Origin of the sequence: Paenibacillus sp. FSL E2-0201 (assembly GCF_037963325.1) — a bacterium.
Classification (GTDB): domain Bacteria; phylum Bacillota; class Bacilli; order Paenibacillales; family Paenibacillaceae; genus Paenibacillus_AQ.
On record NZ_CP150154.1, the window covers coordinates 692,057 to 749,727 of the forward strand.

Annotated in this window: 47 protein-coding genes and 1 riboswitch (2 of these 48 running past the window's edge); of the genes, 39 read left to right on the forward strand and 8 right to left on the reverse strand. The window is 44.0% G+C overall.

The annotated features are described in order from the left end of the window. Nucleotides 1–415, reverse strand: the 5' portion of a protein-coding gene (gene tsaA, locus NSU15_RS03140; protein ID WP_339289107.1) for a tRNA (N6-threonylcarbamoyladenosine(37)-N6)-methyltransferase TrmO. 29 nt of this gene lie to the left of the window's left edge; 415 of the gene's 444 nt are visible here — the first part of the coding sequence; its start codon is at nt 413–415; its stop codon lies beyond the left edge, outside the window. A 127-nt stretch (nt 416–542) separates the two neighbouring features. On the opposite strand from tsaA, the gene NSU15_RS03145 reads away from it, so the two are divergent. The 18 genes from NSU15_RS03145 (at nt 543) to ilvA (ending at nt 22,509) form a co-directional block, all read left to right on the forward strand. Further along, nucleotides 543–2,678, forward strand: a complete 2,136-nt coding sequence (locus tag NSU15_RS03145; RefSeq protein ID WP_042124020.1) for a DNA topoisomerase 3 — start codon at nt 543–545, stop codon at nt 2,676–2,678. Between the two features lie 172 nt (nt 2,679–2,850). Further along, nucleotides 2,851–4,056 (forward strand): MFS transporter, encoded by a 1,206-nt coding sequence (locus NSU15_RS03150; protein ID WP_339289109.1) that lies wholly within the window; start codon nt 2,851–2,853, stop codon nt 4,054–4,056. Nucleotides 4,057–4,168: 112 nt separating this feature from the next. Further along, nucleotides 4,169–4,432 carry a DUF1294 domain-containing protein gene (locus NSU15_RS03155; protein WP_042124022.1) on the forward strand — a complete coding sequence of 88 codons (264 nt, stop codon included), beginning with the start codon at nt 4,169–4,171 and terminating at the stop codon, nt 4,430–4,432. Nucleotides 4,433–4,472: 40 nt separating this feature from the next. Then, a complete protein-coding gene (locus NSU15_RS03160) occupies nt 4,473–4,907 on the forward strand; it encodes a universal stress protein (RefSeq protein WP_042124024.1) in 435 nt (144 codons plus the stop codon). Between the two features lie 228 nt (nt 4,908–5,135). Then, nucleotides 5,136–5,237: riboswitch (purine riboswitch) on the forward strand. Between the two features lie 210 nt (nt 5,238–5,447). After that, complete coding sequence (gene purE / locus NSU15_RS03165) at nt 5,448–5,933, forward strand: 5-(carboxyamino)imidazole ribonucleotide mutase (protein WP_042184739.1); 486 nt, start codon at nt 5,448–5,450, stop codon at nt 5,931–5,933. An 89-nt stretch (nt 5,934–6,022) separates the two neighbouring features. Further along, nucleotides 6,023–7,165, forward strand: a complete 1,143-nt coding sequence (gene purK, locus NSU15_RS03170; protein WP_339291231.1) for a 5-(carboxyamino)imidazole ribonucleotide synthase — start codon at nt 6,023–6,025, stop codon at nt 7,163–7,165. A gap of 5 nt (nt 7,166–7,170) precedes the next feature. Continuing rightward, on the forward strand, nt 7,171–8,466 hold the full coding sequence (gene purB, locus NSU15_RS03175) for an adenylosuccinate lyase (RefSeq protein WP_042124027.1): 1,296 nt from the start codon (nt 7,171–7,173) through the stop codon (nt 8,464–8,466). A 312-nt stretch (nt 8,467–8,778) separates the two neighbouring features. After that, nucleotides 8,779–9,669, forward strand: a complete 891-nt coding sequence (locus tag NSU15_RS03180) for a phosphoribosylaminoimidazolesuccinocarboxamide synthase (protein ID WP_339289112.1) — start codon at nt 8,779–8,781, stop codon at nt 9,667–9,669. 133 nt (nt 9,670–9,802) lie between these two features. Beyond that, nucleotides 9,803–10,048 carry a phosphoribosylformylglycinamidine synthase subunit PurS gene (gene purS, locus NSU15_RS03185; protein ID WP_036680912.1) on the forward strand — a complete coding sequence of 82 codons (246 nt, stop codon included), beginning with the start codon at nt 9,803–9,805 and terminating at the stop codon, nt 10,046–10,048. Between the two features lie 5 nt (nt 10,049–10,053). Continuing rightward, entirely contained in the window at nt 10,054–10,743 is a 690-nt protein-coding gene (purQ, locus tag NSU15_RS03190) for a phosphoribosylformylglycinamidine synthase subunit PurQ (protein ID WP_042124034.1), read from the forward strand. After that, nucleotides 10,721–12,967: a phosphoribosylformylglycinamidine synthase subunit PurL gene (gene purL, locus NSU15_RS03195; protein ID WP_339289114.1), complete on the forward strand. Its 2,247-nt coding sequence runs from the start codon at nt 10,721–10,723 to the stop codon at nt 12,965–12,967. Before purQ ends, purL begins: the two co-directional genes overlap by 23 nt. Continuing rightward, nucleotides 12,952–14,448, forward strand: coding sequence for an amidophosphoribosyltransferase (gene purF, locus NSU15_RS03200; RefSeq protein WP_339289116.1), 1,497 nt, complete (start codon nt 12,952–12,954; stop codon nt 14,446–14,448). The genes purL and purF overlap by 16 nt, the downstream gene beginning before the upstream one ends. 366 nt (nt 14,449–14,814) lie before the next feature. Then, nucleotides 14,815–15,855 carry a phosphoribosylformylglycinamidine cyclo-ligase gene (purM, locus tag NSU15_RS03205; protein WP_042124040.1) on the forward strand — a complete coding sequence of 347 codons (1,041 nt, stop codon included), beginning with the start codon at nt 14,815–14,817 and terminating at the stop codon, nt 15,853–15,855. After that, complete coding sequence (gene purN, locus NSU15_RS03210) at nt 15,855–16,469, forward strand: phosphoribosylglycinamide formyltransferase (protein WP_339289118.1); 615 nt, start codon at nt 15,855–15,857, stop codon at nt 16,467–16,469. The genes purM and purN overlap by 1 nt, the downstream gene beginning before the upstream one ends. 164 nt (nt 16,470–16,633) lie before the next feature. Further along, nucleotides 16,634–18,181, forward strand: a complete 1,548-nt coding sequence (gene purH, locus NSU15_RS03215) for a bifunctional phosphoribosylaminoimidazolecarboxamide formyltransferase/IMP cyclohydrolase (RefSeq protein WP_076121669.1) — start codon at nt 16,634–16,636, stop codon at nt 18,179–18,181. A gap of 23 nt (nt 18,182–18,204) precedes the next feature. Then, entirely contained in the window at nt 18,205–19,470 is a 1,266-nt protein-coding gene (gene purD / locus NSU15_RS03220; RefSeq protein ID WP_339289120.1) for a phosphoribosylamine--glycine ligase, read from the forward strand. A 286-nt stretch (nt 19,471–19,756) separates the two neighbouring features. Next, nucleotides 19,757–21,052 carry an SEC-C metal-binding domain-containing protein gene (locus NSU15_RS03225; RefSeq protein ID WP_339289122.1) on the forward strand — a complete coding sequence of 432 codons (1,296 nt, stop codon included), beginning with the start codon at nt 19,757–19,759 and terminating at the stop codon, nt 21,050–21,052. Nucleotides 21,053–21,246: 194 nt separating this feature from the next. Continuing rightward, complete coding sequence (ilvA, locus tag NSU15_RS03230; RefSeq protein WP_042124049.1) at nt 21,247–22,509, forward strand: threonine ammonia-lyase IlvA; 1,263 nt, start codon at nt 21,247–21,249, stop codon at nt 22,507–22,509. Nucleotides 22,510–22,611: 102 nt separating this feature from the next. Here the strand turns inward: ilvA and NSU15_RS03235 are convergent, their stop codons facing one another. Both NSU15_RS03235 and NSU15_RS03240 read right to left on the reverse strand, forming a co-directional pair. After that, complete coding sequence (locus tag NSU15_RS03235; RefSeq protein ID WP_339289124.1) at nt 22,612–23,553, reverse strand: hypothetical protein; 942 nt, start codon at nt 23,551–23,553, stop codon at nt 22,612–22,614. Between the two features lie 47 nt (nt 23,554–23,600). Further along, entirely contained in the window at nt 23,601–24,371 is a 771-nt protein-coding gene (locus tag NSU15_RS03240; protein WP_339289126.1) for a DUF1129 family protein, read from the reverse strand. A gap of 74 nt (nt 24,372–24,445) precedes the next feature. Here NSU15_RS03240 and NSU15_RS03245 point away from each other — a divergent pair, with 74 nt between their 5' ends. The 8 genes from NSU15_RS03245 (at nt 24,446) to corA (ending at nt 31,637) form a co-directional block, all read left to right on the forward strand. Beyond that, nucleotides 24,446–24,649, forward strand: coding sequence for a hypothetical protein (locus NSU15_RS03245; RefSeq protein WP_042124052.1), 204 nt, complete (start codon nt 24,446–24,448; stop codon nt 24,647–24,649). 489 nt (nt 24,650–25,138) lie between these two features. After that, nucleotides 25,139–25,969 carry an alpha/beta fold hydrolase gene (locus tag NSU15_RS03250; protein ID WP_339289128.1) on the forward strand — a complete coding sequence of 277 codons (831 nt, stop codon included), beginning with the start codon at nt 25,139–25,141 and terminating at the stop codon, nt 25,967–25,969. A gap of 85 nt (nt 25,970–26,054) precedes the next feature. Beyond that, a complete protein-coding gene (locus NSU15_RS03255) occupies nt 26,055–26,831 on the forward strand; it encodes a class III extradiol ring-cleavage dioxygenase (RefSeq protein ID WP_042124054.1) in 777 nt (258 codons plus the stop codon). A gap of 144 nt (nt 26,832–26,975) precedes the next feature. Beyond that, nucleotides 26,976–28,073 (forward strand): DUF3048 domain-containing protein, encoded by a 1,098-nt coding sequence (locus tag NSU15_RS03260; protein WP_339289130.1) that lies wholly within the window; start codon nt 26,976–26,978, stop codon nt 28,071–28,073. A 202-nt stretch (nt 28,074–28,275) separates the two neighbouring features. Beyond that, a complete protein-coding gene (locus tag NSU15_RS03265; protein ID WP_042184774.1) occupies nt 28,276–28,893 on the forward strand; it encodes a DUF47 family protein in 618 nt (205 codons plus the stop codon). Between the two features lie 13 nt (nt 28,894–28,906). After that, on the forward strand, nt 28,907–29,899 hold the full coding sequence (locus NSU15_RS03270; RefSeq protein WP_042184776.1) for an inorganic phosphate transporter: 993 nt from the start codon (nt 28,907–28,909) through the stop codon (nt 29,897–29,899). 53 nt (nt 29,900–29,952) lie between these two features. Beyond that, a complete protein-coding gene (locus tag NSU15_RS03275) occupies nt 29,953–30,447 on the forward strand; it encodes a hypothetical protein (protein WP_339289132.1) in 495 nt (164 codons plus the stop codon). A gap of 230 nt (nt 30,448–30,677) precedes the next feature. After that, nucleotides 30,678–31,637: a magnesium/cobalt transporter CorA gene (gene corA, locus NSU15_RS03280; RefSeq protein ID WP_339289134.1), complete on the forward strand. Its 960-nt coding sequence runs from the start codon at nt 30,678–30,680 to the stop codon at nt 31,635–31,637. Between the two features lie 105 nt (nt 31,638–31,742). Here corA and NSU15_RS03285 read toward each other — a convergent pair whose 3' ends face one another. After that, on the reverse strand, nt 31,743–32,312 hold the full coding sequence (locus NSU15_RS03285; protein ID WP_076120156.1) for a hypothetical protein: 570 nt from the start codon (nt 32,310–32,312) through the stop codon (nt 31,743–31,745). Nucleotides 32,313–32,672: 360 nt separating this feature from the next. Between NSU15_RS03285 and NSU15_RS03290 the strand changes: the two genes are divergently transcribed. From NSU15_RS03290 to rlmD, 4 genes are all read left to right on the forward strand, one after another. Continuing rightward, nucleotides 32,673–32,963 carry a YerC/YecD family TrpR-related protein gene (locus tag NSU15_RS03290; RefSeq protein ID WP_019913624.1) on the forward strand — a complete coding sequence of 97 codons (291 nt, stop codon included), beginning with the start codon at nt 32,673–32,675 and terminating at the stop codon, nt 32,961–32,963. A 3-nt stretch (nt 32,964–32,966) separates the two neighbouring features. Beyond that, a complete protein-coding gene (locus NSU15_RS03295) occupies nt 32,967–33,734 on the forward strand; it encodes a CbiX/SirB N-terminal domain-containing protein (RefSeq protein ID WP_339289137.1) in 768 nt (255 codons plus the stop codon). 232 nt (nt 33,735–33,966) lie between these two features. Further along, the gene (locus NSU15_RS03300) at nt 33,967–34,857 is read left to right on the forward strand and encodes a diacylglycerol kinase (protein WP_042124069.1); all 891 of its coding nucleotides are present in this window, start codon (nt 33,967–33,969) and stop codon (nt 34,855–34,857) included. Nucleotides 34,858–34,997: 140 nt separating this feature from the next. After that, on the forward strand, nt 34,998–36,476 hold the full coding sequence (gene rlmD / locus NSU15_RS03305) for a 23S rRNA (uracil(1939)-C(5))-methyltransferase RlmD (RefSeq protein ID WP_339289139.1): 1,479 nt from the start codon (nt 34,998–35,000) through the stop codon (nt 36,474–36,476). A 3-nt stretch (nt 36,477–36,479) separates the two neighbouring features. Here the strand turns inward: rlmD and NSU15_RS03310 are convergent, their stop codons facing one another. Next, the gene (locus NSU15_RS03310; protein WP_339289141.1) at nt 36,480–37,997 is read right to left on the reverse strand and encodes a recombinase family protein; all 1,518 of its coding nucleotides are present in this window, start codon (nt 37,995–37,997) and stop codon (nt 36,480–36,482) included. A 147-nt stretch (nt 37,998–38,144) separates the two neighbouring features. Here NSU15_RS03310 and NSU15_RS03315 point away from each other — a divergent pair, with 147 nt between their 5' ends. Together NSU15_RS03315 and NSU15_RS03320 are read left to right on the forward strand one after the other, a co-directional pair. Beyond that, nucleotides 38,145–38,294 (forward strand): hypothetical protein, encoded by a 150-nt coding sequence (locus tag NSU15_RS03315; protein WP_339289143.1) that lies wholly within the window; start codon nt 38,145–38,147, stop codon nt 38,292–38,294. A gap of 432 nt (nt 38,295–38,726) precedes the next feature. After that, nucleotides 38,727–41,627, forward strand: a complete 2,901-nt coding sequence (locus NSU15_RS03320) for a hypothetical protein (RefSeq protein ID WP_339289145.1) — start codon at nt 38,727–38,729, stop codon at nt 41,625–41,627. A gap of 429 nt (nt 41,628–42,056) precedes the next feature. On the opposite strand, the gene NSU15_RS03325 is transcribed toward NSU15_RS03320, so the two are convergent. Together NSU15_RS03325 and NSU15_RS03330 are read right to left on the reverse strand one after the other, a co-directional pair. Beyond that, on the reverse strand, nt 42,057–42,293 hold the full coding sequence (locus NSU15_RS03325) for a hypothetical protein (protein ID WP_339289147.1): 237 nt from the start codon (nt 42,291–42,293) through the stop codon (nt 42,057–42,059). Nucleotides 42,294–43,150: 857 nt separating this feature from the next. After that, nucleotides 43,151–43,762, reverse strand: a complete 612-nt coding sequence (locus NSU15_RS03330) for a hypothetical protein (RefSeq protein ID WP_339289149.1) — start codon at nt 43,760–43,762, stop codon at nt 43,151–43,153. Nucleotides 43,763–44,211: 449 nt separating this feature from the next. Between NSU15_RS03330 and NSU15_RS03335 the strand changes: the two genes are divergently transcribed. The 4 genes from NSU15_RS03335 (at nt 44,212) to NSU15_RS03350 (ending at nt 51,232) form a co-directional block, all read left to right on the forward strand. Then, entirely contained in the window at nt 44,212–45,651 is a 1,440-nt protein-coding gene (locus NSU15_RS03335; protein ID WP_339289151.1) for a hypothetical protein, read from the forward strand. 113 nt (nt 45,652–45,764) lie between these two features. Next, nucleotides 45,765–47,366, forward strand: a complete 1,602-nt coding sequence (locus NSU15_RS03340) for a hypothetical protein (RefSeq protein WP_339289153.1) — start codon at nt 45,765–45,767, stop codon at nt 47,364–47,366. A gap of 686 nt (nt 47,367–48,052) precedes the next feature. Next, nucleotides 48,053–48,973: a hypothetical protein gene (locus NSU15_RS03345; protein ID WP_339289155.1), complete on the forward strand. Its 921-nt coding sequence runs from the start codon at nt 48,053–48,055 to the stop codon at nt 48,971–48,973. 651 nt (nt 48,974–49,624) lie between these two features. Then, a complete protein-coding gene (locus NSU15_RS03350) occupies nt 49,625–51,232 on the forward strand; it encodes a hypothetical protein (RefSeq protein ID WP_339289157.1) in 1,608 nt (535 codons plus the stop codon). A gap of 723 nt (nt 51,233–51,955) precedes the next feature. On the opposite strand, the gene NSU15_RS03355 is transcribed toward NSU15_RS03350, so the two are convergent. Further along, the gene (locus NSU15_RS03355; protein ID WP_339289159.1) at nt 51,956–53,746 is read right to left on the reverse strand and encodes a flavocytochrome c; all 1,791 of its coding nucleotides are present in this window, start codon (nt 53,744–53,746) and stop codon (nt 51,956–51,958) included. A gap of 272 nt (nt 53,747–54,018) precedes the next feature. On the opposite strand from NSU15_RS03355, the gene NSU15_RS03360 reads away from it, so the two are divergent. The 3 genes from NSU15_RS03360 to NSU15_RS03370 form a co-directional block, all read left to right on the forward strand. Continuing rightward, a complete protein-coding gene (locus NSU15_RS03360; RefSeq protein WP_339289161.1) occupies nt 54,019–55,608 on the forward strand; it encodes a sensor histidine kinase in 1,590 nt (529 codons plus the stop codon). Continuing rightward, nucleotides 55,577–56,365 carry a response regulator gene (locus NSU15_RS03365; RefSeq protein ID WP_339289163.1) on the forward strand — a complete coding sequence of 263 codons (789 nt, stop codon included), beginning with the start codon at nt 55,577–55,579 and terminating at the stop codon, nt 56,363–56,365. Before NSU15_RS03360 ends, NSU15_RS03365 begins: the two co-directional genes overlap by 32 nt. Before the next feature lie 402 nt (nt 56,366–56,767). Then, nucleotides 56,768–57,671, forward strand: the start of a protein-coding gene (locus tag NSU15_RS03370; RefSeq protein WP_339289165.1) for a DUF4855 domain-containing protein. 2,126 nt of this gene lie beyond the right edge of the window; only the first 904 of its 3,030 coding nucleotides appear in the window; the start codon lies at nt 56,768–56,770; its stop codon lies off the right edge, out of view.

The following is a 57,671-nucleotide window of genomic DNA, read 5'->3' on the forward strand; positions in this document are numbered from 1 at the left end:
CAGCCCAATCGGGAACGGTCACTTCCATTACGCGATCTGCACTAGGAAAATAGGCTTTGATATCGAGAATTGGTGTACCAGGATAGGCATCAAGCCCAGCCACCTCTACGATGCCAGAAGCTTCATTGACAGACAGGATTGCTGCTACACTAAGCCCAATTGGATTAGGTCGAATAGGGGAACGGGAAGCGAATACTCCAGTTAATGTTTCGTCATAAGGTGGTTGAATCTGTGTAGTCTGGCGGAATTGATCATCTGCAAACTCGTGCAGCCACCAAAGCACTTGGCAATGACTAAATTGAGATAAACCTTTAAGCGCCGGGCTAAATTCCGGTTTGATTTCCAGTCGCAAATTACGTGGCGTACCTGTAACCCAACCTATAGGTACTATATTATAGCTTTCTTGTTCATTCATTGACTATGACTCCTTTCGGGTATCAGATATTATTTAGTGTATAACGGAGTGACCCGGTAAAGCCTGACGATATTTGCTATCATTCATTTAATGCTATAATGAAATTTGATGTGGAAAGGGGAGCATTATGAAGACATTAGTTTTGGCGGAGAAGCCGTCTGTTGCACGCGAGATTGCACGAGTTATGGGATGTAATAATAAACAGAAGAGTTATATTGAAGGTCCAAAATATGTGGTTACCTGGGCGCTGGGACATTTGGTCGGCCTGGCAGAACCTGAGGATTATAATAAAAAGTTTGCAACCTGGGCCTTGGAGGATTTACCGATTTTACCGGAGAAGACCAAGTTGAAGGTGCTTCGGGAGACGAATCAGCAATACAAGGCTGTTCAGCATCTAATGAAAAGACAGGATATTGAGGAGCTTGTGGTGGCTACAGACGCTGCCCGTGAAGGTGAGCTGCTGGCTCGCTGGATTATGACTATGGCAGGGTGGAAAAAGCCATTCCGGCGGCTATGGATATCCTCGCAGACCGATAAGGCGATTAAAGAGGGATTCGCTAAGCTCCGCCCAGGTCGGGAATTTGATCGTCTATACGAATCAGCACGTTGCCGCGCAGAGGCGGACTGGATGATTGGTCTTAATGTCACGAGAGCTTTGACTTGCAAGTTCGGTTCGCCGCTCTCGGCAGGGCGGGTACAAACACCGACATTAGGGATGATTATGGATCGTGAAAAGGAAATAACGGGTTTCCGTTCCGTTGATTTTGAGACGTTAACTGCAGATTTCGGGGATTTCCAAGCAGCTTGGCGCGCTAGTAACGGAGATGGGCGGATATTCGAAAAGGAAAAGACAGCAAGTCTGAAGGATAAGCTTACTGGACGTAGCGGTCGTATTATTAAGGTGCAGAAGAGTGAAAAGAGCGAGCCCCATCCTCTCGCTTATGATCTGACTGAATTGCAGCGTGATGCGAACCGGAAGTTCGGCTTCTCCGCGAAGCAGACTTCCAGTGTGCTCCAGCGTTTATATGAGCAGCACAAGCTAGTCACTTACCCACGTACGGACAGTCGTTACTTAACTGCAGATATGACGGGCACACTTAAGGAAAGACTGGAGAGTGTGGCTGTCGGACCATATGCGGCGCTGGCACGCCCACTGCTGCGCAAACCGCTGCCGATTACGAAGCGAATTGTGGATGATAGTAAAGTAAGTGATCACCATGCCATTATTCCGACAGAGCAGACTGTATTATTAAATGGACTGAGTACTGAGGAACGTAAGCTGTATGATCTGATTGTGCGGCGTTTTATCAGCTTGTTCTATCCCCCAGCGCGCTATGATGCGGTAGCTGTTACCGTCAATGTGGAAGGCGAGAGCTTTCATGTCAAAGGAACGACGGTAAAAGATGCCGGCTGGCGTGAAGTGTACGGTGGAGATATGAGTAATGATGATGACGAGGAATCATCGGACGAGCCAGCAGCTGGCAGTGTAAAGCTGCCTGAGCTTCGCGAAGGGGCAACTGTCACGATTAGCCGTTGTGTAGTGCGTCCTGGACGGACACAGCCACCGAAGCGTTACAATGAAGCTTCACTTTTGACGCAAATGGAGAAGCACGGACTGGGAACCCCGGCGACGCGCGCGGATATTATCGAGAAGCTGGTGAGCTCCGATACCATTGAACGTCAGGGCAATCTTCTGCATCCGACCGGAAAAGGCAAGCAGCTTATCGAACTGGTATCCACCCAGCTACGGACTCCGGATCTAACTGCGCGCTGGGAAGCTGAGCTGGAGAAAATTGCGCGTGGTCAAGGTAAACCGGAGCTCTTTTTGCAAGGTATACGCAGTATGGCACAAGAATTAGTGACTGGTGTAAAAACAAGCGGAGCAGAATACAAACCGCATAATGTCTCAAACAGTAATTGTCCGGAATGCGGTACAAGACTACTCGAGAAAAAGAGCAAACGGGGCAAGCTGCTTGTGTGTCCTGCGGATAACTGTGGTTATACCCGGGCCGGAGAGAAAAGATTATCGAATCGCCGCTGTCCGCAGTGCCATAAGAAAATGGAGCTTAAAGAGGGTAAAGCAGGTATGTTCGTTCAATGTCTGGGCTGTGGAATCACAGAAACTTTGGATAAGGACCACAAGCATGTGAATAAACGCGAACAGCAAAAGCTGGTACAGCAATACAGTAAGCAAGAAAGCATTGGCTCTAACCTTGGGGAACTGCTGAAAGCAGCGCTTGAAGGGCAAAAGAAGGATAAGTAGAGAGCTAGGTAAACCTGTTGTTGCTACTAACTTTTGTTCAGGGAAATTGGATAGTAATAATGAAGACTGCTGAGTTTGCTCAGTAGTCTTTTTTTATTCGCGTAAGTTTTTGTAGTCTACGGATAGGCTTTGAATTAGAATGTTAAGCAAATACATAGAGCAGGTGATTAGGGTGGCAGCGGAGCAGCAAGTGGATCCAGTGAAAGCGGCAGATAGCCCACAGGGTCAGGGTAACAGCAGGTTTTTCTTTCTTGTGATTGTATTTATGTTCTGGTTCTCTTCTTATATTTATGTCCCGGTGCTTTCACCGTATGTGGAGCATTTGGGAGCATCGTATTTTATGGTAGGCATGGTGCTTGGCGTATACGGGTTAATGCAGATCCTGTTCCGACTGCCGATTGGTATCGGTTCAGATTATTTGAATCGGCGGCGGCCGTTTATCTATCTGGGATTGATTGCGAGCGGAGCCAGCTGTTTTCTTTTTATGTGGGGAGCACAGCCTGTTTGGGCATTGGCAGCACGTGCGGTATCCGGTATAGCGGCTTCGGCATGGGTCGTGTACACTGTGATGTTCGCGGGCTATTTCCCGAAAGAGGAAGCTGGAAAAGCAATGGGCATGCTGCAATTTACTACAGTTATCGCCCAATTGACCAGTATGATGATCAGTGGCTATATGGTGGAGCATTGGGGCTGGAATACCCCGTTCTTGATGGGTGGAATTGTAGCGATTGCGGCGTTGCTGCTTGCTCTGCGATTGCCTGAACAAAAACAGGAGAAGCGACAAAGTACCATCCAGATCAAGGATTTGGCGGGTGTTATGAAGGAGCCCCTTTTGGTAAGAGTCTCACTGTTGTCTGTATTGGCACACTGTGTGCTATTCATTACGATGTTCGGATATACTCCGAACCAAGCCCTGAATATCGGAGCAAGCAAAGAAAGCTTGGGCTGGCTGACGCTTGCTTTCATGATTCCGCATGCTATCGCGACCCTCTACGGCTCACGGACATTCGGAAGACTCCTAGGGGACAGGGGGACGCTTATCATAGGCTTCGCGGGCAGTGCATTGTTTACACTTCTTATTCCTTCTATGCCGACGTTAGCGATGCTTTGTCTGACTCAGGTAGGAAACGGATTTATGCAGGGACTTATTTTTCCATTGTTGTTAGGCAAGTCGGTGTCAGAAGTGGATCCATATAAACGTGCAACAGCTATGGGCTTCTATCAGGCTGTCTATGCGGTAGGCATGTCGGCGGGACCGTTCGTGGCAGGCTGGATGAGTGCTCACTATGGTTTGACCGGGGGGTTCTGGCTGGGCGGAATTGCGGCGGCGCTGGCTGCGGTGTTGTCATGGATATGGATGAAGGATGCGAAGCAGTGAAACTAAAGAGGCAGACAGCGAAGTTATCAGAGCGTGTAAGGATGATTGGTTTTTTGTGAAAAAGAGGAATATAATAGAGATAGATAGGTAGCAAGGAGGAGAGCCCGGGAGAATGGTCAAGGTTATAATGTTGTGGTTTGTGGTAATTAATATAATCGGATATGTAGTGATGTCCGAAGACAAGATCAAAGCCCGTAAACGGCGAGAACGTGTACCTGAAAAGACACTTTTTCTGCTGGCAGCTATGGGTGGGGCACTAGGCGTGCTGATTGCCATGTATCGTAAGCGCCACAAGACACGACATATGTCCTTTAGGATCGGAATTCCGTTACTTCTGTTGCTGAATATCTTTTTGTACAGCTATTTTTTAAGGTGATAGTCTTTATGATTACAAACTAGAAAAAGAGGTGGCGTACATGTTATTCTCTAAAATTTTACTCGCCTATGATGGATCTAAGGCTTCTAATCAAGCATTGGAGCGCGCAATTGAACTCGCAAAAGTAACTCCGGGCTCTACGCTGCATGTTGTTCACGCATTTGAATTCCCAAGATTTTTTATCGGAGAAGCTTTAGCACCACTGCCAGCTTCAGTAAATAAAGAATATTATGATTTAGCAGTACAAACTACGGAAGAAGTAAAGGGACGCCTTGAGGCTGAAGGCTTGAATGCTGAGGTTGAGCTTTTACAAGGATCACCTGCTGAAGTGATTTTGAAATATGCTAAAGAAAAGGCTGTGGACATCATTGTCATCGGCAGCCGCGGACTTGGCGGAATACGTGAATTTGTTCTGGGAAGTGTGAGCCACAATGTAGTACAAAGCGCCCGCATTCCAGTGCTGGTGGTCAAATAATATAGAGTTAAAAGGGACGCTTATGGCGTTCCTTTTTTCAAATATAAGAAAGTATAAGTTTTATGCTTAATATAACATCTGGTGTTAGAACTAAGAGTGTACGGAAAGAAGTCTTTATCATCAAAATAAGTGGCTGTTGAGAATTTAAATTCGCCTAAAAGCGAACGTTTAGTAATCCTAATTTACAAATGTTCGTGTTTGAGTTGACATCCTGTGTAGGGGATTGTTAAACTGATGTCATGAGCAACTCGTATAAAACCGGGGATATGGCCCGGAAGTTTCTACCCGGGAACCGTAAATTACCGGACTACGAGGAAATAGGATGATAGAATGCGGCAATGCGGTCCGGGTAACGGAATGATGCATTATGCCATTTTCCGCGCTTAATGCAGCCTAATGATAGGCACGCGGATTATTTTTTCCTAATTTCTTTACTAGTCCGATCCTCCCGCAGCAAAATGCGTCTGGTCATCGGGCTTTTTTTATTCGAATTTACAAGATAAAGATATCCATACTAGTGACTGGAAGGTAGGTCGAATCATGTCTGTACAGGTAGCTGTTATCATGGGCAGTAAATCGGATTGGGACACGATGGAGCACGCTTGTGCGGTGCTTGAAGAGCTGGGATTATCTTATGAGAAGAAGGTAGTATCCGCGCACCGGACGCCGGACTTGATGTTCAGCTATGCGGAGGAAGCCGCGGGCCGGGGTATTCGCGTCATTATTGCAGGAGCGGGCGGTGCAGCACATTTGCCGGGTATGGTGGCAGCAAAGACGATCCTGCCTGTGATTGGAGTGCCAGTGCAGTCGAAGGCGCTTAACGGGCTGGATTCGCTTCTCTCCATCGTGCAGATGCCAGGGGGCATTCCAGTGGCAACGGTAGCCATTGGTAAGGCAGGTGCCATTAATGCAGGCCTCCTGGCCGCACAGATTATCGGAGCGTTCGATCCAGAAGTGCAGCAGCGTGCGCAGCTGCGGCGGGATGCGATCCGCGACGAAGTCCTTGAAAGCAGCGACAGCTTATGAGACCGGAGGAGCTGAAGCTGCAGGAGGCTGGCGGCGCTAATTCGCCAGCTGCTACTAATGCGTCCGGTACGGGCACCGTCCGGACGCTACTGCCCGGCGCGACCGTCGGCGTGCTCGGCGGCGGGCAGCTCGGGCGCATGATGGCGCTGGCTGGCAGCGCCATGGGCTACCGCTTCGTGGCGCTGGACCCTGCGCCGGATGCGCCTAGCGGTCAAGTTACGCCGCAGATTACAGCGGCGTATAACGACCGGGACGCGGCGCGGGAGCTAGCGCGCCGCTCGGACGTCATCACGTACGAGTTCGAGAACGTCGACGCGGGTGTTGCCGCGCTGCTGACGGAGGAATCGTACGTGCCGCAGGGCAGCGCGCTGCTGTATACGACACAGCATCGGCTGCGCGAAAAAGCCGCCATCGAGGCGGCAGGCGTACCCGTCGCCCCGTACCGGAAGGTGGATAGCCTTGCGGAGCTGAAAGTGGCGGCGGTTGAACTTGGACTTCCCTGTGTGCTGAAGACAGCCACAGGCGGTTATGACGGCAAAGGACAAGCCGTGATCCGGCAGGAGGAAGAGCTGGAAGAAGCCTTCCGGCAAGTAGCACCCGGAGCGGTTGTACCGGAGCTGGTGCTTGAGAAATTTGTCGCTTTTAAGTGTGAAATATCTGTTGTTGCTGCACGCAGTGCATCTGGAGAGGTTAAGAGCTTCCCGCCATCGGAGAATATTCATGTGAATAATATTTTGCATCTGTCTATTGTGCCTGCAAGAGTATCAGAGGAGATTCAGCGGAGAGCATGCGAATTGGCAGAGACATTAATCGCTGGACTTGATGCGGTTGGGCTGCTGGCTGTAGAAATGTTCGTCACAGAGGACGGAGAATTGTTCGTCAATGAACTGGCACCAAGGCCGCATAACTCCGGGCATTACACCATGGACGCTTGCGCGACTTCACAGTTCGAGCAGCATGTCCGGGCGATTTGTAATCTGCCGCTGGGCGATACAACGCTTTTGACACCCGTAGTTATGGTAAATGTACTAGGTCAGCATTTGGATGGCGCCATTAAAGCGACCTGTACACAGGACGAAAAAGATAATAAGCTGGGTGTTGTACCTAAGCTTCATATATATGGCAAGACTGAGAGTAAGACCGGCCGCAAGATGGGCCATATCAATCTGCTCTGCAAGGATACCGGAGACGGCTTGTCCTGGGTGGAGCAATCTAAACTTTGGAGGAAATAAAGAATATGATCGAACGTTACAGCAGACCTGAGATGCGAGCTATTTGGACGGAGGAAAATAAATTCAAAGCGTGGCTGGAAGTTGAGATCTGCGCTTGTGAAGCATGGGCTGAGCTGGGAGTTATCCCGCACGAAGACGCAGCTAAACTGCGTAAAGACGCTAAATTCGACATCGCACGCATTGATGAAATAGAACAAGAGACACGTCATGACGTTATCGCATTTACACGTGCGGTTTCCGAAAGCCTTGGCGCAGAACGCAAATGGGTTCACTACGGTCTTACTTCTACTGACGTGGTAGATACGGCACTGGGTTACTTGCTTCGTCAAGCGAATGAGATTCTAGAGAAGGATATCATCAATTTTATTGAGATCCTTAAAGATAAGGCTATTGCCTACAAAGATACACCGATGATGGGCCGTACACATGGCGTTCATGCCGAGCCAACCACCTTCGGTCTGAAAATGGCGCTTTGGTACGAAGAAATGAAACGTAACCTGGAGCGTTTCCGCCATGCTGCGAACGGTGTGCAGTTCGGTAAAATCTCCGGTGCCGTTGGTACGTACGCGAACATCGATCCTTTCGTAGAAGAATTCGTTTGCCGCAAGCTCGGCACAAGCCCAGCTCCAATCTCTACACAAACGTTACAGCGTGACCGTCATGCTGAATACATGGCTGCTCTTGCTTTGGTAGCGACATCGTTGGACAAATTCGCTACTGAAATCCGCGCTCTGCAAAAGAGTGAGATTCGTGAAGTGGAAGAAGCTTTTGCCAAAGGTCAAAAAGGTTCTTCCGCTATGCCGCATAAACGTAATCCGATCGGCTGCGAGAACATTTCCGGTCTGTCCCGCGTCATTCGCGGACATATGGTTACAGCTTACGAGAACGTACCGCTCTGGCATGAACGCGATATTTCGCACTCCTCTGTGGAACGTATCATCCTTCCGGATGCGACAATGCTGCTCAACTACATGCTGAACCGTTTCGGTAACATCGTGAAGAACCTGACTGTATTCCCAGAGAACATGAAGCGTAACATGAACCGTACCTTCGGCGTTCCTTTCTCCGGTCGGATCTTGACTAAACTGATCGACAAAGGTCTTAGCCGTGAGCAAGCATACGATACCGTTCAACCGCGTGCTATGCAAGCATGGGAAGAGCAAAAACAATTCCGCGATATCGTGGAAGCTACACCTGAAATCACTAACGTTCTTACCCCAGAAGAGATTGAAGATGCATTTAACCCTTCTTGGCACCTTAAGCATGTGGACACCATCTTCCGCAAGCTAGAGCTTATCTAAAAAAAAGATAGGTTAGTGGTGAACTAAGGAGCTTGGAATAGTACGAGCGGTTAGCGTTGTGCAGAATTGAAATACCGATGGTTAATAAGGAACGAAGAGAATTTTTGGAACTGTAGAAGCGTTAGCGTTCGCCTTTATCCTCGGATTTCTACCGCGAGAAGCGGTTCAAATCAGGAAATCTGAGGATAACAGCGATCGGAAGTCCAAATATTTCTTGTAGTGGACCGATTGACCAATAGATATTTCGACTTTGTAAGTGACGCTTTCGCTCAAGTAATAATTAATGATCATTAGTTCAAGGGAGGAAAGGTCATGACATCGTCGGCCGTATCCACAGCCGTGGAACTCATCAATGCGCCGCTGCTCTATAAAGGGAAGGTTCGTGAGCTGTACGATTTAGGGGAGAATGTACTGATCGTCGTCACGGATCGGATATCTGCTTTTGACTATGTGCTGGACCCCGCGGTACCTGAAAAGGGCAATGTGCTTAACCGTCTGAGTGCGTTCTGGTTCGGAAAGACGAAAGAGCTAATGGAGAATCATGTCGTTCATATCGATGTGGATTTGCTCGGAGACATCGTTAAGGACAAAGAGACACTCAGAAACCGTGTTATGGTGGTACGCAAAGCGGAACGCATCGATATCGAATGTGTGGTGCGTGGGTGCATTACCGGTGGGGGCTGGAGACAGTATCAAGAAACAGGCAAAGTCAATGGTATTGAGCTTCCTAAAGATTTGCGCAAAAATGCGCTGCTGGCACAGCCGATTTTTACCCCTGCGGCTAAAAATGATGTAGGTCATGATGAGGATATTCCTTTTGAAAAGATGCAGGAGTTAATCGGTGCTGATCTGGCACTCGAGCTGCAGGAGAAGAGCTTGCAGTTGTTCTCTTTTGCCAGAGAGTACTGTGCTGAGCGGGGAATTATTCTTGCAGATTGCAAATTCGAATTCGGCTTGCTGGACGGCAAGGTGATTCTGATCGATGAGATTTTTACGCCGGATGCTTCACGCTTCTGGGCCAAGGACAAATATGCTCTTGATATCGAAATTGATAGTATGGATAAAGAGCCTGTTCGTACGTATCTATCTGCATCCTCCTGGGATAAAAATAGTAAACCTGATCCACTTCCACAAGAAGTAGTTGAAGAAACTACACGCCGTTATCTGGACATTTATCATCGTCTTACTGGCAAGTCTTTATAGCTCAACATAGTGTGTTTACTCATGAGAATAAATTAAGTATATGTTTTTGTTTTTGAAGCTAGAGTTACTTTTAGTAGAGTTTCAGCTTTCAGAAAGTATATACACATAAAAATTTAGGAGGAACTACAAGCATATGTTAAAAGCGACGGTATATGTCACCATCAAGAAGAGCGTTCTCGATCCACAAGGGGTAGCAGTGCAAGGAGCACTTCATTCGGTAGGTTTTCAAGAGGTTGAAAGTTTGCGTATTGGAAAATATATGGAGCTGACTTTGGACACGGACAACCGTGCTGAAGCAGAAGTGCGTCTCAAGGAAATGTGCGAAAAGCTACTTGCCAACACGGTGATCGAGGATTACCGCTACGAATTGGAGGACTAAACGACATGAAATTTGCTGTACTTGTCTTCCCAGGCTCCAACTGTGATATTGATTGCTACAAGGCGGTAGAGGACAGTCTCGGCGAACCCGTCGATTATGTGTGGCATACAGCGACAGATTTGTCGGCGTATGATTGCATTTTGGTTCCAGGCGGATTCTCATATGGTGATTACCTGCGCTGCGGTGCGATTTCAAGATTTGCTCCTGTTATGGCTGAAGTTGCTAAAGCAGCAGAGCAAGGGAAATTCGTGCTAGGCATTTGCAATGGGTTCCAAATTCTTACTGAAGCTGGTTTGTTGCCGGGCGCGCTGCGTCGTAACATGTCCATGAAGTTCCGTTGTCATGATACAGTGCTTAAGGTTGTTAATAACGAAACCCCATTTACTATTGACTATGCTAAGGATGAAGAAATCATCATCCCAATCGCTCACGGCGAAGGAAACTACTACTGTGATGAAGAGACTTTAGCAGAGCTGAAAGCTAACAATCAGATCGTGTTCACATATAGCGATAATCCAAACGGCTCTGTAGCTGATATTGCGGGCGTTAGTAACGTACAGGGCAATGTAGTCGGCATGATGCCTCACCCTGAGCGTGCAGCTAACAGCTTGCTCGGATCAGAAGATGGCAAACGGATGTTCACATCTATACTGAAGACTTGGAGGGATCGTCATGACGCAGCAAGTATCCGTTAAGGAACCGACCGCAGAACAGATCGCAGAGCAGAAAATTTACAGCCAATTCGGTGTGTCGGACAGCGAATATGAGCTCATCAAGTCTTTTATGGGACGTTTGCCGAACTACACCGAAATTGGCGTATTCAGCGTAATGTGGTCCGAACACTGTGCATACAAAAACTCTAAGCCACTGTTGAGACGTTTCCCAGTTACTGGACCACGTGTCCTGATGGGACCCGGCGAAGGCGCAGGGATTGTAGATATCGGAGACAACCAAGCGGTTGTATTCAAAATTGAAAGTCATAACCACCCTTCTGCGGTAGAACCTTTTCAAGGCGCGGCAACAGGCGTAGGTGGCATCATTCGTGATATTTTTTCCATGGGCTCAAGACCTATCGCATTGCTGAATTCCTTGCGTTTCGGCAAACTGGAAAGCGATCGCGTGAAATATTTGTTCGAGCATGTCGTGTCTGGTATTGCTGGTTATGGTAACTGTATCGGGATTCCAACCGTGGGCGGCGAAATCATGTTCGATGATAGCTATGACGGTAACCCGCTTGTTAACGCAATGTGTGTCGGTCTGATCGATCATGATAAAATCCAACGCGGTGTCGCTAAAGGTGTAGGGAACCCGGTCTTCTACGTAGGACCTCCAACAGGACGTGATGGGATTCATGGGGCTACTTTTGCATCCGTGGAACTAAGTGAAGAGTCCGAAGCTAAACGTACAGCTGTACAAGTAGGCGATCCATTTATGGAGAAACTCGTGATGGAATCTTGCTTGGAATTGATCGATAGCGGCATCGTTATCGGGATTCAGGATATGGGTGCGGCTGGACTTACCTGCTCTAGTGCCGAGATGGCAAGTAAAGCGGGCAACGGTCTGGAGCTGTATCTGGATCAGGTGCCACAACGTGAAGACGGCATGACTCCTTATGAAATGATGCTTTCGGAATCGCAAGAACGGATGTTGTTCGTAGTAGAACCGAAGGATGAAGCTCAGGCGCAAGAGATTTTTGATCGCTGGGGTGTAATCTGCTGTAAGGTCGGTAAAGTTACGGATGACGGTCGCTTGAAGCTGTATCATCACGGTGAAGTTGTTGGTGACATGCCAGTAACAGCGCTCGTGGATGAGTGCCCAGTCTATAACAAACCATCTGAGGTTCCTGCTTATTATGTAGAAAATGAATCGGTAGATACGCTTCGTTACGAGGAAGTTACAGATCTAGGCGGCGCACTTCGTACTGTTCTGGGATCGCCAACCGTAGCGAGCAAAGCTTGGGTATACAACCAATATGATTATATGGTGCGGACTAGTACGGCTGTTCGACCTGGATCTGATGCAGCTGTAGTTACCATTCATGGTACACGTAAAGGGCTAGCGATGACTACGGACTGTAACGGTCGCTACGTTTATCTTGATCCTGAAGTGGGCGGACGTATTGCAGTCAGCGAAGCGGCACGTAACATCGTTTGTTCCGGTGCTGAACCATTGGCTATTACGGATAACCTAAACTTCGGAAACCCTGAGAAACCTGATGTGTTCTGGCAAATGGAACGTGCGGTTGATGGTATGGCTGAAGCTTGTCGTGTGCTGGATACTCCGGTTATCGGTGGTAATGTCAGTCTTTATAACGAAAATACTACGGGATCCATCTATCCAACGCCGGTTGTCGGCATGGTTGGTTTAGTAGCGGATACAGATCATATTACGACTCAAGGATTCAAACAAGAAGGAGACTCTATCCTTCTGCTAGGTGTAACAAAAGCTGAGCTTGGTGGTAGTGAATTTCAATATGCCGTTCATGGTGTAACCGAAGGCCGTCCTCCAGCTTTGGATTTGGCTACTGAGAAAAAACTGCTGAGCGCAGTGCTTCAATCGATTCGCGGCGGTCTGGTGCGTTCGGCACATGACTTGTCCGAAGGCGGCCTTGCTGTAGCACTTGCAGAGAGCTGTATCAGCGGTGGCATTGGTGCGAACGTTGAGCTTTCTGCTAATGGACTTAGATCCGATGTAGCATTGTTCAGTGAGAGCCAATCGCGTATCGTGCTGACAGCAGCGCCTGAACGTGCAGAAGGGCTAAAAGCAGCGATTGCTGCCAGCGGCGTACCCGTGGAAATCATCGGAACTGTAGGTGGAGACAGACTGCGCGTAAATCTGGACGGTGCATCCGTATTAGATGAAGCTGTAGCAGAATTGAAATTCGTGTGGGAGGATGCTATTCCATGTCTTATGAAATAAAGACCGGGAAAGAGCAGGAGACTCCTATCCTGTGGACTGGTGACTTTTACAATGAAGGAACGGGCTCGGGAGATATTTTTGACACATTAAAAGAAGAATGCGGCGTTTTCGGGGTCTTCGGACACCCGGAAGCGGCGTCCATGTCTTATTACGGCTTGCACGCCTTACAGCACCGAGGGGAAGAAAGTGCGGGCATCTGCGTAGCAGATGGTCGTGATTTCAACTATCACCGCGGGATGGGGTTAGTAAAAGAAGTATTCGACAAGGACAAAATTGCCTCACTGGTTGGAGACATGTCTATCGGGCATGTACGTTATTCCACCAGTGGGGACAGCCGCTTAACCAATGCACAGCCGCTCGTATTCAAATATCGTGACGGTGATTTGGCGATTGCTACAAACGGTAACATTGTTAATGAACCGTTGATTCGTAAGCAGCTAGAGCAAAGCGGATCGATCTTCCAAACCACAAGTGATACCGAAGTGCTGGCGCATCTGATTGCACGTTCGCCTAAGGATTTTGTTGAAGCGGCTAAGGATGCGCTGAAACAACTGGTTGGCGGGTTCGCTTTTCTGCTCATGACGAATGACAAATTAATTGTTGCTTCGGATTCTCACGGTTTGCGTCCGCTTGTAATGGGGCGGATCGGCGATGCCTATATTTTTGCTTCCGAATCTTGCGCACTAGAAGTCATCGGAGCGCAGCTGGTTCGCGATATCGAACCCGGCGAACTGCTCGTGCTCGATAAAAACGGCCTCTTAGAGGAGCGTTTTACCGAGCCTAAACGTAAAGCGCTGTGCGCGATGGAGTATATTTACTTCTCTCGTCCAGACAGTGATATGAACGGCGCTAACCTGCACACCGCCCGGAAGCGGATGGGTAGCCGCATGGCATTAGAAGCTTTCGTAGATGCTGACCTCGTAACCGGTGTACCGGATTCAAGTATCTCGGCAGCGATCGGATATGCGGAGCAGACGGGCATTCCTTATGAGCTTGGACTCATCAAGAATAAATACACAGGCCGGACCTTCATCCAGCCGAGCCAAGAACTGCGTGAGCAAGGTGTGAAAATGAAGCTAAGCGCGGTTCGCAGTGTGGTGGATGGTAAACGTGTCGTCATGATCGATGATTCCATCGTGCGCGGCACAACTTCGCGGCGGATCGTCAATCTGCTTCGTGAAGCGGGAGCTGTTGAAGTGCATGTGCGGATTACATCGCCGCCCTTCAAGAATCCTTGCTTCTATGGCATTGATACCCCAGACCGCCGCGATCTCATCGCGTCCTACAAGACCATTGCGGAAATGTGCGAAGAGATCAATGCCGATTCCTTGGCATTCCTTTCACCGGAAGGCCTAATCGCTTCCATTGGTGGTCACAACAAAGATGATTATAAAGGCGGGCTATGCCTTTCCTGCTTCGATAACGATTACCCGACGCAGGTTGATTTTGGCGGGGAAGAGAAAGATGGCTGCAGCTGCTAGTTAGGGGCCATCCCCCTAAGTTCCCCTTGCAAAGGTGTGGGTGTTCGCTTGTTTCGCATAAGGAGGTGCATGGCGCAGCTCATGCACCGAGGTCTTGAGGTCCGTGTGCAAGGTGCGCACTGCGGCTTGCAGTAGGGGAAACCCGGTGGTTGGAGGGAGTTATGGAGAGGAAGTTTGGAACTGTAGAAGCGTTAGCGTTCGCCTTTATGCTCGAATTTCTACCGCTCAGCGGTAACAAATTCAAAGGAATTCGAGCATAACAGCGATCGGAAGTCCAAACATTCCTCGCAATAACTCCAATAACCACCACTGGTCCCGAATGCGCCCAAACGCGCTCTAAACTAATTTAAAGATGAGGTGTCCCAAGTGTCGGAAGCTTATAAAAACGCCGGAGTGGATATTGCGGCTGGTAATGAAGCGGTAGAACGCATGAAGAAACACGTAAAACGTACTTACCGTCCAGAAGTAATGACGGATCTCGGTGGGTTCGGAGCGCTGTTTGGCCTCAATAAAGATAAATATGAAGAGCCAGTCCTTGTGTCTGGTACTGATGGTGTAGGCACGAAGCTCAAAATCGCGTTCGCGGCAGATCGCCATGACACGATTGGGATCGACGCTGTGGCTATGTGCGTGAACGACATTGTAGTGCAAGGCGCAGAGCCGCTCTTTTTCCTCGACTATCTGGCTTGCGACAAAGTCGTGCCGGAGAAAATCGAAGCGATCGTAGCAGGGATCGCAGAGGGCTGTCACCAAGCAGGTTGCGCATTGATTGGCGGCGAAACAGCTGAAATGCCGGGCATGTATTCAGCGGGAGAGTATGATATCGCTGGATTCACGGTTGGTGTAGCTGACAAAGCGAAGCTGGTAACAGGCGCAACCATCGCTGCTGGAGACACAGTGATCGGTCTGGCATCTAGCGGCGTGCACAGCAACGGCTTCTCGCTGGTGCGTAAGCTTTTGCTTGAGGAAGATGGCTATGGTCTGAATGATGTGCTTCCGGAGCTTGGAGCTCCGCTTGTGGATGTACTTCTTGCACCAACTAAGATCTATGTAAAGCCTTTGCTGGCACTGTTAGAGCAGCTTCCGGTAAAAGGTATGGCACATATTACGGGTGGCGGATTCATTGAGAATATCCCGCGCGTATTGCCTGACGGTGTAGATGTGGAGATTAATTACGGATCGTGGCCGATTCTGCCGATCTTCGGATTGATGCAGAACAAAGGAAACGTAAGCAACCGTGATATGTTTACTACTTTTAATATGGGAATTGGACTTGTTCTGGTAGTTAGTGCTGCTGATGGAGAACGTGCTCTTGAACTGCTAAAAGCTAGCGGGGAAGAGGCATATATCATTGGTAAAGTGACAGAAGGGGAACACAAAGTAACCTTTACTGGAGCTGAAGTGTGATGCAATGGAGTCGAATCGCTGTTTTTGCTTCTGGGCAAGGCAGTAATTTTGCAGCACTAATCGATGCACAGAGAGCGGGCTTGCTTGGTGAGGGCAATATTGAGTTGCTTGTATCCGACAAGCCAGAGGCACCTGTAGCTAAGCGTGCGGAGGATGCGGGCATTCCCGCCCTCTTGCTGCGGCCAAAAGATTTCGCCAGCCGTGAAGACTACGAAGCAGAGATCGTAGCAGAGCTTCAGCGGCGGGAAATCGGGCTGGTTGTGCTGGCAGGGTATATGCGTCTCATTACACCTGTGCTGTTAACGCCGTATGCTGGACGAATTATTAACATTCATCCATCGCTGCTGCCTGCTTTTGCGGGAAAAGATGCTATCGGACAAGCGCTGGAATATGGCGTAAAGCTGACGGGTGTTACTGTGCATTTTGTCGATGGAGGTATGGATACCGGGCCTGTTATTGCTCAGCGCAGCATAGCCCTGCAGGATAACGACACAGCGGATTCATTGGCAGAACGTATTCATAAGGTTGAGTATGAGCTGTACCCCGAAGTGGTTGGCGCTTTTGCCAGCGGGAAAGTGGAACTGCGTGGAAGAAAGACGATTATCCGCGAATAGTAAGCTGCACCGCAGCCATTCGAAGTTTTGGATCGACATTTGGTGACAGACCGAGATGTTTCAGGGTATTTCTCGGGAAATATTGCATAAGCGGCGTTATGTGTCGCGTTGTGGGTTTTCTTCATATTAAATCGCATGTACAACCTGAAGGAGGACTATTCAAAGTGAGTATCAAAAGAGCGCTAGTCAGCGTATCGGATAAACAAGGTATCGTGGATTTTTGCCGCGAGTTGTCTGCATTAGGCGTAGAAATTATCTCTACAGGTGGAACAAGCACGCTTTTGGCTAAAGAAGGTGTTCCAGTCATCGGGATTTCCGATGTGACAGGATTCCCGGAAATCATGGACGGACGTGTCAAAACGTTGCACCCTGCTGTACACAGCGGATTGCTTGCTGTTCGTGATAACGAGGAGCACACGCGTCAAATGAAGGAGCTTGGACTGGACTACATCGATCTGGTTGTTGTGAATCTGTATCCGTTCGCGGAAACGATCGCAAAACCTGACGTATCCTACGAGGAAGCCATCGAGAATATCGATATCGGCGGACCTACAATGCTGCGTTCTGCAGCGAAGAACCATGCTTTTGTAAGTGTAGTGGTGGATGCTAATGACTACGCTACAGTACTTGAAGAGGTTCGCGCAGGTGGAGATACAACGCTAGAAACACGCAAACGTCTTGCGGCAAAAGTGTTCCGTCATACGGCGGCTTACGATGCCTTAATTTCCGATTATTTGGCTAACGTTACTGGCGAGCCTCTTCCAGAGCGCTACACCGTGACTTATGAGAAAATTCAGGATCTGCGTTATGGTGAGAACCCGCATCAAAAAGCGGCGTTCTATCGCAAGCCATTGGCGGCACTGGATACACTCACTGCGGCTGAGCAATTGCACGGCAAAGAGTTGTCTTACAATAATATCAACGATGCTAACGCAGCACTGCAAATCGTGAAGGAATTTGAAGAGCCTGCTGTCGTAGCGGTTAAACATATGAACCCTTGTGGTGTAGGTGTGGGTGAAAGTGTATACGAAGCTTATCAAAAAGCTTACAACGCCGATCCAACTTCTATCTTTGGCGGAATTGTAGCAGCGAACCGCATAATTGATGCAGACACAGCGAACCTTCTGAAAGATATTTTCCTCGAAATCGTTTTGGCACCAGGCTTTACGGAAGAAGCACTGGAAATCCTTACAAAGAAAAAGAATCTCCGTTTACTCAAAATCGGTAATCTTAGTACGGCTAGTGCGCGTAAGAGCAGCTTTGTAGTGACTTCGATCGATGGAGGAATGGTTGTACAGGAGAGCGATGTGCACTCTGTAAACCCAGATGATCTACAAGTTGTTACGGACCGTAAACCAACAGAAGAAGAATTGAAACAGCTGTTGTTCGGATGGAAAGTAGTTAAGCACGTGAAGTCTAATGCGATTGTACTCGCAGCTGATGATATGACTGTTGGCGTAGGTGCAGGACAAATGAACCGTGTGGGTGCAGCAAAAATTGCAATCGAACAAGCCGGTGAAAAATCCAAGGGAGCTGTACTTGCTTCCGACGCTTTCTTTCCAATGGGCGATACGCTTGAAATGGCAGCAAAAGCAGGTATCACTGCTGTGATACAGCCAGGCGGCTCCATTAAAGACGAAGAATCAATTAAGGTCGCTAATGAGTATGGTATTGCTATGGTCTTCACAGGCGTCCGTCACTTCAAACACTAGAGCACTGGGAGGATCATATTCGGATGGATATTTTAGTGGTTGGCGGCGGCGGCCGGGAACATGCGATGATTTGGAGTTTATCCCAAAGCCCCAAGGCAGGTAAAATCTATTGCGCACCCGGCAACGCCGGGATTGCGCAGTTAGCCGAATGTGTGCCGATCGGAGTATTCGAGTTCGATCGCCTCACGGCTTTTGCAAAAGAGAAGGAAGTAGGTCTTGTTGTAATCGGACCGGATGATCCGCTCGCTGCTGGGATTGTGGATGCTTTTGAAGCACAGGATATTCCTGTGTTTGGTCCGCGTAAGAATGCGGCGGAGATCGAAGGCAGCAAAACCTTTATGAAGGATCTTCTGCATAAATATAAAATTCCGACAGCAGCCTATGAGAAGTTTGACGACTATGAAGCTGCACTAACTTACTTACGGGAGCAGCCGCTGCCGATCGTCATCAAGGCAGATGGTCTGGCCGCAGGAAAAGGTGTGACGGTCGCTTATTCTCGGGAAGAAGCAGAGCAAGCGCTCGCTGATATTATGGTCACTAAGATATTCGGTGAGGCAGGCGCGCAGGTTGTTATTGAAGAATTTCTAGCTGGACAGGAAATGTCGATTCTGGCTTTTGTCGATGGAGAGACGGTACGTCCTATGGCTGCTGCTCAGGATCATAAGCCCGTATTTGATGGGGATAAAGGTCCTAATACCGGCGGAATGGGTACCTATTCGCCTTTACCACATATTGATGAGGCTATTATCCAAGAAGCAATCGAGACCATCATTAAGCCGACAGCAAAAGCCATGGTGGATGAAGGTCGTCCCTTCAGCGGTGTACTGTTTGCGGGACTAATGATTTCTCCAGAGGGAAAACCTAAGACGATTGAGTTTAATGCTCGTTTCGGTGATCCTGAGACACAGGTCGTGTTGCCTAGACTCAAGAGCGACTTGCTAGAAATCTTTTTGGCGGTTACCGAGGGTAGACTTGCAGATATCGACATAACATGGAGCGACGAAGCGGCTGTATGCGTAGTTCTTGCTTCAGGAGGATATCCAGGCCCTTATCCAAAGGGTGTACCGATTGAAGGCCTTGAAGACAGCCAAGGAGGGCTGATCTTCCATGCCGGTACGGCGCGTGGTGAAGACGGAAGCTGGGTGACAAATGGGGGTCGGGTACTAGGCGTGGTAGGCCTAGGTGCTACGATTGCTGAAGCTCGTGCTGCAGCTTACGCCAGGGCTGAAGGAATTACTTTTTCCGGAAAACAAAGCCGCAGCGACATCGCTATGAAAGCTTTGGTATAAGGATAAAGAACTGTATCTAGCATTTTTTGCGCTAAAAGTCCTAAAAAAGGACTGACAAGTGATAGAAGAAGTGCTATAATACTACACGTACGGGGGAAAATGTGCGGATATATACAGATAAGGGTCTTTCCGATCATGGGAAGGCCCTTTTAAATCGGAGTCCTTCAGACTTTGTGAAGTAACCTTTTAAAGGATGCCTCGTGCCTGGAAATGATGATACTTATAGTGCATACTAGCGATACGCTTATGGCGAATGGCTACTCACAGATTTAAGGAGGAATTCGTTTTGAGTAAGATTGGAAGAAATGATATGTGTCCTTGCGGAAGCGGGAAAAAATATAAGAAATGCTGCCTTGGGAAAGAAACCTCTGCAGTAGAGTCCATCATGCAACTTGTAAACAAGGAAGAAGCGGCTGCTAGCGAGATTGTGGCTGAGAAGCAGGAACCCGTAGCACAACCTGAAGTAAAAATCACTCTTGCTACGCTCAGAAAAAAAGTGTCACGTGATCTGAAATGGGAGCACCCAGCTCATGAACAATTGGCGCTGCACCTTATTGAGAGCATGAGAGAAAGCTATGATAGAGAGCTTATTTGGGAAGCTCTAGTTCTGTGGAATGGTTATTCCCGTAAGACTAAGCCTGCTGTGAAGAAAATGGGCTCTTTCTGCGCAGCAATTGAATTTATTTTGTCTGAGGAATATGGTTTCTCACTAACGCAAGCAGATCTTGCCACTAAACATGAGGTTACTACACCTACTATTTCTAGAAAAGTTAAAGAGATGCTTAATTACATTGAGGAATATGGCATGGGTGGAGCGGAGGAAGAACTACTTCTGCTGAATGTCTCAGGCAGTCCGAAGGATCAGGAGCAGGCTCTATTACAAAAGGCTATGCAAACCAATACATCCAATCGCCGGATTCAGTTAGCTGAAGCCGCGCTAGAGGTTTATCCGGACAGTCCGGATGCTTATCTCATTTTGGCTGAGGAAGCAGAGAACGAAACCGATGCCCGCGCTTTCTTGAAAGCAGGGATGGAAGCAGGTGCACGTGAGCTTGGTGAAGCCTTTTTCGCTGAGAACAAAGGACATTTCTGGGACCTCCACGAGACGCGTCCATACATTCGAATCTGTAAAAGCTACGCTGACTCCTGCTGGTTTAGCGGAAATGCGGAAGAAGCCGCTAAGACGCTCGAACATATTTTAGCGCTTAACCCAGAAGATAACACAGGTGCACGTTACCTTCTGACTGCAGCATACCTCTACAGGAATAAGCTGGCAGAGACGGAATTAGTGCTGGAGAAATTCGGAAAAGATGCTGCAGCGACAGTAGCTTACGACCGTATGGTCTTAGAATATAAGAAGAACGGGATCACTTCCCAACTGAAAATGTTGTACCGCGTAGCGCGGAATGTGAACAAGCATGTGCCGGATTATTTATTAGGAATCAAGAGATTGCCGCACAACTTACCGGATTTTGTAGGGATGGGCGATGCAAACGAAGCGATCGAATATGTGATTGTACACTCACGCTTGTGGACAAGCCTACCTGATCTGCTGAAGTGGATGCTGAAGCAACAGGATTAGTAGTATTCGGATCTTGAACGTATATGAGCTTAAAGAGATTATGGGAGATTCCTATAGTCTCTTTTTTAATATAAAAAAAGTGTAAGTTTTACTTCAATATTGTATTGCGTACAGCGGACAATGCTTGAAAAAATGTCCTTGGGAGAGTATGTTACAAGAAGAGAATGATTAGATGATAGTGAGGCGAGAGGGTTATGAGAGAAGAGGAAGACCGAATCGTAGGAATGGAAGATATCGTACGGGCTCATCACGTACTGCGGGAGGTCATCATCCGGACTCCACTACAGCGTGACGCCGTACTATCGGCCAAGTATGATTGCGATGTATATTTGAAGCGCGAGGATTTACAGATTGTCCGTTCTTTTAAAATCCGTGGAGCTTATAATATGATTCGTAGTCTATCAGCAGAAGATAGAGCTAAAGGCATTGTCTGCGCGAGTGCAGGAAATCATGCACAAGGTGTAGCCTACTCCTGTAAGGCACTTGGAATTAAGGGCAAGGTCTATATGCCGAGCACCACACCTAACCAGAAGGTGAAGCAAGTTCGGCGGTTCGGCGGTGAGTTTGTTGAGGTCATTCTGAAGGGTGATACTTTCGATGACGCTTATGATGAAGCACTGCAAGCTTGTATAGATCATGGAATGACGTTGATCCATCCGTTTGATGAGCCGAGAATTATTGCAGGCAATGGAACAATAGCGATGGAAGTAATGGAGAATCTGGACCATCCTGCCGATTTTATGTTCGTAACGATTGGTGGGGGCGGCCTGGCAGCAGGAATAGCCACTTATGTGAAGACGGTCAGTCCATCCACTAAGTTGATTGGCGTGGAACCGCTCGGAGCCGCTTCAATGACTGAAGCGATCAAGCTTGGAGAAGTGGTAACGCTTAAAGAAATTAACAAGTTCGTGGACGGAGCGGCTGTTAAGCGCGTCGGCGGACTGACTTATGATATTTGTTCCCGGCATCTGGATGACATTGTGATGGTGCCTGAAGGTAAAGCTTGTACCACCATTCTGGAACTGTATAACGAGAATGCTATAGTGGTTGAGCCAGCGGGCTCCTTACCTATCGCAGCACTTGATCAATACCGTGATCAAATCCGCGGCAAGACGGTTGTCTGCATCATCAGCGGTGGTAACAATGATATTGACCGTATGCAGGAGATCAAAGAGCGGTCTCTGATCTACGAAGGCTTAAAGCACTACTTCATGGTGAACTTCCCGCAACGGGCAGGTGCCCTGCGTGAGTTCTTGGGTGAGATCCTTGGGCCTCACGATGATATTACCCGATTCGAGTATATTAAGAAGCATGATAAAGAGAACGGCCCTGCGCTTGTAGGCATTGAACTATTATCTACAGATGCCTATGAACCTCTCATCGAACGGATGCAGCAGAAGGGCGTCGATTACGTAGAAATCAATAAGGATTCCAATCTCTTTAACATCCTTATTTAATTTCCTTCATCACTTTAATTATTTCGTTAATGAACATAGAAAGGCCCGTCCCAGAATAAAGTGGGGCGGGCCTTTTGTATAATGTCTTATATTTCTAGCATATTAGAGTGGCATGGTAGTCTTACGGAACTGCTCGACTTCGTCGTTTAATTTAAAATTATTATCCTTCATCAATTTCATGAAGCCATCTAGTTTCTGTAGGAATGAGCTAGTATCGTTATTCTTGGTCAGAATGCTAGAGTAGGCTTTCTGTGCCTCCAAGTCCATTTCCAGATTGTCATAGTGGAAGAGGGGCGTGTTGTTCTGACCGTAGAACGTATTGTTAACGTAAATAGAGTATAAGGATTTAACAGCTGAAATTCGATTCGATTTCGGATAATTTTGAATGAATTGCTCTTGAGACAATGCACGTGCAGCTACATCGGTCCAACCAATGACCAGCCCGTTGTCCTTGGAGGAAGGAAGATCAGACTCCGTGGCCATAATGGATATATAAGCACTGATATCATTAGTGACATAAAGCTTATATTTGCGGTAAGCTGCATAATCGATCACAGGGAAAAAAGTACCCTCCGCCGTCTCCAGTTTATATCCGCTTTCGCTGGCACTTTTCAGTAGAGTGCGCAGTGCGGGATCTTCTGTAGCCTCAGCAAGGGTTTTCATACTAGCGCCAGCCTTATAGATGGCGGTGAGCTTCCGCTGGACATTGCTGGTATTGAATTTGCTCTCCCACGCCGGAAGAGCCGCCTTGTGTAAATTCTCAAGCTTCAGTGTCATTATTGTGGCACGATACGAACCTACCGCATACATATTGGCGTTCAAATATTTAATAGCTTCGGGTAACTTGTTAGAGGAAGACAACAGCGGCAATGCAGCTTTATAGATAGCCTCCGCATGATCATTGTTAGCAGTCAGAGGACTTGCCTTAGCGCCTCCCACAGGAGGGCTGACAGCGCCTTCAGCTTGAATCGTTCCTATAGGTATAGCACCTAGTCCCAATGTTACTGCTAGAACAGAATAGAGAATACCTTGCTTCTTATTCATAAAAGTTCCCCCTGTCTATCGGATGGAATACGGGTGGAGCACGATTTTTACTTTTTGAAAAATATAAACTTTAGTCCAATTGCGCCAATCAGGGAAACAATTAAGCTTACCCATGGAGATAATGTAATGACCGGAAACAAACGGTCAAGGTAGAGACCAATGAATACGGCAACCACGGCGATTCCGATATAGACGCCAAGGCCCTTGATATCAAAAGGTTTGGCTGTAGGCGCATCACTCTCAGACAAGGAGGTCATCCATTTCATAATAAGCTCGATCAAGATGATGGAACCTGCACCCACAGCGAAGAGCGTGAAGAGGCTAATCTGTCCGAACATCCCGGGTGATCCATTGGTCCATTGCAGGAAGAGTCCGCCTATAGCGAAGATTCCGAACAGACAGGTTAGAGCCGCGCAGGGAATCATCGAGTAATAGTTCCATTTGCTGCGTACCGGGCGTGTGGGAATGCTGTCTATGATCTCTTTAAAATAATCATCCGGATTCTCACCAAACACCTGCTTAGCATTTTTCCCTTTCTTTTGTTCTTTCAGAAGTAGTTTTGCTGCATCCAGTAAAAGTTCTTCAGCGCGTAGAGCTTCTATCCGGCTAGCCCGCAACGTCAGGATCATATCTTCAAAATAGGATCGATTGAAAGGCGTCATCTGCTCGCGCAGGGCGTTATTTTCCTTAATCATATCTTTCACTTTCATAATTAGGATGTAAACCTCCAGTAGTGTAATCGGTATAGTCTTTAACCTAGAGTATACGTTTGCCTGACAGGTCAGCGCAAGGACAAGCATTTCTATTTTCCTATGCATAATCCTTTTATAAGAGTGAACACTGATAATGTTGTTGCTTGATCAATATAGCTTTGGGAAAGGTTGGGAGCTTTATGGAACATGAGAACAAGAAGGACCAGGAAAGAGTCATGGGCAACGGTTTCGAGCCTACGCCCAATCATTCAATGGGGGATTGGGGCGGCTCTGATGGATTCAGCATGTGGAATTCCACGGAAGAGCCAGCAACCGAGGGCCTGCTTAAGGATTGGGAAGGCAGTCAAGAAACCCATGAGATGTTTAACGACAGCTATGATTGATTGACGACCCTAGAAGCTCATCACGCTAAAAAACACCACAACAGCGATCCTCCGTTTACTGGAGGATCGCTGTTGTGCGTTTTTGTGAGGGGACTTGGTTCAAATCTCGGAATGCTGGAATTACAAAAATGTGTAGCGTTGGGGCGTTGGAACACCGGAACCCGGAATTATACCAACCCCAACCCCAACCCCAACCCCAACCCTCCATGGTGTGGCTTGATCCGCATACAAGATATCTAAATCAACCAAGGCTAGTGTTTAGATCAAGAGTGGAAAAACTACGCGTGTGTTCCGGAGTCATGATCAAGACTTACGGAATACTCTGTTTGTCGTGTTGACCAATGTTCAATAATCCCCTCATTTGATTAGGAATTGTCCCGTTCCTGTTGACAATATGAGCGAAATCTTTATAATAAGGATATAATTCACACTAAGTTAATCGGAATTCTAATAAATTAAAATAACTTTTAAATATAGGAGGTTACGGCAATGGAACGGAATATTGTAATTCGGCATAACGGCGAAGAATTGACAGCGAGCATCCATTATCCGAGTAAAGAGAAGGGAACTTCCACACGTTGCAAGGACAGATTACCATTAGCCGTAATTTGCCATGGATTTGTAGGTAATCGGATTGGGGTGGATCGGATCTTTGTCAAAGCGGCTCGTGAGCTGGCGCAAGACGGGTATATGGTCATTCGATTTGATTATGCGGGCTGCGGCGAGAGCAGCGGTAATTACGGCGGCGAGGATATGGAGTCGATGATCGCTCAGACTAGAGCGGTGCTCGATTACGGAATTAGCTCTGCCGATGTGGATCCACAGCGTGTGACGCTCATTGGCCACAGTCTGGGTGGGGCGGTTGCGCTTTTGACAAGTATTCGGGATCGCCGTGTGAAGAATCTCGTGCTGTGGGCCTCTGTGGGTTACCCCTTCAATGATATTGTGAAGATCGTAGGGCGGGAGGCATATGATCGATCAGTGAAGAATGGCTCAGCGGATTATGTGGGCTACTCGTTCACACCGGTATATTTTAATTCTTTGGCGGCTTTTCAGCCTTTCCAAGAGGCAAGTAAATTCAACGGTGATGTACTCGTCATTCATGGTACTTCTGACGATGTCATCCCCGTGGATTATGCTTTCCTTTATCAGAAATTATTCTGGACGCGCCCTGAGGGGCGTTGCGATAAAGAGATCATTTTTCAAGGGGATCATACCTTTTCTTCCGGGCCAGCACAGCAACAACTGCTTAAGCGGACAAGAGAGTGGATGAACGAGCAGGAGCATGTGCAGACAGAGTGGCAAAATTGGATGATATAGGTGATGGACTTTACTCGCAATAACTTGAAATAAGCGGTAAAATAAAGATGCACACCATATACTGGGTTATGGAGGTTGGCATCCTATGAAATTACCGTCATTTTTTATCGCGCACGGTTCTCCGCTCCTCGCACTGGAGGATAACGAGTATACCCGTTTTCTGGAGCGGCTTGGTCAAGAACTAGAAGCACCACGGGGTATAGTAGTATTCTCAGCGCACTGGGATAGCCCGGAACAGCTACTCACCATTGATGAGAAGCACGAGACTCAACATGACTTCTACGGATTCCCTGAAGAAATGTACACACTGACCTATCCAGCCCCGGGTGATCCAGCTCTGACCAAGCGGATTTCCGAGCTCTTTAAGGGTAACAATCTTTCACATCAGCCCGTTCTGGGGCGAGGACTCGATCACGGAGTCTGGGTAATACTGAAAAAAATGTTTCCGAAAGCCGATATTCCGGTAGTCGCTTTATCCGTCGATTCACTACGTTCTCCGAAGGAACAGTACAATATCGGGCGGATGTTAGCCCCTCTGCGTGACGAAGGCATACTGCTGATAGGAAGCGGTGGACTTGTTCACAATTTGCGGATGCTAAATGAAAGTGATCAGCCTGAAGAGTGGGCGCTTGAATTCGATGCGTGGATTGCCAAGGGTTTAGAATCTTGGGATTTGCCTTCACTGTTTGCTTATGAGAAAAAAGCTCCACATGTTCGAGATGCGGTTCCATCTTACGGAAGAGAGCATTTTGCACCTCTCTTTTATGCGATGGGAACAGCGGATGGCAGCAGGAAGGCAGAGCGGATATTTCAAGCGTATCAATATGGGACATTAAGCCTTAATTGCTGGAAGCTAGACTAAACGGATAAGATACATGCAGGGCACAGCCGGAAATCGGCTGTGCCCTTTTTTAATGCAAGCGGATCAAGACAAATGGGACTGGCTGTGATTAAATGGAAGAAACCAGTTAAGATACATAAAATGTTTAGGAGGAACTACAAGCTTATGAAAGTAAACTGCTCTTCTTCCCGTCTGTTATCTGCCATTGTACTGAGTACCCTATTGCTCTCCGCTTGCGGAACAGAGAGTGCAAATAATGTAATTGCCCCGACACAGCAACCTACCTCAGATCCCGCACCTATTGAAACGATCCAGCCAACACCTACTGTGGATCCCTCTGCTGAACTCATCTCCGGATTAACAGGCCTGCCGGTTTCTGAAGACAGTCTCCCACGCCCCTTGGCCGTTATGATAAATAATGCTCCAGCGGCCCGGCCGCAGTCGGGGGTGAGCGAAGCAGATATTTTATATGAGATCCTTGCTGAAGGTGGCATAACGCGGTTGATTGGTATTTTTCAAAGTCATACTGGAGTAGTGAAAATCGGCCCGATTCGCAGTATCCGTCCCTATCTGCTCGATATTGGCGAGAGCTACGGTGGTGTGACGGTGCATGCCGGAGGGAGTCCTGCGGCTTATGCCATTTTGCAAAAAGAGAAAAAGGCGGATATGGATGAGATCGGTCGTGCCGGAGCTTATTTCTGGCGGGACAAAACACGTAAGGCCCCTCATAATCTGTACAGTAACGCAGCGAAGCTGCGAGAAGGCGCCGAGAAGCTTGGTTATGAAACAAGTGTGAAGGTGCCGGGGTATCTTTTTAACAATCCAGATTACATACCGACAGGCGGAGAACAAGCCGCTGAGTTTAGCGTAAACTTCTTACTTAAAAGCTATAAAATTGACTATAAATATGATACTCAGCTTCAGACCTATCAGCGTTACGTGAATGGTAAACCACATTTGGATCTGAATAACAATAAGCCAGTAGAAGCTGCAAATGTGATGGTGATGGGTTCCGATCATAAAGTACTTGATGATGTTGGAAGACTTCAGGTTGACGTGGAGCTTGGTGGAGAAGCGCTGCTCTTTCAGCGGGGACAGGTCACAAAGGGCAGATGGTCGCGTGAGCCAGGTGATGTGATTCGGTTTGTGAAGGATGGTAAAGAAGAGCTAATGTATCCAGGAATCACCCATATTTTGGTCGTCCCTAATGCACCTTCATTTAGCAGTCATGTGGTATATGGTGGAGCAGATAGTGCAACCTAAGAAAGTCGGAATATCCAGTGATATACAGATTTGTGTTCGGAATTATGGGTAAGTGTTAATAGAGTGTAAAAAAGTTCATTTCTATAGCTTCTATACCTTCTACGGATATGTTAAGATAACAAGGGTTGTCATTCATTTTCATGCTTTTTACATATGGGTGACTCTGTACTCACGGTAATATTATGTAAAGGGGTTTAAAACAATGAAGTTGAGAAAAAAGGACATATTCTTTGAGACGCTGGAAAATATGGCGGATACCATTGTCCAAGCTGCAGATTATTTTGCTCAGAATATCACTGATCTCCAGAATAATGTCGATAGTTTCGCTGCAGAGATGAAGAAGTACGAATCCCAATGTGATACTTACACGCACACCGTAATTAAGGAATTGAACAAGACGTTCATTACGCCACTTGAGCGTGACGACATTATGGACTTGATTACAAGCATGGATGATGTCATTGATGGCTTGGAGGCATCTGCCTCACGTTTCTATATGTACAACCTTCTTGACCCGGATGAATACATTGTACAATTCGCCGAAATCCTTCGTCAGTGTGCTTATGAAATCCAAAAAGCGGTTCATTTGCTTTCCCAGAAGAAGCTGCTGGCCATTCGTGAATATACGATCCGTTTGAATGACCTTGAGAATCAAGGGGACGAAGTCCTTCGTATTTGTACCAAAGCTCTATTTGAAACCGTTAAGGACCCGATTGAGCTGATTAAGCGCAAGGAATTATATGAGCGACTCGAGACCACTACAGATAAATGTGAAGATGTAGCCAACATGTTGGAATCGATCATCATGCGCAACTCATAAGGGGTACTAGAATATGGAAACATCGATATGGATTCTTGGAATTGTTATATTTCTCGCGCTTGCGTTTGACTTTATTAATGGTTTCCATGATACGGCCAACGCGATTGCTACCTCTGTCTCTACACGTGCGTTAAAACCTCGAACAGCTATTATTATGGCGGCACTGATGAACTTTGTCGGAGCTTTGATGTTTACAGGTGTAGCTAAGAAAATTGGCGGAAGTATCACAGACCCCACGTTGCTGGAAAATGGTCTGGATATCATAATAGCCACGCTGATTGCTGCGATTATTTGGAATTTGATCACCTGGTGGCTCGGAATTCCGTCCTCCTCCTCTCATGCACTGATCGGCGCTTTGGCTGGTGCAGTATATGTGGGTGCAGGTTCGTCACATATTAACTGGGGCGGATTTGTGGAAATTGTCGAGGGCTTGATCTTCTCGCCAATTATTGCATTTGTTATCGGTTATATCATCATGACAGTCCTGAAATGGATTTTTGCAAAGCGTAGTCCACATACGGTTAATAAGGGCTTCCGTTCCATGCAGGTTGTGACGGCGGCATTACAGTCGTTTACTCATGGTACGAATGATGCGCAGAAGGCGATGGGGATCATTACCTTTGCCCTCGTTACATCAGGACGCCAAGAGACTATGGATGTAATCCCTCTATGGGTTAAGGTTGCTGCGGCTACGGCTATGGCACTCGGTACCTCCATTGGTGGTTGGAAGATTATCAAGACCATGGGTACGAAGATTTTCAAAATCGAGCCGATCAACGGCTTCGCGGCTGATATTTCCGCGGCTTCCGTTATTTTCTCGGCAACACTGCTGCATTTGCCAGTCAGCTCCACACATGCGATTACTTCAGCAATCCTGGGTGTTGGCTCCGCAAAACGCTTCTCTGCCGTGAAATGGGGAGTAGCTGGACGTATTGTAGTTACTTGGTTTATTACGATTCCAATCAGTGCGGTATTAGCCGGTCTGATTTTCAAAATCATTTTTTAAATCCCTTTAATAAAAAGATGTCAGTTAGCCTTTGGCTGCGGACATCTTTTTTGTTGTGTGGGGTGGTGGGAAGAAGGAAGGAAGGAAGGAAGGAAGGAAGGAAGGAAAGAAAGACAGGCAGACAGACAGACAGACTCTCTAGCTCCAGCGTTCGACATTTCCTCCTCCAAGAGGAGAAAGGTATTAATCCCGTAGATAATATGGGAATTGGCAAGATGGTGCCGAATGAGCAGAAAGAGGTACATAAATGCACCATAATTGACGGAATAGCGTTGAATGAGCAGAAAGAGGTGTATAAATGCACCATAATTGACGGAATAGCGTCGAATGAGCAGAAAGAGGTGTATAAATACACCATAATTGGTGAAATAGCATCGAAGGAGCGGAAAGAGGTGTATAAATGCACCATAATTGGCGAAATAGCGTTGAAGGAGCAGAAAGAGGTGTATAAATGCACCATAATTGACAGAATAGCATCGAATGAGCGGAAAGAGGTGCATAAATGTTCCAGTTTGCAGAGTCGAGCTTATCCAGATGAAAGTGAGTAAAAATGGGATAAGCTGCTTATGAGCGGATGTCTGGCGTAGCTTTTTATGCATCTGTCGAATCTAGTCGGAGGGTTAGAATTTAAAAAAACTAATTATTAAACAAATCAATCGCTATGATTTGATTAAGTTCGATGGCAACCCAACTTAATTTTGTTTTTCGATGTTTTTGGAAGACTCCTCGTCTTGCGGTACAATAGATGCGTGGAAGAAGATGAAGCGGAGGAACATTTATGATACGTACACTTGCGGTGACGCATACAGGTGAGGTGCTGACAGATATACCTCTGCAGGATATACGGCGAGAGGATTATGCATGGATATGGGCAGACTTTGCTACACCTACGGTGGAAGAGACGCTGCTGCTGGATCACTATTTTCATTTCCATCCGTTGGCGATAGAGGATTGTATGCATGTGTTGCAGCGGCCGAAGCTGGATCATTATGAGGAAGTGCAGTTTTTTGTGCTGCATGCGCTGAACGAAGAGACGCTGGATGCTGAGGAGATTGACCTTTTTTTGAGCGCAGATTACCTCGTATCCTATCATCATCAGGAAAAAACAGAGATGAATGAAGCCTGGGAGCAGGTGAAGCGTGAAATACATAGTCGTAAAGGCTGGTCGGGTGGACCGATGGCGGCTGCATATACAGTCATGGACAAGCTGGTAGATAAGTATTTTCCATGCCTCTACAGTTTAGAGGACGAGCTTGCGGATCTGGAGAGCAGTGGCGGCAGTGAGTCAGTGGAGGATTTAATGAGCCAAGTGTTTGGCTTGCGCGGGAGGCTGCTCAAAATGCGGCGGACGATTGTGCCGATGCGCGATTTGATGTACCGGATTGTGAATTCGCAGCATGTCCAGAGTAACGGCGAGGAACGGATTTATTTTGGCGATATCTACGATCACTTGTTAAAACTGTCCGATATGATTGAGGCTGATCGAGAAATGACCGCGGATTTACGTGATAGCTACATTTCCCTTAATTCTAACCGGATGAATTCGATCATGAAAACACTAACTGTAATCACCACCGTATTCATGCCGCTGACGCTGATTGCCGGAATCTACGGAATGAACTTTGTAGTGATGCCTGAACTTGAATGGAAGTATGGGTATTTTGGCGTTCTGCTGTTTATGCTGGTGGTGGGCGTTGGTATGTTCAGATGGTTCCGGCGAAGTGGATGGTTTAAGTAAAAATAAAAGAAACGATACAGCAAGTCTCTTCCCCTGAGAAATGCTGTTTGTCAGATTATAGTGCCTATCCGGTAATGGCCGTAGGCACACCAGAAAACGTCACCGCTATTTGCGGCGACGTTTTCCAGTAGAGGGAGTTGAGCGCCGGCGTGTGGTTGTGGACGATTTGCGACGTTGAGAAGTAGAGCGTCTTTTTTTGCGTCGACTCGGGCTGAACAGTGCGGCATCCTCTTCGGCTGCCAGGGCGCCTGCTGCTCCTTTTCCTTTGCCGAAGCTACCCATGAAGAGTTTAACCATTGGGGCCATCTGCTGGAAGCCGGACATCACCTTCTGTACTTTACCCATGGAGTTTACGATCCCGTCAATGCCGCCCATTCGGTCGATAATGCCTTTTATTTGGTCCATATTCCCACCAATTCCGCCACCGCCTCCTAAACCGCCTAAGCCGCTTAGTAGTCCGGCAAGTCCGCCGCTAGCTTTCGTTGTGGCTTCGGCAGCAGGAAGCGCTAGCGCCGTTTCAGCGGCAGCTTCTGCTCCTAAAGCGGGAAGGATTCCGCTATCTGCTGGGAGGGATGAAGGCGCGTATGGACTGAGGCCGGGATAGGCAGAGGCATTATACGAATCGCTCAGCGAACGCTGATTCCGGCGGGAATGATTATAGTAATGATCAGGCATAATATCACATTCCTTTGTTAGTGGTTTGCTATACTGTATGTCATGGGCGAACATACGGTATAGACGAATGCCCGGGTTCTCGGGATAGGAGCGGAAAAGGGCGAATGCCTATAATCGTCCTAAAGAAGTGAAAAAAGCGTGTACATGCTTGATTTTCGGCGCTTATGTAGTACTATAGGGTAGGTGCTATTTCTTATGTGGGAAGAAATGAAAATAGTTTAGTACATAATTAGTGTGCGCCAGGGGTGGACGTTTGTCCATCGATTTCACTCTTTACAGCGTGAAATCGTTAATGCTTGAAAAATGCGCTCCAGTGCAATATAGTAGAGCAAGAAAGACACATTAGGGGATGATGATCTTATGCAGCTGAAGAAGCTAAACGATAAAAGTATCGACCAATTATTTGAAGCTATTTTAACATTGAAAAATATGGAAGAATGTTACGTATTCTTTGATGATCTGTGCACTGTGAACGAGATTCAATCGCTGTCGCAGCGACTGGAAGTAGCGCGTATGCTCGGCAAAGGTTCGACTTACAACCAGATCGAAGCAGAGACGGGTGCAAGCACAGCTACGATTTCCCGTGTGAAACGTTGCCTGAACTACGGCAATGATGGATATAAATTAACATTGGAACGTTTGGGACGCTAATTTATGGTACCGGGCGTACTTATTATCAGTCATGGCTCTCGCGACGAGGCTTGGGTGTCGATCGTGGAGGAAGCCGTAAGTGGATTATCGCTAGGTGAAAAGATTCCTGTGGTGGTCTCTTTTTTAGAGCTGGTAGAGGACCGTCTGATTCAAGATGGAATAAATGAGCTGGAACACGCAGGGATCACAGATATTATTGTGATCCCATTGTTCGTTTCCTCGGGAAGCACACATGTCGATGAGATAGAATATGCACTAGGCGCCAAACCTGAGCCTGAACGTGAGACGGATTTAGCACTGTTCTCAGTGAAGGCTAGAGTTCACTATGGTTATCCTATCGACGATGACCCGGACATCGCTGTAATGATCTGGGACAAGTTACGTGTGCTGTCTACGGAACCAGCGCGTGAAACAATTCTACTCGTGGGTCATGGCAGCATCTATGATGGCTTCCGGCAACGCTGGCAGCAGGGGATATCTTCGCTGGCGGAGCGTGTACGTGAGGTAAGTGGTGTAGCGGCGGCCGACTATGGTCTGCTGAGTCCGGACAGTGTACGAAGCAAAGTGGAGTATTGGCAGGAGCAGGGTCACGAGGTGCTGGTGGCACCGCTTTTTTTGAGTGAAGGGTATTTCACTAAGCATGTGGTTCCGAATAGACTTAAAGGGTTAACCTATAAGTATTCTGGTCAAACGCTTCTTCCGCACCCTCTTCTTCCGCATTGGATTGAGAGACAGGTAGAGACACTCCTCGAACAGATTCGAAGTAAATGATAAAGCAATTCACCCTGAACACACTTAATCATGAAAAATAGTGCCCACATCCGTGGATAATACGGGATATGTTGCATATACATATAAATATATTTTTTTGTCAGATGAAGTGTCATGAATTGCTGTATAATGGAATATTTGCATGAAAGGGCCTTTAACATTGATTGTAGTGGTCCGAATTAGGTATAATCAATTAGGTTATTCTATTATAAAAACAGGTGGCGTTCCGGTAATGAAAACTGCGAGATTGATTTATAATCCCACTTCTGGACGGGAAGAGATGAAGAAGCGGCTCGCCGATATTTTGGACCGGCTGGATATGGGTGGCATTGAGGCCTCCTGCCATGCAACAACCGGAGAAGGCGATGCTATGTTAGCTGCTGCAGATGCAGTAGAACGCGGTTATGATTTGATCATAGCAGCCGGTGGCGATGGCACTTTAAATGAGGTTATTAATGGTATGGCGGAGAAGCCTAATCTTCCCCCACTCGGCGTTTTGCCGCTTGGTACTACCAATGATTTTGCACGTGCAATGGGGATCCCGAAGAACTGGGAAGATTCCTGTGATCTGATCATTCGCCAAGAGACACGTCCGATTGATATCGGTAAGGCAAATGACCGTTATTTTATTAATATTGCAGGCGGCGGTAGTCTAACCGAACTGACCTATGAAGTTCCTAGTAAGCTGAAGACCATGATAGGGCAGCTTGCGTACTATTTAAAAGGTATTGAAAAAATGGTCAGCCTCTCTCCTCAGGAACTAATCATTCGTGCTAATGGTCAAGAAGTCATTCATGATGAGTTCATGCTGTTCCTGATTGCTAACACGAATTCTGTTGGTGGCTTTGAAAAGCTTGCTCCCGGCGCTCGTATCGATGATGGTCTGTTAGATGTTATTGCGGTTAAAAAATGCAACCTAGCGGAGTTTGTCCGTTTGGTCAGATTAGCCCTTCGCGGCGAGCATTTGAACGATAAGAAGGTTATATACTTCCGTACGGATGCGATGGATGTAATCTCTCCAGGGCATGTCCAATTGAATTTGGACGGCGAGCTAGGCGGAGAACTGCCAGGGCGATTCCGGATTTTGCCACAGCATTTGCGAATTTTTGCTGAGAATAACTAAGGGTCCATGGACAGATATTTTAGGTATATATAGCGATGATCTTTGATCGAAGACACTGTGAGATTACAGCGATGATAATGATCGAAGACATTTAATTGGGTTTATACAGCGATGATAATGAAAGAAGTGAACAATAAATAATGAGTAAACACCGCAGTGGACGCAGCACCAGCCGCCCAGTCGGCAAGGCGCCTGTCGCCGGACTGCCTGTGAATAAAAATGATGAGGTTATGCTCGATATCATCGGCATGACCCATGAAGGTGAAGGGGTAGGCCGCGTTGAAGGCTTTACCCTTTTTGTGCAGGGAGCCCTTCCCGGGGAGAAGGTCCGGGCAAAGGTGCTCAAGACTAAGAAGCAGTATGGCTACGCCAAGCTGCTGAATTTAGTAGAGGCGAGCAGCGCCCGCATTGCGGCGCCTTGCGAGATCTATGACCAATGCGGCGGCTGCCAGCTGCAGCATATGGACTACACCGCGCAGCTGGCGTGGAAACGGCAGCTGGTGGTGGACAACCTGGAGCGGATTGGGAAGCTCCGGGTGAGCGGTGTGGCTGCTGTCGGGGACGCTGAGGCGGCTCAGACAGAGGGCATTCTCGTCCGCCCAACACTGGGCATGGACGAGCCTTGGCGGTACCGCAACAAAGCTCAGGTGCCAATTGGCGTAACGGAAGGCGGACTTGTGGGTGGTTTCTACGCGCGCGGCAGTCACCGCATCATCGATATGGAAACATGCTTAATTCAGCATGAAGATAATGATGACGTTGTACGCAAGGTGAAAGATATCGGACGCAAGCTTCGCATTACTGCTTACGACGAAGAATCTGGCAAAGGCTTACTGCGTCATGTCGTAGTAAAGAAAGCCTTCCGTACTGGTGAGATGATGGTTGTCCTTGTTACTAACGGTGACCGTATTCCGAATGTTGACGAATGGATAGCAGAGATCCGCCGCGAAACCCCAGCCGTAACAAGCATCTGCCAGAACGTGAATACTAAGCAGACAAACGTAATCTTTGGAGATACAACCCGTACCCTTTGGGGGAACGATGTTATTTACGATTATATCGGCGATGTGAAATTCGCGATTTCTGCCCGTTCTTTTTATCAGGTTAACCCGGCACAAACCGAGGTCCTCTATGGTAAGACGGTGGAATATGCTGGGCTTACGGGTAACGAGACTGTTATAGATGCTTATTGTGGGATCGGTACGATTTCATTGTTCCTTGCACAGCATGCTAAGCAGGTCTACGGTGTAGAAATCGTACGCGAAGCGATTGAGGATGCGCGGTCGAATGCCACTTTGAATGGTATGGATAATGTAGTGTTTGAGGTAGGCGCATCTGAGGATGTAATCCCTAACTGGAAAGAGCAGGGGATTACGGCAGATGTTATCGTGGTTGATCCTCCGCGTAAGGGCTGCGATCCACGACTTTTGGAGACGATTCTGGCGATGAAGCCGGAACGAGTGGTGTATGTATCGTGTAATCCATCGACACTGGCAAGGGACTTGCGGGTGCTCGAGGATGGTGGATATAAGACAGTGGAGGTAACTCCGGTGGATATGTTCCCGCATACGGTGCATGTGGAGTGTACAGTGTGGCTAAAATGGATGGGACAGGATTAATTTCTATGCCCCATGTATAAGTTTTGGATGAGCGATATTGTAATGTATTTTTATGTTTCCATCACTGAAGACTTCAATCTTCTGAATGAGCTTCATGACAATTTGCTTGAGTATCCGCTCATCCTCGAAATCGATATGAAGCAACTTCTTTACTTGTTTTTCAAAGACTTGGATGTTTGTATCCAGGTCTTTTTCGTTTTTTACCTGCGTCATCAGTTCAGCCTTACGTTCAGAAAGCAAGGCGTTCTCATTTCGAACCAGAGTATTTTGAGTTCGCCATTCCTCTTGTAGTAGCTCCCCCTCATTCAGGAGATCAAGTAACCTGCTCTGTTTCTTTGCTAGTAGAGAGAGTTTACTTTCAACTTTCCGTAATTCTTTGTCGTGGTTGTCAGAAGTATATCCTGATTCCTTTTTGAATATCTCAACGAGCTTATGGGTATTAATCTGGTTACCTGAAGTCAACAACTTCAGATGCTGTTTCACCTTCGACAGCAGATCGTCTGCCTTCACATAGTGAGAGCTACAGTACTTCTTTCCATATTTTCCGTATTTCCCGCACGTATATCCGCCCCTGTCCTTTTTAAAATGCATTCCCATTCCGCAATCGGCACATACGGCGATGTGTGCAAAAAGGCTCTCTTGACCATTACTTCGACGTTCCCCTTTTAGTTTCAACTTCATCTGCGCTTCGTGAAACTCTTCCATAGAGATAAGGGAGGGGTGTGTATTAGGGACAACAGTCTGCTGCTCTGCGGGTATCTCCTTGCGTTGATTAGTTCGTAGACTGATAGTCTCCGTCCTATTCTGCACCATGTTTCCTGTATAGAGGGGGTTGGTGAGAATAAGTTTTATTGTACTTTGTTGCCAAAGAACTCCTGCATTTTTAGCCCCCACTACTGCCCTCGGTGTTGGTATACCCGCATTATTTAAGTATCTCGACAACTTATATAACCCCATATTTTCGTAGAGATACAGGCGGAATAACTCCTTTACAATAAGTGAGTATTTCGGGTCAAGCTCTAGTATATTTCCGTTCTTTATATAGCCGAACGGGGGGAGGGAGCCGTTGAATTTGCCTTTGGCTGCTTTTTCACGCCTACCGAATTTTACTCGTTTCGAAGTAGCTTCACTTTCTTGTTGGGCGACAGACAAGTGGATTGAGAACATCAACTCTCCATCGGCGGTTCTAGTATCGATGTTTTGCTCTATAAATATCATTCCAATCCCGAGGCTGTCCAATTCGCGTTTTATGTTGATTCCATCTTGAATGTCGCGGGCGAATCGGGAAATGGACTTGAACAATACATATTCAAAATTTTTGGCCCTAGCATCCCTTAGTAGACGCTGTAGATCGCTTCGGCCCTTAATACTCGTTCCGCTGACACCTTCATCTTTATAGACATCGTAAATCGTACCAGACCTTTCCTCGACATAACGATTGAAGAAAGCGATTTGGTGACCGACACTTTCCTTTTGACTATCATGATCAGTACTTACACGTGCATATATGGCGTATCGCATAGGTGTAGTCCTCCTAAAGAGTTTCTAGTGCCTTATACGATGTGCCCCCGCCAAGAATTTAGTTGAATAAATAATAAATTTTTCTTTGCTCACCTCCTAAACAATAGCAACCCAAGGTCGTATAAAGGGGTGGGGAGGTGAGAAGTTATGAGCATACTTCATGAGTACAATGGCGAACAGAACATTCAGGAAGCCTTGGAAGAACTGTGTAGACTTCTATTAAGATCAGGTCTACTCACTGCTAATGTCGAGATTATCGACAACAGAATAGATGGTCACATTACCTATAGTGAGTAGAATGTTAACGAGACATGAGTTCTTTGCTAGTAAATCAAGTTTACAATTTTCAACTTTGTTTCCTCCTATCCAAATCTGATTTTGCTTTCATAAAGATTAAAAGCACATTCTCGTTGCGTATGGAAGAGTACTAGAGTATGAAATGATCCGATTATAATGATTCTTACCCCACCCAGTACCTAGAAAAGTCGTTACAAATATTGGTGAGATAGGGTGCTTCATTATATACCGGAGAAATTTTTCTGAAGAGTTGTTGCGGAGTTGAGGTTGTGAACTCTTTGTAGCTATTCAGTAAGAAGTATTTAAACAGAAGTGAGGTATTCGGACTCCTATTCTTTCAGATAGGGGACATTCTCTAGTATATATATATTAGAAATTGTCCTCTTTTAGAAATCATGAGTCCACCGCCTTAAAAATAAAAGGGGAATTGAAATGACTAGTTTAATAACAGTACCACGCTTGGATAACCTCGGAGATACTTTGCTATACTTCGCGGCGGGTGATCAACATATACCGATTCTTTTATTAGAGGATTTAAAGAAAGGGAAGCAGTCCAGCACACGTAAGGGTAATGTGTATTTGGGCTGTATAAACCTTTCAATTCCAATTTTAATTGATGAGGTCGAAAATGAAAAACTTGGTATTTGCCTTTATCTGAACGGCAGTTCAAAGGATGAGCAAGTACTTGGCATTCGATGGCATTTTGTTGATATGGATGAAGGTGCTAAACAGGAGCAATGGAGTAGAATACAGAAAGCTAAGCTACAACCTACAATGATCTATGAGGGGCGAGCGGGTTATAAGCTGTTATATAAGATTAAGGAGGCCTATTGGGATATATCTACTCCTGACACTATTGCAAAGTCCATAAGCCATTTTAAGAATGTTCAACAGCAACTCGTGGAATTTTTCGGAGCAGACGGATCGGTAATTAACCCTTCTAATGCCTTACGGTCTCCATTTGCGTCTAATTACAAGGAATATCCAGAACGGGTGGTAACGGAAACCATTGTATTTTTTGACCCACAAAATGAATATTCACAGACCGAAATTATTGAAGCATTCCCGCCCGTTCATAAGAAGCATTTCGTTAGAAAGCCGATATCTTCTAGATATTCAGAGACGGAATTGGAGCAAATTATATCGATGTTTATATCAAATCTCGAAATGGAAGGCAAGGAATTTGTAGACTACGGGGATCGTCTTGCATTCCAATGTCCTGTTCATGGAGATAATAAACCATCAGCATATATGTATAAAGAAAATCTGCTTGTTCACTGTTCTTCTGGGAGTGCGGGTGGAGGCTGTGAAATTGAAAACGGAAAACCGCTCAAGTGGGTGGCCGAAAAGTTAAAATGGGAGGACTTAATTGATGTACTTAATGATATGGAGTCTGTTAAGGAACAGAAGTATCTCGATTTACAGCTTACCGATTTTATAAGACCGCAAGTTGTTCCGCTTGTTGAAGATTTTGGTGCTCAAAGAGACATTGTTATCGGGGTTATGGAACTTATGTCTGCTCAAATGGAACGGCGCAATATTATTTTCGATCCAACGACTCGCCAAGTTATACAAAGTATGACGTATTATACGGCGGTAAATAATGTGAATCCAATCTGCATTCCATTACCTCCTGGAGGCGGCAAGAGTACTTGGCTTCAGACATATCTCAAATATCTACTGAAATATGATTTGTTTAATGCAGGAGCGGTAATTGTTGTCGAACGCATTGAGACTGCAAAGCAAATCGTTGAGGAGCTTGGGTTGTATGAAGTTTTATGGAATTTGGACGCCCCATATTGGAATGAGCGACCTGCTGCCTATGTTATGGAGAGTGCGTTTAGCTCAGAATACTGCGTTAAGGAACCCAAAGAGTATACCTACGGTATTTGTAGAGGGTGTGATGAACGATTCGCCTGTGAAACGTTTAAAAAGTATGATGAACAAAAAAAGTATCCGATTGTTATTCTATCCCATAGCAGATTGGAGATGGAGGGAGAACGTCTGGATACGTACGCTACTTGGTATGATATTAACCGAATTGAACATCCCCGTAGGCTCCTTATTATCGATGAGAAACCACCCCTTGTCACCATCACTCCTTTGACATTGGAGGATATACTACATGTGGAAGGACAAATCCGCAATATGCAGGAGCATCTGAATCAGTTTGATGGAGTTATATCTATTCTAGAGAAAGTAAAAGACCTATTTCACCAGGACGAGGATGATATAAAATGTATTCTTTCAATGGAAAGAGATTTTAGTTTTGACTGTCACCCCATTTGGAACCGTCATTATCATGGAACCAATCCTCAACTTCTGAAGAAGGTTGAATTGCTTATACGGGACGGGGGCAACTGGAGTAGGCAGCCAGATGGTTCTAACACGATTACCGTTTCTAGTATAAATTCACTACAGTTTGACGATTATAACGTAATCATTTTGGATGGAACTGCTGCTACTGATGTTGATTATCAAGTTATGAGGGACAGGATAGATATTTTGGATATCCCAAAGGGGTACCGTACTTATTCAAATGCAACTTTTCACGTTGCTGAGTTATCAACGACCAAGACAAAATTGCGTAAAAATAATGAAATCCTGACTGAGCTTGCTACTCATATTAAGTTGATCTCGTCCGAAAATAAAGTTCTTGTTCTTTGTTATAAGGAGTTTAAAGAGCTATTAAGTGAGTTGCTTTCTGATGAAGTACGAGCGGGGCAGGTTCTTATTAACCATTTTGGTAATGTAAAGGGGTCAAATGAATATCAATTCTGTACAGCTGTAGTACTGGTAAACATCCTTAATAAAGGGGAGCCATATTATGCATCTAAATTCGGCCTTCTTAATGGCAAATCTCCATCTGGTATAATTAATCCTATTAGAGGAGTCAGGAGGAATCATAACCTAGAAGAAGAAAAGATCAAACTGAGTGATCAATTGGTATCCGTTATTCAGGATGCCTCCCGTATAGCCCTCCGAATCAAAGATTTTAATGCTTCTGTTCATGTATACATATGTACGAAAGATCGGGTATTAACCAAGTTAGTGAATGAATACTTCCAGGGAAGCACCTTCGAAAAGTGGAATACTGGTATAGGAAGACCTTTTTGGTACGAAGCTGTTTCACAAGTGTTGAGCGCTCTTTACCCATGTGAGACAATTACTAAATCTGAGATTTGCGAGCTCTTGGGTCTTACAACATCCAGCGGAAAAAGACAGTTTAGGAGAATCCAGGAAAAACCTGAATTTAAGGAATTGCTTCGTTATCATGATATAGTTGAACTAAACACCCGGAAATACGTTAAAGAGATCACCTTAGTAGAGTAATCTCTTAACAATAAAAATATTTAATAGCTGGCTATATTGAAGATAGTTAATTGCAATCGAAAGACACATTCTTCCCCACCCGAAGAATTACTTCCCCCAGTGGTATCCACATCTTATGCAGGTATTAACTTGCTTGTTGCTTCCTAAAAATCCTCCCAATAATCCAGCGCTACCTAATAGTAAACCACCTGCTGCTGCTTTACTCATACTAAACCCTTTTCTTTCTGCGGAGATCTGATTTGATTGGCACTTTGGACATCGTATTTCAGCAGATGAGGAGGGCGGTGAATCAAAATATTGTCGTGGCTGATTTTGAGAATATCTTGTAAACTCACGACTGCTCCGCTGAATTGCTTCTTGCTTTAGTCTACGGTTACGTTCTTGTTGAGTTTCTATTTTTTAGTATTTCGCTTATCTATATAATCGTAATCATTGTTCGTCAGGTGGATAAATCCATTTTCCCTTATGGTGTTCAGAGAATAATTGGATAGCTTTTAACCATTCGTTCTCCTCCATATTCCAAAGGCTAGAGTCTAGATTTCCCTCTCCTTTATAGTGTGAAAGAATATTTTCGATTAATTGTCCAAACCGCATATCCGGCATGGTGTCCCAGCAATTTTTTAATGCATCCATTACTTGTGGAATCCGTTCTATATCCCTCATCATTGAACCCCCTCTTCGGATATTTTACAATTTTAACTGTATTTAGTTTCATTCATTGGTCTTAGATCGGAAAATAATATTCGTGATCAATAGGTTTCATTTACAAGTCTACAATTGATTCACTTCACAGTATGCAGGATGAACCTGTTATCATGTATTTCTTCTATATTAATACCCCCTTATAAGACGATCAAGTTATTCATTGAGGCTTAGATTTGGTTTGGGCTCATAGGACGTAAAAGGAGGGCGGAAGATTATTAATGTGTAAATCTTACTATGTAGTATTATACGACTATGTCCGATCTTATGATTCATTTGGGAAAGGATCTTGCATCTTCATCAGTGTATACCTAGCTCAGACTTTGTGGGAGCTATATTAACCCTTACCTTCAATGAAATAATGACAAAGATTCAGAACAATAATATTTAAGAACAGCAAGGATAAATATCTTTTTTAAGTAAAATAGGAGAAAGAAAAAGGCGAAGTTCTCGGAGAACCGCCTCTTTTTTAGAAATGAAAATCGTATGTTAATGCTTAATTTATACTAGCTTCGTGTTCTTGTTTTGTACAAAATAATGGTTCATGGTGCATTTTATAAGGGAAAATAATGTATGTAAAGATGTACCATAACGCAACAATATCAACAGACTGCACTTTTTTTAATTTCTCGGCTAATCGCATGTATTGGTTTTCTAGCTCGATTATTTGGTAAATGGCCTTTAATTTCTGTTTATACTGCACTTCAGACGGATAAATTGACGTACGGTGCCTCTCGTGAAATCATGTTTTGGGTGTGATAGCTGGATATGATCCAACAGGTTAAAATTCGTGGGTTTCTTAAACCAAGAGAGGTTTAATGTTAAAGATCAATAGTTTTACTTACCCTATTTAGCACTATAGTTCCGATTGTTTTCCGAATAGTCCAATAGTTACCATGTAAATTAAATTTTTTTCCTTCATTGATAGCAAGTCTGGCGGTTCCATCGTGCCAGGGATTACTTGAAACGTTATTAGCAAAGGCTTGACTTGTGTATGTATAGCATATTTCACAAGTGCCAGAATCAGCATCCTTTTTAAAACCTGCTATGTAACTTCTACTTACCATTTGTTCAGTTCTCATTTCAACACTGACACCATTGAAATTTTGGCGTATAAAAATTGTTATTTCAATAGGGTCTGGTGAATTTCCTGTTTCAGGATTAATCCAGCTCGATTGAAGTGTACCCTTCCATGTACCATGGAGGTTAGGAACAAGAACAATAAACGGATTGGTGAATGTAATCAATTTCCATTTCCATATCCATTTTTTAAATGAAAAGTGAAAGGCTATCGTAATTAATGAAGCGGTTGAAGCATTTCTAAATAGGTCTATAAATGAAATTTGAACTAAATCTCTTCCGATAAAGAGAAAACAAAATATTGCAATCCCAACCAATATTAATAATTTGCTATAATTTTCTTGATTATACATTATATTCATCCTCTATTCAAATGATGTAGTTATATGTGTAACAATAAAATCATTTACTTTTGAAGCAGTCCAGCTTCACTTATCACGAAAAAGATAGAGTTGGTCAGAAATTTCATCTTATCCTACACAGATGTTCCTTGCAATTGTTTTGATTAAGATATATCAAAACAATTTACGTATCTTATGTAGGTAGTACTTTTGAGTACATCATTCTAGAGAATCCAAATAATACATTTAAGTTTTGAATGTTATCTATTTCATTTTCGGCAAAATTATAATCCAGTACTCCTTTTTTTATTCAAAATTAAATACATGGATCTTCCAATTTTATAATGGTAGATTAAGGTAGTCAAACGATTTTATTTGAGGTGGATAGTTACAATTATTTGGAAGTGTATGTGATAGCTACTAGAAGTTATACCAGTATTTATCGGAAAGTGGGTAATTAGTTGCTAACTAAAGAAGATAATGAAATTTTCAAGTTAATATTAGAAGAGTATTTTGGATATGAAATAGATATAAACCATAATCCAAATAATGGAATAGTTATTGATGGGGAAGTACCCTCCTTTGTTTTTTCAGCATTTGAGTCGGATTTTCTTCATCCATTGGTCTTGGCTAATGAGTATATTAGTAAATACCTGGAAAATGAGATTAACTATCCTTTGAATCCCCAGTTTATTACTGAACAAATATCATTATCACTTCTTAATTCAGGCGATGACGACGATAATAAAGCTTTATCAGATTTTGTACAGTGTTTAAAAGATATGAGTATTAAGACATATGAATCTAAACCAGCAGAGGTACTTATTGTCTTCTTTCCAAATGATTTGAGTGAAGAAAATAATGAATTTTTCAATGAAATGGGAATTGAATATTTACCCTTTGATTCACATATTAAACTAAGGGATTTATTTGAGCATGATAAATTATCGAGAATAATGCTCAATGGTAATGCTCTTGCGTTGCTTGTTAATAAAGACTATTCTATTATGGGTCTTTTGAGAAAAAAGAACTCTAAAAGTATTAAAGAACTTTTATTAAATGAGTTAAGGAAATATGACTTACAAGCTAGCAAATTAATAATAAAAGAATACTTTAAAGCGGTACTAGAAAAACCTGAAGTTGATGAATCTATTAGAAAGTTTGTCAAAGAAAAGTTAGTATCTCTCGATAATGGTGCGGAAAAGTTGGTTGAAACCCGACCACCTTATGAATTGATATATATCAATAAAAGACGAATCAACTGGTATATGTATTCAGATTACTACCTTTCAATTTATAATGGTAAATGGAAGCTAAAAAACCACCTTTTATTTAAACAATCATTATTTGAGCTATTATTTATGGTACAAGAAAAACATCTTGTACAAATAATTCTCTATGATATAGTCGAACCGGAATCGAATATGTTAGATTACTTTCTTTCCTCTATCGCTAAACTGGCCGAATTTATTAAAGAAATGTCGGAGGATAACACAGGGGCATTATTTATTATTTTGCCAACACGGCATAAAAAATATATTCTCAACAAATCGTTCTCTAAGAGGGGAATAAAGTTTCCTAGGGGCTTTGTTTTGAATCCATCATCAATTCATTTTGAAAATATAATTTTCACTAAAGAAAATAAAACTATGACTGTAAATAATGTTGATACAGATCTTTTTAAACAATTAGCATCTGTAGATGGTGCAGTTATACTGGATTCTCATTTTAATATTCTAACATTCAATAAATTAACTAATTCAAAAGGGACAGATCCTATGGTTCAAGGCGCTAGAACTGCTGCCGCAATTTCAGCGTCAAAATATGGGGTGGCTATAAAGGTCTCTGAGGACGGAGATATAGATATGTATTATAGAGAGAAAAAAATGTTATCAATATAAAAAGAATATCCGACAGTCGAAAAAATTCTATTAGCACCCTTTATTTTCATAAATAAAAAACAGTTATAATTTACTGGGGAATTATGCTGTTTCACAGAGATGAGGAAATATTTTTGAGAAGGATTCGAAAGAATTCAATCTTTGATGAATTTTATTCTGAACTTAATATTCCTGATTTTGATTTACTGATTGTTATTGCGATAGGATCAAGGGATTTTATTCAAAATGATATTAAGGAAATCTACAACCAGGACAAAGAATTTTACTATGGTTTATATAAGGAAAGTCCTTACTATAAAGATCCAAGGATTAGTTGCTTGTCAATTAATAATTATCAGGCTATTCAGCAATTTATTGGATTGTTTCTGCACGAAAAAAGCATGGGGACAAATGAATTAACTCTAAGATTTATTAAGAAGGGCTTTAAGTTTGTATATAATTTCGTGAAAGACAAAAAACAAGTTGATTTTTATATACTTAGAGACTCGTATCTAAATCACGTAAAGAAAAACGGTTTTAATAAGACCGTTCATTCGGCTCATACTTTTGGTGTCGCACTATACTTGTCAAGAGAACTCAATAAAAGTATTGTTTTTGACGATTTTGATATTGACTTGCTGAATTCTTCTTTTATTCAGATTTTTGGAGAATTTAAGTTAGGTGTAGTTCCAAATGAAAATACGGTGGGATTCCTTGGAAAATACAAAGCAATGGGTATTCTTAAAAAAGATTTTACTCTGCCGTTAAACGATTTCATTACATTAATGAATAATATCCATAAGTTTCCTATTATTGAAGCGAATAGAAATGGAAAGACACAAATCGAGTTAGAAAATATTGTTAAACGACAAATGAATATGCATCCTTTTATGAAAGGTATTAATAAGACTGCGCACATTCTTAATTATTGTAAAATCCATCCTATTGATTTACAAAATATTACTGCGATTGATCACAGGAAGATCAATGACCTAGTTAACTTATGTTATGCAGCCTTGGGAAATAAATGTAGTGAAGAGGAGCTTCAGGATTTATTGGGGAGCTATTTACTATTGATAGCTTTAGCAGAAGATTATAATGCAACTAAGTATAAACACATTGTTACCTTACCTGAAGATACTTATCATGACCTTCAGAAATTAAGAGAGGAGTATGAACGCGATAATGCTCTACTAAAGATTAATGAGGAGAAAAAAGAAACGGAAATTAAAAAATATAGAACAATTATAGATTCGTTAGATTCTGGTATTTTAGAACTAGAGAGACAGGTATTAAAGAAAGACAAGATAATAGAGGAATTGCAATTGAAAATCCATGCAATGGAGATGGAGATAAAGGAGAATCAAAAACAACTCCAACACCAGATTGATCAGGACCCATCGCATGAAATTCCCATTAATGATATGAGTGCAATAATTAATACAAAAAAATGTGTCATCATTGGTGGGGAAAAAAGATGGCAAGATAAAATTAAGGAGTATTTACCTAGATCTCGAAATATTTTGCCCGATGAATTGAGTGTTGACTTAACATTCTTATCAAGTCAAGAAGTTATTATCTACAATGAGACTATTAACAACCATTCGATGTTTAATAAAGTAAAAGCAAATTTATCAGATGAGGCTGTTATTATTTATACTGGACATACTTCAAACATACAACAACTAATAACAATGATCTATAAAGAAATTATTAAGTATGAAGAACTCAAATAGGGGGATAGGTTAACGCCTACCTATAGAATAAAAGCATTATTAGATAAAAAAAGCCACAAATAGTGGCTTGGTGAGGGCACATCATATAGATTTTGTTCACACTGTCTACTCAACACATGTGGAATCGGTTTGTTCCTTGGTATATAAGGGTTTGTGAGTAGTGAGAGGGTTGGTTGGGGACGGAATGGGGATGTAAGCTATTCGCGGCCCCATTTTTGTTTGGGATTTCCACATACCTTTTAGCGGGTGATTTCTAATCTGGATGAGGAATCTTCTGGGCTGGCATTGATATACAATATTATTGTGTTTGCACTTTAATGGCTTAGTTCTCTTATCAACTCGTCGGATCCTGGACCGCTCATATTAAAGCTACTTCATCCACGAGCTGAATGTCTTTGATGTGAAAATCAAGAATTTCAAAAAAAATTACCTATTCGGATTCTTAAGTATTTTAAAACTTAGTACATCTAATTATACCGTACAGAAAAATCTAAGGATACTGCTGTATCATACTCTTCAATTACTCATCTATATAGTCATTTAGTAAAGAATAAACTTATCTCTCTTGAGCATTTTAAATATGGATAAGCAAATATTTGTTCATTTAGAGACTTAAGTATAGTTGGAAAAAGCTTAAGTACACTGATGGATTTGTGCAAGTATCATTTCTATTTTTGGGGGCTTTTATGTCAGACCATATTTTCGATAGTGAAGCCGAGAGAGGCTTATTTATTAAGCTAACTGAGAAGTGGGAAAAATTTAATCTGCGAATTAGTCATCATCTCCCCTGCAGCAAAATTATTAAAGAGATTTACAGTAACTCAGGGAAACTTACAGATAAAGAGAAAGATTTTTTAAAAGTATCAGACTTTGATTTTGTAATTCTTTCTGGTAATCCGCTCGATTATGGAAAGGTTTTATTGATTATTGAGTTTGATGGTTTGGGTAGTGGATATTCAACTAAAACGGAATATGTAAAAGTAAACGAGACTGAAGACCCATATAGGAAACTAAAACTTGATCTGAAATTGAGAATATGTAAAGAAAAGAAAATACCAATAGTGGTAATATCATGGGACGAAATAAGCGAACTAAATAATGTTAGATTCACCATTGCCGATGCTATTATTGCAGATGTTCTTGCTTTTAAAAGCTTTAATGAGGGCATAGAGAATTATCTAGCAGATGCGTTAGAGTACTCTTATTCTCTTGGAGAGGCAGTTAGAGATTATGAGTTCATCAGTAGATTGGAACATAATCCCCTTGCTGCGGAGGCGTGGTTACTATTTGAAATGTTTTTAGAGAACGAAATGAAAGATGTCCCTTTGCCAGCAACAATACCAATCTGGGGCAATGATGAAAGTGATTTAAACTCTATTTATAGCTTCAAAGCATACTATACAGACTCTGAAGGATTCGAGGATTCGGAAATCGTAGCGATAAAAAGTGAATACTGTGGTAGTTTTAGCTATATGCAGTTTGCTGAGGAAATGGCATATTTGTTACTTTTAAGGAGGTATTCTGAAAGGAAAGATATTAATATCCTACATGAAGTAGAAAAAAGGGAGCTTTTGGAGTACCCAGTTTGGAAAAATAGGTGGATCTAATATTAGCTAATAAAGTGAGCTTTAAATCTTTAGCAAAGTATAAATCGTTAGAATACAAGCAAGGTAAGAACATTAACGTAAATAGCCTATTTGAACATTCAGAAATTGAGACAATCAAACTGATCTTTGAGATATCGTCAATGGAATCAAAGGGCATTGGTACATTAATATTGTTATCTCGAGCGTTTGGCTTTTCGAGTGTAGTAATCAGCGAATATTACCCACACCTTTAATTTGTTCACACTTTCTACTCTACACATGTGGAAGCGGTTTGTTCGTTGGTTTATAAGGTGCAGCCCCACATAAACTCGTAGCATTAATAATAAAGTCACTACGACCCAACTCGACTCAGTTATAATAAAGTCTTTACTCTATATCCCGCCCCATCAACCTTTCGGGTGGAAAAGATGTATTAAATATTTATTATTACTGGAGAACAACGTGAGAAAAAACGAGGGGGAAATCCTGAGAAATCGGTCGAAATGAGAAGATAATCGGGCGGAAATCGTGATTTGTAACAAAACTTTATTTTAACGAGTAACGGTGGAATGCAGGTTCGCGAGGTGTGAACTAGCAGTGAGTTTATTATTACTAAACAGGATGTATAACAATACAATAGACCCGTTACAAAAATCGAGTAAAGACGTGGGGATGAATTTGAAAAAAGGATTGCTTGGAATTTATAATTACCTACCAATGACAAAAGTGGATGTATTAGAACATAATAGATTGAATGTAAAAGCTACAGCAGTTCACGAATATATACATTCATATTTAACAAAGGGTACTTTATATGGGATATACCTTATAACTTTAAATTCGCTTAATCGAATTGATCAAAAGCATGAACGTTCTTTAAGGCTTCTAATTAGTAATATGATACGAATGCAAGAAACTGTAGCTACTCTAGTTGAATTAATCTATATCTTTTCGAAATGCGGAGAGGATGAAATGAATAATCACTTGAGGCAATTAACCAAACCATATAGTACATACATTAATGACTATCGATATCTGCTAAACAAAGATTATGCAATTAACCTGTTTAAAAGATACAGAGTATATTTAGAAGATAATGTTGGACGAGTTGAGATGGAGGATTTTATTGAAAAATTCAGCTCAACTAGTGAGTTAACCACTGCTTTAAATATCTTGAATTTTGTTATTATTAGAACTGCTGAAATTGCTCTAAATATAGATCTCCGAAAAATAGATAAACAGCTCTGGATTAACACAAATAAAATAGAAAAAATAATAAATAACGATTGTTTGAGATATAATCCTAGTACACGATTTAAAAAAATTATGAAAAGTGTATTGCCTGATTTTAAAAGAAATCCCAACAAAGAGTTTATGTTTGTTGTTCCTGGTGACATATATACTCAAGAAATAATAAATGATGAAATGCTCTATGGTATAAAAGAAGATGTACTTAGTAGATATGTTGATAATGAAGTTATTAATTCTCAAAATGCTATCCATTTTACAAATACAGTGGATGAAGATAAGTATGTTCAGAAAACTAATATATTAAAAATTGAAGAACTTGAGAATGAATCATTACTCTATGCTATGCCATATATCCTAAATACAGAAAGTGCTAATGCGATATTTGGAAAAAGAGTGAAATATTTAATTTCTGACGTTGAATTTACTAATATTGATAAAATACTACCTCATTCTGAGATTATTCATATTCATGTTACTACAGGAAGAAAAAATCAGTATAAGTATTATATTGGATTAAGTTCAGATTTGAATAAAAATATAAAAAATAACACCGCCAATTATGATGACGTAGAGATTAGAGCAAGTATGGATCGATTAGAAGAATTTCAAAAACTCCTTAGCGATTATAAAGGAATCATGTATTTTACAGGATGTAATCGTACCGAACATGTGTTGGATTCAATTGATTATAGCAATAACACTAATCCAATATTTGTGAATTCGGCTTCATCAATGAAACCAAGTATAGATTTTGTTAACAAGTATTTTAAAGGTCAGAGTGGCTTTGTTATTAAAAGTGATTTTGGGGATGTCTTATGCGTTAAGAAGAATAACCTGATTTTTTTCCAACCAATTATTCCTGGTACTTATGAAGTGATTAAATATAAAATATATGATGGAACAATTTGTTTGAACGAGATATACTACTATGATGAATTTATCGATAATATCTTAAGCAAAGATGAGTTTAGTACGGTTAAACGTCTATTGTATTCAACTTACAAGTCTATGACATTTACCTTAAGTTGAATGGAATTATCATATGTTTGATATGCTACTTATTGGGTGGCCTACCTAACATTTGGAGCTCTGTATCTTGTTCATAAAAGTATGAGGAAATGGAGCAACAATTATCTCGAAAAGAAGATTAAGATTGTAATAATACTTGAACCCTTCTTAATTGACATATGGATTTTGAATAGAGTGTAAATTGGTTAATGATCGTTAGTTTGGGTGTTGGTATCTAAACACTTTTTCCACACAATTTCCTAAACTATAACAGGGGTTGTGAGTATTGAGAGGATAGGTTGGGTTGGGGACGTTTGTCCAGCATGGATATAAAAAAGATTTGCCAGACCACAAAAAATCGTAGTCTGGCTTTCATTTAATGGGGGCACATCGTATAAGTTTGTTCACACTGAGCACTCAACACATGTGGAATCGGTGGCTTTGTTGGTGAGGAACCCTTGTCAAGTAGACACTAAATAATTGCTATAGTTTTAGTGATAGTACCAGAAAATAATTGGGCAATTTTAATTCTACTAACGGAGAACGATAAAAGAGCTGAGAGTTAGACGAGCGTAGCCCCTAGGCTCCACCATAAAAAACCGCCCTGTTCGCAATGTTGCTTACAGGGCGGTTTGCTATGTCATAGAGTGCAGCTTGAAAGTTAGCAGTCAACCTGCACTCAACAAACTATCTTGCACGTTTTTAAGGCTAACTTATTAATAGAGCAGTTACACAAACATAAGATTACTCTGCTACAACTTGTTTGCCTGCAATCCGGCCGAATGTGAAGATATCAGCGATGGCATTACCGCCAAGACGGTTTGCACCATGAATGACCCCTGTTACTTCACCTGCAGCGAACAGCCCAGGGATGACTTCGCCTTTTTCATTCAATACGCGAGTCTTCTCGTCGATCACCAATCCGCCCATTGTATGGTGAACGGATGGTACAGCTTTTTCGATGTAGTAAGGGCCTTTTTCAAGAGATTTCAATCCACCGCGATGTTTGAAATCAAGGTCTTTACCTGTTTTCGCATAATCATTTACTTTATTAATTGTTTCTTTCAAAGTGTTCACGTCAATTTTGAAGAAATCAGCCGCCTCTTCAATCGTATCGGCTTTAAAGAGCAAGCCTTGTTTAACGAGTTGATGGTATTCGTCTTGATGAACTTCGATCGTTTTACCGATATCCTCAATGCCTTGATTCCATAATTGATACGTATATCCGCCTGTTTGGGCAAGGATTGCTTTAGAAATAACGTCACGACGTTCTAATTCCTCAACGAATCGCTTGCCTTCTTGGTTAATCAGAATCGCACCATCGAAACGGGAATCTGCAACCAGGGAAATAACACCTGTCTCAGGATTACAGATTGGATACGTTTGAATATTCTCCATGTTTGTCAGTTTGGCGCCAATCGTTTCTGCCATAACGATACCGTCACCTGTAGATCCTGGTGTATCGGTAGACATATATTTTTCATCCATTTTAGGATTATACTTTTTACGCATCTCTACATTGGATCCAAAACCACCGGTAGCGATGATGACGCCTTTGTTCGCATGGAATGTGATCTTGTCGCCAGTACCCGAAGTCGCAGTTACACCGGTTACTTTGCCGCTTTCGTCCTTGAGCAAGGTTTCAGCTTTCATATTAGTTTTGATCTTGATTCGGTCAGCGTCTGTTTTGGCTTTTAACTTGGTAATTAATTCAGCACCTGTATGACCTACAGGAATCAACGCACGTTTTCTGGAATGGCCTCCAAATTGGAACAGATGATCAGGTAAGAACTCTACCTTGATATCATCGCGCAGCCATTCGGCAGATGCTAGTGCATTGTCGGCAAGAATACGAACCATCTTAGGATCCCCGAGGTTGTCTCCGCCTTTCATCGTATCATCATAGAACAAGTCAGCCGTGTCATCAGTGATGCCAAGAGCACGTTCAACCCAGTTGTCAGGCGCATTCATCTCACCACCGGAGATCAATGTGTTGCCGCCAACAGTTGGCATTTTCTCGAGCAGAACTACATTAGCTCCAGCGCTGTTCGCTTCGATAGCCGCACTAAAACCAGCACCCCCGGCACCGATGACGACAACATCATAGGTTTGCTCGGCTTCTTCTTTATCTTTGCTTCCACTGACTGCAGCGCCAGCGACAAGAGTAAGTCCAGACTTCGTAATTGCATCTTGAATGGCTTCGAGATATCCTTTGCTTGTAGCCGTAGATCCGCTAATGGCATCAACTTTTGCGCTGTTAGTTGACATGACATCTTGCTTGAGCTGCGTATAAACAGGCTCTGCAAGTACTTCGTTTTCCTTGTGCTCTGTTACTTTAATGTCAGTGATCTTGTTATCTAATAAGGAAACTTGTACTTTAATATCGCCATGTTTACCTTGCCCAACTCCTTCAAAGACTTGAACTCCGTTTGCATCTGCAGCCGGTGCTGCCTCTTTACCGCCGCAGGCAGCAAGCGTGAACATAAGACTGAGGACTAGTAGAATAGATAACAGCTTTTTCGTGTGAGTTCGCATAATATCTCCTTCATTCTGTTATGAATTGGTTACATACACTAGGGAGAGGAAGATTTGCTAGGCAAATCATTCATCTCTAGCCTAGACATGAATGTTATTTCATGTGAAAATATGCACAAGACCTATTATAGATTTAGTGCAGCATTATGTATTTGCACAGATTAGCGTTTTTTTGTCTTTTTCGGGCATGTAAGAAACGGATATTGTGAAGGGCTATGATTACAATGAAAACAATTCACTTAAAAATTACGTTAATCGCAGGAGGCTGCTTCTTGCTGCTGTTCGTTGCATTGCTTGTAACAATATATTTTGAGATGAACCATACGGTTGTCCCTTTGAATAAGAACTTAACGCAGCAAGTGGTTACTGCACGCAGTGACCAGATCGATTATTGGTTTAATCAGCGCATCGGTGAGATAGACATGCTTGCTTCTCTAGCTTCGGACCATCATTGGACACGAGATGAATTGCTGCAAGAGATCAATAAGTTCGAGGCGAAAAAGCAAGTAGAGTACGAATCCATACGCGTGGTGGATATTCACGGAGATTCCTGGTCAGCAAGGGATAAGCCTTTTTCGATACTAAACCGACCCTACTATCGAAAACTACTGCTAAATTCAGATTCCAATTATGTGGTGAGCAATCCGATCGTATCCAAAGCGAATGCAGCTGAAATCGTCGTCATTCTGTATCGCGTGAATCCATCGGTGAATGATGAGGTAGCTTATATTGCCGCAGCCGTCTCCGTCAAGAAGATGAAGGAGATTGCTCAAGATGTAATGCTATATGACCAGTCAGGCCAGCTTATCATCGATTGCAGAGAGCTGGGTGAAGGAGATGGAGCGGATGATGCAGCAGATAAGAAGAACATAAGTGTATTTGAGGCTCCAATTCAAAATGTGGAAGGCTGGAAGCTAGTACTCGAAGTACCGAATTCAAGTCTATCGCTAGCGGTGATCAAAACCCAGCGGACTGCATTGCTGGTAGGCGTTCTTATCGGTAGTGCGTTTATCGTCTTTCTGATGCTGCTTGCTTCTTCCATTATTCGTCCAATTCAGTCACTTCGCCAGGTAATGGAAAATGTGCAGAACGGCAACCAAACCATACGAGCAGATGTTACGCGCTCGGATGAGATCGGCGATCTTGGGCGAAGCTTCAATGACATGCTTGTTCAGTTATACGCTGTGGAGCAGGACCGAAAGGAGATGGAACTCAGACTGATTCATGAGCAGATCAAGCCGCACTTTTTATACAACACATTGGATACGATCCAGTGGATGGCAACGGAACATGGAGCAGACAATGTCGTGGAGATGGTGGAAGCGCTTAGCGCGTATTTCCGATTAGGGCTTGGCACAGGCAGTCCCTACATTCTGCTTGATCAGGAGTTGTACCATGTCGAGAGTTATCTTCATATTCAAGGCGTGCGATATGAGGAGATTCTGGACTACGAGCTTCGATATGATGAAAAGCTTGCTCAGTGCCAAGTCGTTCGCTTCATGCTGCAGCCGTTGGTGGAAAATGCGATTTATCACGGGATTAAGCCACTTAGGGATCAAAAGTGCAAAATTTCGATCACAGCATATAAACAGGTCGATTATTTGGTCATTAAGGTTAAAAATAATGGGGTTATGATTCCTGAAGAGAAGCTTGAACAGATGAATCAAGCCCTTCTTGATGATAAATATGATCGTTCTGCCACAGGCTTTGGGCTATACAGCGTAAACCATCGCATTCGACTAGCTTACGGGGTGCCATATGGCCTTGCAGTGAAGAGTGAAGATGGCATTACCGTTATGGTCATTCGAATACCTTTGGAAGGGGAGCGGAATGAAGATGTGGAAGATTGTCATCGTCGATGATGAAACGATCATTCGCAAAGGCTTGCGACAATACATTGAGGAGAGTTCGTATCTTTTTGAAGTTGCAGGAGAAGCGAAAAGTGCAAACGAAGCATTGAATATGGTGGAGGAAGCCCCACCACATGTATGTCTTGTGGACATCAACATGCCGAATATGAATGGGCTCGATCTGATAAATATATTGCGCGAACGCTGCCCGTCGGTTCTAGTTGTAATCATCAGCGGCTACGATAACTTTGAATATGCGCGTCAAGCCGTGCAACTGCAAGCATTCGATTATGTATTGAAACCTGTGCCGAAGAGTGATCTGAATAAGCTGCTTCATCGGATCGATGAGCATCTTCAGGTAAAATATCCTTTGCATTCACATGAAAGCAGGGTGGATAAGGAGCTGGGGCTTCCCGGGTATACAGGGGATGGAACAGTGCTTATCCAAAAAGTGATCGAGTATATTGACAGTCATTATCAGGATCCGGAGCTGTCTATTACTCGAGTAGCATCGCTATTTCATATCAATCAAACCTATCTTAGCAAGCGTATGAAGCAAGAAATCGGTGCTTCATTCCTTGACTATGTCACCGAGCTTCGGATATCGAAGGCGAAGGAGATTCTGGATGACGTAATGCCGAATATCAAAATCGGGGATCTGGCCGTGAAGGTAGGGTATAAGAGCCAGTACTATTTTAGTCGTGTGTTCAAAAATAGAGTCGGCTCAAGCCCCTTAGAGTATAAAAAGCATCCGATCGGTTATGGATAGGGCATCAATTTAGTAGAACGCCACAGCAATTAGGCGCCACCATATATAAACACGACGCAACCTCGAGGGGGTTGCGTTTTTTATTTGGAGGATTGCTTTGAGGACATTAATAGAAAATAGGTAGGACCTAAAGAGGTAAGCGCTATCTTTATACCTATAAAAACTCGACGTGATGGCCTGCATGTCAACAAGTGTATACCCAATGTCATTAATTATCTATTTGAAAGAAAGGCCACTTTTCATAATGTTACTTTAAGGACATTGACATATGTTATAAGCTTCTATGACGTGTCGGAATCTCGGAAGGGAGGAAGGAGCATCGAGGTAAGCTGAAATGGAAGCACATACCATTTAGGAGATTGATGTTTCTTGACTCAAAAATCAGAAGGGAGTTAGTACGATATGAAGAGGAGTAGACAATGGTTAGCTCTCGTCATGGTTGCGATCATGATCGTAACCATGATGCCGATCGCGCAAGCGGAAGAGGCGCTGTCGCCTACACAGACAGAGGAACAGACACCAGCGAACCCGCCGGGCGAAGCCGATCCGGTCGAGGTGACGAATCCATCAGACCTACCGGGAGCGGGTACGGAGGGTGTTATTGCGTCAGTGTATGGGGCGGTATATCACAATCTTGCAGCGGGCTTATCTTATGAGTGGTCGCAAGAGCCGGAAGTTTCCTATCCGGATGAAGGCAACACACTTACGGATGGTATATATGGGGCAAGCAATAGATCCGACGTAGCATGGGTTGGACATCATTTGGGTAAGACACGCGAAGTTGTGTTTGATTTGGGGGCGAAGAAATCCATCACGGGTATTAAAGCCAATTTCCTCGAAGATTGGCCAACGAACAATGTACTCGTGCCACTCACGGTATCGATGTACGTCTCCGATGACAAGGTGAACTGGGGACTGCTCAAAGACAATGCCACGCAGAAGCTGTGGAATGACGGAAAATACACGGAGACCTATGTGTGGGACGGCAGCAAGGACGGCATTAAAGCGATCGGCCCAGATGCGAAGATCGCCCATGCTCGCTATGTGAAAGTGACATTCACAATGCATACGCGTGCAATGACCTTCGTGGATGAGATTGAAATCCTCGGTGAAGACGGCAAAGTTGCCGGAGCTGTAACTGTTCCAACGCTTACGCCGAAATTCTTGGCGGCAGGCGAGGCGACAGCGGGTATCGAGCATCTTGGACTTTTGTATAACGGGCAATATGCGAATGACTTAGGCATCTGGACGAAAGAACGGATCATTCCAAATATTAGTTATGTCGATAAGGACGGCAAGATTAAGG

Coding starts and splice junctions, on each gene's coding strand:
- NSU15_RS03295 (WP_339289137.1), top strand. CDS start 32,967: ATGGTACCGGGCGTACTTATTATCAGTCATGGCTCTCGCGACGAGGCT.
- purD (WP_339289120.1), top strand. CDS start 18,205: ATGGATATTTTAGTGGTTGGCGGCGGCGGCCGGGAACATGCGATGATT.
- NSU15_RS03250 (WP_339289128.1), top strand. CDS start 25,139: ATGGAACGGAATATTGTAATTCGGCATAACGGCGAAGAATTGACAGCG.
- NSU15_RS03145 (WP_042124020.1), top strand. CDS start 543: ATGAAGACATTAGTTTTGGCGGAGAAGCCGTCTGTTGCACGCGAGATT.
- purS (WP_036680912.1), top strand. CDS start 9,803: ATGTTAAAAGCGACGGTATATGTCACCATCAAGAAGAGCGTTCTCGAT.
- NSU15_RS03325 (WP_339289147.1), bottom strand. CDS start 42,293: ATGATGAGGGATATAGAACGGATTCCACAAGTAATGGATGCATTAAAA.
- NSU15_RS03180 (WP_339289112.1), top strand. CDS start 8,779: ATGACATCGTCGGCCGTATCCACAGCCGTGGAACTCATCAATGCGCCG.
- NSU15_RS03355 (WP_339289159.1), bottom strand. CDS start 53,746: ATGCGAACTCACACGAAAAAGCTGTTATCTATTCTACTAGTCCTCAGT.
- NSU15_RS03235 (WP_339289124.1), bottom strand. CDS start 23,553: ATGAATAAGAAGCAAGGTATTCTCTATTCTGTTCTAGCAGTAACATTG.
- purB (WP_042124027.1), top strand. CDS start 7,171: ATGATCGAACGTTACAGCAGACCTGAGATGCGAGCTATTTGGACGGAG.
- corA (WP_339289134.1), top strand. CDS start 30,678: ATGATACGTACACTTGCGGTGACGCATACAGGTGAGGTGCTGACAGAT.
- NSU15_RS03300 (WP_042124069.1), top strand. CDS start 33,967: ATGAAAACTGCGAGATTGATTTATAATCCCACTTCTGGACGGGAAGAG.
- NSU15_RS03345 (WP_339289155.1), top strand. CDS start 48,053: ATGTCAGACCATATTTTCGATAGTGAAGCCGAGAGAGGCTTATTTATT.
- NSU15_RS03240 (WP_339289126.1), bottom strand. CDS start 24,371: ATGCATAGGAAAATAGAAATGCTTGTCCTTGCGCTGACCTGTCAGGCA.
- NSU15_RS03320 (WP_339289145.1), top strand. CDS start 38,727: ATGACTAGTTTAATAACAGTACCACGCTTGGATAACCTCGGAGATACT.
- purQ (WP_042124034.1), top strand. CDS start 10,054: ATGAAATTTGCTGTACTTGTCTTCCCAGGCTCCAACTGTGATATTGAT.
- NSU15_RS03160 (WP_042124024.1), top strand. CDS start 4,473: ATGTTATTCTCTAAAATTTTACTCGCCTATGATGGATCTAAGGCTTCT.
- rlmD (WP_339289139.1), top strand. CDS start 34,998: ATGAGTAAACACCGCAGTGGACGCAGCACCAGCCGCCCAGTCGGCAAG.
- purE (WP_042184739.1), top strand. CDS start 5,448: ATGTCTGTACAGGTAGCTGTTATCATGGGCAGTAAATCGGATTGGGAC.
- purL (WP_339289114.1), top strand. CDS start 10,721: ATGACGCAGCAAGTATCCGTTAAGGAACCGACCGCAGAACAGATCGCA.
- NSU15_RS03245 (WP_042124052.1), top strand. CDS start 24,446: ATGGAACATGAGAACAAGAAGGACCAGGAAAGAGTCATGGGCAACGGT.
- NSU15_RS03260 (WP_339289130.1), top strand. CDS start 26,976: ATGAAAGTAAACTGCTCTTCTTCCCGTCTGTTATCTGCCATTGTACTG.
- NSU15_RS03330 (WP_339289149.1), bottom strand. CDS start 43,762: ATGTATAATCAAGAAAATTATAGCAAATTATTAATATTGGTTGGGATT.
- NSU15_RS03285 (WP_076120156.1), bottom strand. CDS start 32,312: ATGCCTGATCATTACTATAATCATTCCCGCCGGAATCAGCGTTCGCTG.
- NSU15_RS03270 (WP_042184776.1), top strand. CDS start 28,907: ATGGAAACATCGATATGGATTCTTGGAATTGTTATATTTCTCGCGCTT.
- purN (WP_339289118.1), top strand. CDS start 15,855: ATGCAATGGAGTCGAATCGCTGTTTTTGCTTCTGGGCAAGGCAGTAAT.
- ilvA (WP_042124049.1), top strand. CDS start 21,247: ATGAGAGAAGAGGAAGACCGAATCGTAGGAATGGAAGATATCGTACGG.
- NSU15_RS03315 (WP_339289143.1), top strand. CDS start 38,145: ATGAGCATACTTCATGAGTACAATGGCGAACAGAACATTCAGGAAGCC.
- NSU15_RS03310 (WP_339289141.1), bottom strand. CDS start 37,997: ATGCGATACGCCATATATGCACGTGTAAGTACTGATCATGATAGTCAA.
- NSU15_RS03265 (WP_042184774.1), top strand. CDS start 28,276: ATGAAGTTGAGAAAAAAGGACATATTCTTTGAGACGCTGGAAAATATG.
- NSU15_RS03365 (WP_339289163.1), top strand. CDS start 55,577: ATGAAGATGTGGAAGATTGTCATCGTCGATGATGAAACGATCATTCGC.
- NSU15_RS03290 (WP_019913624.1), top strand. CDS start 32,673: ATGCAGCTGAAGAAGCTAAACGATAAAAGTATCGACCAATTATTTGAA.
- purF (WP_339289116.1), top strand. CDS start 12,952: ATGTCTTATGAAATAAAGACCGGGAAAGAGCAGGAGACTCCTATCCTG.
- NSU15_RS03350 (WP_339289157.1), top strand. CDS start 49,625: ATGAATTTGAAAAAAGGATTGCTTGGAATTTATAATTACCTACCAATG.
- NSU15_RS03155 (WP_042124022.1), top strand. CDS start 4,169: ATGGTCAAGGTTATAATGTTGTGGTTTGTGGTAATTAATATAATCGGA.
- NSU15_RS03255 (WP_042124054.1), top strand. CDS start 26,055: ATGAAATTACCGTCATTTTTTATCGCGCACGGTTCTCCGCTCCTCGCA.